The sequence below is a fragment of the Apibacter adventoris genome (assembly GCF_002964965.1).
In the GTDB taxonomy this organism is placed as follows: Bacteria; Bacteroidota; Bacteroidia; order Flavobacteriales; family Weeksellaceae; genus Apibacter; species Apibacter adventoris.
Genome location: NZ_PSZN01000024.1, coordinates 1 through 57,671 on the forward strand (window position 1 = coordinate 1; position 57,671 = coordinate 57,671).

At 29.4% G+C, this 57,671-nt stretch carries 45 protein-coding genes (1 of these 45 running past the window's edge); 17 read left to right on the top strand and 28 right to left on the bottom strand.

The genetic code is table 11. The features are described 5' to 3' along the window. Positions 1–129: 129 nt before the first annotated feature. The 6 genes from C4S76_RS10950 to C4S76_RS10975 form a co-directional block, all read right to left on the bottom strand. The gene (locus C4S76_RS10950) at positions 130–363 is read right to left on the bottom strand and encodes a hypothetical protein (protein WP_105194518.1); all 234 of its coding nucleotides are present in this window, start codon (positions 361–363) and stop codon (positions 130–132) included. Between the two features lie 220 nt (positions 364–583). Then, positions 584–709, bottom strand: a complete 126-nt coding sequence (locus tag C4S76_RS12060; RefSeq protein ID WP_105194519.1) for a DUF2085 domain-containing protein — start codon at positions 707–709, stop codon at positions 584–586. 75 nt (positions 710–784) lie between these two features. Next, positions 785–1,516, bottom strand: coding sequence for a metallophosphoesterase family protein (locus C4S76_RS10960; protein ID WP_105194520.1), 732 nt, complete (start codon positions 1,514–1,516; stop codon positions 785–787). A 49-nt stretch (positions 1,517–1,565) separates the two neighbouring features. Beyond that, positions 1,566–3,395 (bottom strand): lysophospholipid acyltransferase family protein, encoded by a 1,830-nt coding sequence (locus C4S76_RS10965; RefSeq protein WP_105194521.1) that lies wholly within the window; start codon positions 3,393–3,395, stop codon positions 1,566–1,568. After that, positions 3,392–4,642 (bottom strand): aspartate kinase, encoded by a 1,251-nt coding sequence (locus tag C4S76_RS10970; protein ID WP_105194522.1) that lies wholly within the window; start codon positions 4,640–4,642, stop codon positions 3,392–3,394. Before C4S76_RS10970 ends, C4S76_RS10965 begins: the two co-directional genes overlap by 4 nt. 17 nt (positions 4,643–4,659) lie before the next feature. Next, positions 4,660–5,106, bottom strand: coding sequence for a GNAT family N-acetyltransferase (locus tag C4S76_RS10975; RefSeq protein WP_105194523.1), 447 nt, complete (start codon positions 5,104–5,106; stop codon positions 4,660–4,662). Positions 5,107–5,243: 137 nt separating this feature from the next. Here C4S76_RS10975 and fbp point away from each other — a divergent pair, with 137 nt between their 5' ends. Both fbp and C4S76_RS10985 read left to right on the top strand, forming a co-directional pair. Continuing rightward, positions 5,244–6,257, top strand: coding sequence for a class 1 fructose-bisphosphatase (fbp, locus tag C4S76_RS10980; protein ID WP_105194524.1), 1,014 nt, complete (start codon positions 5,244–5,246; stop codon positions 6,255–6,257). After that, the gene (locus C4S76_RS10985) at positions 6,244–6,705 is read left to right on the top strand and encodes a GNAT family N-acetyltransferase (RefSeq protein ID WP_105194525.1); all 462 of its coding nucleotides are present in this window, start codon (positions 6,244–6,246) and stop codon (positions 6,703–6,705) included. Before fbp ends, C4S76_RS10985 begins: the two co-directional genes overlap by 14 nt. 6 nt (positions 6,706–6,711) lie before the next feature. On the opposite strand, the gene C4S76_RS10990 is transcribed toward C4S76_RS10985, so the two are convergent. Continuing rightward, positions 6,712–9,213, bottom strand: coding sequence for a TonB-dependent receptor domain-containing protein (locus tag C4S76_RS10990; protein WP_105194526.1), 2,502 nt, complete (start codon positions 9,211–9,213; stop codon positions 6,712–6,714). Positions 9,214–9,659: 446 nt separating this feature from the next. Between C4S76_RS10990 and C4S76_RS10995 the strand changes: the two genes are divergently transcribed. The 8 genes from C4S76_RS10995 (at position 9,660) to C4S76_RS11030 (ending at position 18,727) form a co-directional block, all read left to right on the top strand. Beyond that, on the top strand, positions 9,660–12,014 hold the full coding sequence (locus tag C4S76_RS10995; RefSeq protein WP_105194527.1) for a TonB-dependent receptor: 2,355 nt from the start codon (positions 9,660–9,662) through the stop codon (positions 12,012–12,014). A 298-nt stretch (positions 12,015–12,312) separates the two neighbouring features. Continuing rightward, a complete protein-coding gene (locus C4S76_RS11000; RefSeq protein ID WP_181044110.1) occupies positions 12,313–13,104 on the top strand; it encodes a histidine kinase in 792 nt (263 codons plus the stop codon). Positions 13,105–13,106: 2 nt separating this feature from the next. Beyond that, complete coding sequence (locus C4S76_RS11005; RefSeq protein ID WP_105194529.1) at positions 13,107–14,162, top strand: sensor histidine kinase; 1,056 nt, start codon at positions 13,107–13,109, stop codon at positions 14,160–14,162. Next, entirely contained in the window at positions 14,159–14,869 is a 711-nt protein-coding gene (locus C4S76_RS11010; RefSeq protein WP_105194530.1) for a LytR/AlgR family response regulator transcription factor, read from the top strand. Before C4S76_RS11005 ends, C4S76_RS11010 begins: the two co-directional genes overlap by 4 nt. A gap of 455 nt (positions 14,870–15,324) precedes the next feature. Beyond that, positions 15,325–16,308 (top strand): aldo/keto reductase, encoded by a 984-nt coding sequence (locus C4S76_RS11015; RefSeq protein ID WP_105194531.1) that lies wholly within the window; start codon positions 15,325–15,327, stop codon positions 16,306–16,308. A 9-nt stretch (positions 16,309–16,317) separates the two neighbouring features. Beyond that, positions 16,318–17,037 carry a 3-ketoacyl-ACP reductase gene (locus C4S76_RS11020; protein WP_105194532.1) on the top strand — a complete coding sequence of 240 codons (720 nt, stop codon included), beginning with the start codon at positions 16,318–16,320 and terminating at the stop codon, positions 17,035–17,037. Positions 17,038–17,089: 52 nt separating this feature from the next. Further along, positions 17,090–17,725, top strand: a complete 636-nt coding sequence (locus tag C4S76_RS11025; protein WP_105194533.1) for an NAD(P)H-dependent oxidoreductase — start codon at positions 17,090–17,092, stop codon at positions 17,723–17,725. 21 nt (positions 17,726–17,746) lie between these two features. Continuing rightward, on the top strand, positions 17,747–18,727 hold the full coding sequence (locus tag C4S76_RS11030; RefSeq protein ID WP_105194534.1) for a 2-hydroxyacid dehydrogenase: 981 nt from the start codon (positions 17,747–17,749) through the stop codon (positions 18,725–18,727). Between the two features lie 215 nt (positions 18,728–18,942). On the opposite strand, the gene C4S76_RS11035 is transcribed toward C4S76_RS11030, so the two are convergent. From C4S76_RS11035 to C4S76_RS11085, 11 genes are all read right to left on the bottom strand, one after another. Further along, the gene (locus tag C4S76_RS11035) at positions 18,943–21,765 is read right to left on the bottom strand and encodes an FAD-binding and (Fe-S)-binding domain-containing protein (RefSeq protein ID WP_105194535.1); all 2,823 of its coding nucleotides are present in this window, start codon (positions 21,763–21,765) and stop codon (positions 18,943–18,945) included. A gap of 43 nt (positions 21,766–21,808) precedes the next feature. After that, on the bottom strand, positions 21,809–24,178 hold the full coding sequence (locus C4S76_RS11040) for a hypothetical protein (protein ID WP_105194536.1): 2,370 nt from the start codon (positions 24,176–24,178) through the stop codon (positions 21,809–21,811). Positions 24,179–24,368: 190 nt separating this feature from the next. Continuing rightward, positions 24,369–25,148 carry a hypothetical protein gene (locus C4S76_RS11045; protein ID WP_105194537.1) on the bottom strand — a complete coding sequence of 260 codons (780 nt, stop codon included), beginning with the start codon at positions 25,146–25,148 and terminating at the stop codon, positions 24,369–24,371. A 27-nt stretch (positions 25,149–25,175) separates the two neighbouring features. After that, entirely contained in the window at positions 25,176–25,799 is a 624-nt protein-coding gene (locus C4S76_RS11050) for an aquaporin (protein ID WP_105194538.1), read from the bottom strand. A 17-nt stretch (positions 25,800–25,816) separates the two neighbouring features. Further along, positions 25,817–27,322: a glycerol kinase GlpK gene (gene glpK / locus C4S76_RS11055; protein ID WP_105194539.1), complete on the bottom strand. Its 1,506-nt coding sequence runs from the start codon at positions 27,320–27,322 to the stop codon at positions 25,817–25,819. A gap of 28 nt (positions 27,323–27,350) precedes the next feature. Next, positions 27,351–28,796 (bottom strand): hypothetical protein, encoded by a 1,446-nt coding sequence (locus C4S76_RS11060; RefSeq protein ID WP_105194540.1) that lies wholly within the window; start codon positions 28,794–28,796, stop codon positions 27,351–27,353. A gap of 116 nt (positions 28,797–28,912) precedes the next feature. Next, the gene (locus C4S76_RS11065; RefSeq protein ID WP_105194541.1) at positions 28,913–29,776 is read right to left on the bottom strand and encodes a hypothetical protein; all 864 of its coding nucleotides are present in this window, start codon (positions 29,774–29,776) and stop codon (positions 28,913–28,915) included. Between the two features lie 183 nt (positions 29,777–29,959). After that, positions 29,960–31,183, bottom strand: coding sequence for a glycerophosphodiester phosphodiesterase family protein (locus C4S76_RS11070; protein ID WP_105194542.1), 1,224 nt, complete (start codon positions 31,181–31,183; stop codon positions 29,960–29,962). Positions 31,184–31,214: 31 nt separating this feature from the next. Then, positions 31,215–32,138, bottom strand: coding sequence for an HAD family hydrolase (locus C4S76_RS11075; RefSeq protein WP_105194543.1), 924 nt, complete (start codon positions 32,136–32,138; stop codon positions 31,215–31,217). Between the two features lie 11 nt (positions 32,139–32,149). Further along, positions 32,150–33,520 carry a phosphoglycerate transporter protein PgtP gene (gene pgtP, locus C4S76_RS11080; RefSeq protein WP_105194544.1) on the bottom strand — a complete coding sequence of 457 codons (1,371 nt, stop codon included), beginning with the start codon at positions 33,518–33,520 and terminating at the stop codon, positions 32,150–32,152. A 49-nt stretch (positions 33,521–33,569) separates the two neighbouring features. Beyond that, positions 33,570–35,147 (bottom strand): glycerol-3-phosphate dehydrogenase/oxidase, encoded by a 1,578-nt coding sequence (locus tag C4S76_RS11085; RefSeq protein WP_105194545.1) that lies wholly within the window; start codon positions 35,145–35,147, stop codon positions 33,570–33,572. Positions 35,148–35,430: 283 nt separating this feature from the next. On the opposite strand from C4S76_RS11085, the gene C4S76_RS11090 reads away from it, so the two are divergent. After that, entirely contained in the window at positions 35,431–36,198 is a 768-nt protein-coding gene (locus C4S76_RS11090; protein ID WP_105194546.1) for a DeoR/GlpR family DNA-binding transcription regulator, read from the top strand. 65 nt (positions 36,199–36,263) lie between these two features. On the opposite strand, the gene glpC is transcribed toward C4S76_RS11090, so the two are convergent. The 5 genes from glpC to C4S76_RS11115 form a co-directional block, all read right to left on the bottom strand. Beyond that, a complete protein-coding gene (gene glpC / locus C4S76_RS11095; protein WP_105194547.1) occupies positions 36,264–37,478 on the bottom strand; it encodes an anaerobic glycerol-3-phosphate dehydrogenase subunit GlpC in 1,215 nt (404 codons plus the stop codon). Beyond that, a complete protein-coding gene (glpB, locus tag C4S76_RS11100; RefSeq protein WP_105194548.1) occupies positions 37,459–38,742 on the bottom strand; it encodes a glycerol-3-phosphate dehydrogenase subunit GlpB in 1,284 nt (427 codons plus the stop codon). Before glpB ends, glpC begins: the two co-directional genes overlap by 20 nt. Continuing rightward, positions 38,732–40,393 carry an anaerobic glycerol-3-phosphate dehydrogenase subunit A gene (gene glpA, locus C4S76_RS11105; protein WP_105194549.1) on the bottom strand — a complete coding sequence of 554 codons (1,662 nt, stop codon included), beginning with the start codon at positions 40,391–40,393 and terminating at the stop codon, positions 38,732–38,734. Before glpA ends, glpB begins: the two co-directional genes overlap by 11 nt. Positions 40,394–40,740: 347 nt before the next feature. Beyond that, a complete protein-coding gene (gene menB, locus C4S76_RS11110; protein WP_105194550.1) occupies positions 40,741–41,559 on the bottom strand; it encodes a 1,4-dihydroxy-2-naphthoyl-CoA synthase in 819 nt (272 codons plus the stop codon). A gap of 58 nt (positions 41,560–41,617) precedes the next feature. Beyond that, on the bottom strand, positions 41,618–43,021 hold the full coding sequence (locus C4S76_RS11115) for an amino acid permease (RefSeq protein WP_105194551.1): 1,404 nt from the start codon (positions 43,019–43,021) through the stop codon (positions 41,618–41,620). A gap of 422 nt (positions 43,022–43,443) precedes the next feature. Between C4S76_RS11115 and C4S76_RS11120 the strand changes: the two genes are divergently transcribed. The 4 genes from C4S76_RS11120 (at position 43,444) to C4S76_RS11135 (ending at position 52,034) form a co-directional block, all read left to right on the top strand. Then, complete coding sequence (locus C4S76_RS11120) at positions 43,444–49,602, top strand: T9SS type A sorting domain-containing protein (protein WP_105194552.1); 6,159 nt, start codon at positions 43,444–43,446, stop codon at positions 49,600–49,602. A 91-nt stretch (positions 49,603–49,693) separates the two neighbouring features. Beyond that, positions 49,694–50,476 (top strand): alpha/beta fold hydrolase, encoded by a 783-nt coding sequence (locus C4S76_RS11125; RefSeq protein WP_105194553.1) that lies wholly within the window; start codon positions 49,694–49,696, stop codon positions 50,474–50,476. 10 nt (positions 50,477–50,486) lie between these two features. Next, positions 50,487–51,599 carry a lipid-A-disaccharide synthase gene (gene lpxB, locus C4S76_RS11130; RefSeq protein WP_105194554.1) on the top strand — a complete coding sequence of 371 codons (1,113 nt, stop codon included), beginning with the start codon at positions 50,487–50,489 and terminating at the stop codon, positions 51,597–51,599. A gap of 105 nt (positions 51,600–51,704) precedes the next feature. Next, a complete protein-coding gene (locus C4S76_RS11135) occupies positions 51,705–52,034 on the top strand; it encodes a HesB/IscA family protein (protein ID WP_105194555.1) in 330 nt (109 codons plus the stop codon). A 35-nt stretch (positions 52,035–52,069) separates the two neighbouring features. Here the strand turns inward: C4S76_RS11135 and C4S76_RS11140 are convergent, their stop codons facing one another. After that, positions 52,070–52,495 (bottom strand): hypothetical protein, encoded by a 426-nt coding sequence (locus C4S76_RS11140; protein WP_105194556.1) that lies wholly within the window; start codon positions 52,493–52,495, stop codon positions 52,070–52,072. A gap of 413 nt (positions 52,496–52,908) precedes the next feature. Here C4S76_RS11140 and sufB point away from each other — a divergent pair, with 413 nt between their 5' ends. Beyond that, on the top strand, positions 52,909–54,363 hold the full coding sequence (gene sufB / locus C4S76_RS11145) for a Fe-S cluster assembly protein SufB (RefSeq protein ID WP_105194557.1): 1,455 nt from the start codon (positions 52,909–52,911) through the stop codon (positions 54,361–54,363). 10 nt (positions 54,364–54,373) lie between these two features. Here sufB and C4S76_RS11150 read toward each other — a convergent pair whose 3' ends face one another. From C4S76_RS11150 to C4S76_RS11165, 4 genes are all read right to left on the bottom strand, one after another. Next, positions 54,374–55,249, bottom strand: a complete 876-nt coding sequence (locus C4S76_RS11150; protein WP_146105739.1) for a hypothetical protein — start codon at positions 55,247–55,249, stop codon at positions 54,374–54,376. 7 nt (positions 55,250–55,256) lie between these two features. After that, positions 55,257–55,658 carry an ExbD/TolR family protein gene (locus C4S76_RS11155; RefSeq protein ID WP_105194559.1) on the bottom strand — a complete coding sequence of 134 codons (402 nt, stop codon included), beginning with the start codon at positions 55,656–55,658 and terminating at the stop codon, positions 55,257–55,259. 10 nt (positions 55,659–55,668) lie between these two features. Beyond that, complete coding sequence (locus C4S76_RS11160; protein WP_105194560.1) at positions 55,669–56,364, bottom strand: MotA/TolQ/ExbB proton channel family protein; 696 nt, start codon at positions 56,362–56,364, stop codon at positions 55,669–55,671. 172 nt (positions 56,365–56,536) lie between these two features. Beyond that, positions 56,537–56,959, bottom strand: coding sequence for a deoxycytidylate deaminase (locus C4S76_RS11165; RefSeq protein WP_105194561.1), 423 nt, complete (start codon positions 56,957–56,959; stop codon positions 56,537–56,539). Positions 56,960–57,170: 211 nt separating this feature from the next. On the opposite strand from C4S76_RS11165, the gene C4S76_RS11170 reads away from it, so the two are divergent. Next, positions 57,171–57,671 carry the beginning of an OmpA family protein gene (locus C4S76_RS11170; RefSeq protein WP_105194562.1) on the top strand. 804 nt of this gene lie beyond the right edge of the window, so 501 of the gene's 1,305 nt are visible here — the first part of the coding sequence; its start codon is at positions 57,171–57,173; the stop codon falls past the right edge of the window.

A 57,671-nucleotide genomic window follows, 5' to 3' on the forward strand; every position in this document is an offset into this window, starting at 1 on the left:
AACATATTAATTAACTATAAATCAATATATTATGACTTAATTTTTATTTAATATACTAATAATCAATAAAATAATTATAAAAAAAAACCATCTATTATTATAGATGGTTTTTTTTTATAATTAAAATTATTATTTATTAATATATATTCTAATAATATAAAGAATGAGATTTAATAAAAATCCTCCTATAGCAAAATAACATGCAGATTTAGATTTTTTAGGATTTTTATTCTTTTCTACAAAGAATAAAATTATACCTACTAAAGGAAATAAGACACATGCAACTTTAAGTAAAGTGCTTAAATCTTCTTCATTAGAAGGATCTTGTTGATTAAAATTTTCAGATTGATTTTCTGTTGACATAATTTATAAATTTTAATGATTATTATTTATTTAATATATATTCTAAAATAAAATTCCCAATAAATTTACCTAAACAAGAAGCTAGAGAAGCTAATCCTATACCACATAAAAACCAGTAATTACTCTTAATATGTTATTACTTTATCTTTTAAAAAATAATTGTGTTGATCCATCAAAATATGCAGGTAAAAGCAATAAAATAGAATACCAAACATTTATATCAAAAAAATGAGAAGGGAACAAAAGCTATATAAATTCCTGTGCATCGTGCACACAAAGGAAATTGTTTTCTTTTCCAAAAAAATGATCGTTCCGGTTTTTGATGACAGGTATGAAATTTATACATAGTTTAATTTAGTTTGGACGGCAAAAGTAAAAAAAATGTTAATATAAAAAAATATAAATTATCTATAATTAGTATTTATATGTTTCTTCCTTTTTCATTAGAATATAAAGATGTAAGTACATCGCTTTGCCAAAACTCTTTTGTATCAATATCTAATACAGATATTTTACCAGTAAAAGCAGCTCCTGTATCTAAATTCCATACGCAAGCTTTTTTCGTAGGAAAAGGTGAATTTATATGTATTGTAGGAGTATGACCTATATAAATTTCTTTATAAATTTTTAATCTTTTTGGATATAAAGGTGAATTTATACATAAGTTTGTGTCCATAGCTGTTGCAGTTTCCCAAAGTGTTCTATCCCAATAAAACATATCTTCATGAGTTTCATTTTCAATACCTCTTACGTGTGTAAAACCTGCATGTAAGAATAACCGTTTTTTGTCATCGAGGTAGTAAGTTAATAGATTTTCTAAAAATTTAATATGTTTTTTTTTTGTTTTATCAGAGATATTCGCATAATTTTTAATTGTAATAGCTCCACCATGTTTTAACCATTTAGGATTAGGAGTATTGGATTTTAACCAATTTAGTAAAAGAACATCATGATTTCCTTTTATGAAAATACAATTAAATTTTTTTTTCAATTCAATTAGAAAATCTAAGGTGTTAGGAGTATCACTCCATCCATCTACATAATCTCCCAAGAAAATAAGAAGATCATTTTCAGTTATTTCAGCCTTTTTTAATACTTGTTTTAAACCTTTAAGTCCACCATGAATATCACCTATTACTAATTTTCTTTTCATTAATTAAATTTTTTTTAAAATGATTTTGAAATTAGCGATTAAATTATGATTATTTATGATTATTATTACATTTTTTTGTCACTTCATTTTGTAACTCTTCGAGAACCGGTTTTATTGTACTTTCTGGTAAATCGCTAATTCTAATATACATTAAACCATCAATAGCATCGTTAAATTTAGGATCTACGTTAAATGCTATTACTCTAGCATTTTGTTTAAAGTATTTTTTTATTAAAACAGGCAATCGTAAAGCAGGTTCTAATTCATCAATTAATTTATCAAACTTATTTAAATCATCTTCTGCAGCATCAAAAAATAGATCTTTTTCGTTTTCTTTTAATTTTACTTTAAATTCATTTTTAGGGTGTACATATTGAGCTACATATGCATCAAAATAATGAGAACGCATAAATTCAACCATTATAGATTTAGAGAAATTTGAAAATTGATTGCTTATACTTACACCTCCAATTAAATATTTGTAATCAGAATGTCTTAAACATACATGAACAATTCCTCTCCATAATAAAAATAAAGGTAAAGGCTTTTGTTGAAATTCTGAAATAATAAATGCCCTTCCCATTTCAATAACTCTTTTAAAAAACGGATAGAGTTCTGTATCAAATTCAAATAAAGAAGCCGTGTAAAAGCCATTGATTCCGTATTTTGTATAGATACTTTTACCCATTCCCATCCTATAAGCTCCTACAATAAGTTCATTTTCACTATCCCATAAAAATAAATGATGATAAAACTGATCAAATTCATCTAAATCAAAAGGCTCATTTGTGCCCTCTCCTACTTCTCGAAATGTTAGTTCCCTTAATCTTCCAATTTCTCTTAAAATATTGGGAATTTTTTCTGCTTTGCTAAAAAATATTTCATATTGGTAATTAGTAAATAATTGACAATCAAATTCTCTTAGAAGTTCTATTTCTTTTTTTATATTGTTTTTAGGAGTTTCTTCTATAATAGGTTTTACTTCATCAGAATTTGCTGATTTGGTCATAGCGGAAACAGAAAGAAATTTTACATTTTTAAAAGGATTTTTTGTCATGGTATAAAAGGATTTAAGCATATAAACCTTATTCCTTAAAAAATTACCATAATCTTTTATATCAGAATATTCTTGTTGCTGTTTTATAGATATAGGCTTTCCAATTCTTATTTGTATAGGTTGTTTCCTTTTCCTTACCATTTCAGATGGAAGTAAAGCCGTTTGCAGGTCAGGATGTATATCATAAGCTTTATAAAAAAGTTTACTGTTTTTAGCGTGAAAATACATAGGAATTACCGGTACCTTTGCTTTTTGTATAAATTTAAGACCGCTTTCTGTCCATTCTCTATCTTGATATTCTTTTGTTTTAGAATTATAATGAGATACTTCTCCTGCCGGGAAAATAGCTAAACAGTGTCCTTCTTTTAAAAAACGGAAAGCTTCTACAATTCCGTTTTTACTATCAAAACTTTCTTTTCTTGTTTCAAAAGGATTTACGGGTATAACTATATTTTTTAAGGGATTAATTTTTTTTAATAAAAAGTTGGCCATCATTTTAAAATCAGGGCGTATTTCCGATAGTATTTTCATTAAGATAATACCATCTAAGGCACCTAAAGGATGATTAGATACAATAATAAATGGACCTTTCTCCGGTATTCTTTTTAGGTCTTCTTCATGTATATGATAAGATACTTTAAAATTTTTTAAAATTGTGGATAAAAATTCTTTTGTAGGTAAATTTTTAGTTTTATCATATTCTTCGTTTACCCGATTGAGTCGAAAAGTTTTTAATATAATCCATGAAATACATTTCCCTAAAAATCCAAATTTTTTTAGTTTTAAAACATCTTGTATATCGTTTAAAGAAATTAAGCTCATAACGAATCATTTATAACTACTTGATAGGTATCTTTTACTAATTGTTCTAACAAAACATTTTTATTGCTTTTAAGTTTATGCTGTATTTCAGCATTAGAATGTCGAATAGTATATAAAGATACATTTTTAATAATATTTAATTTAAAAAATATTTCTAATTCTTCTATTAATTTACTTAAATTATTATACTTATCTTCAACACATAAAGATATTGAAACAGCTGCTATATTTAACATAGTAACTTTAATGTTTAGAACAGATAATTTATTAAAAATATAACTTAAATTTTTTTCTTGCATAAATGAAAAATCACGTGATGATATTGTTAAAAGATGTATATCTTTTTTTAATATAAAGCAAGGAATTAAAGGATCAATAGTTGCCCCTTTTTTAATAATGGTTCCTTTTTTTTCTGGATATATAAAAGACCTAACATTTAGTGGTATTTCTTTTTGTTGTAATGGTTGTATGGTTTTTGGGTGTATAACAGAAGCTCCGTAAAAAGATAATTCTATAGTTTCTTCATAAGAAATAAATTTTAACAATTGAGCTTCTTTAAAATATTTTGGATCTGCATTCATTACTCCAGGTACATCTTTCCATATAATCATATTTTCAGCTTGTAAGCAATAAGCAATAATTGCAGCTGAATAATCTGATCCTTCACGTCCTAGTGTTACACTAAAGTAATTGTCATCTGCAGCTAAAAAACCTTGAGTAACATATACTTTAGAAGTATCAAAATTTTCAAAATTTTTTTCAGTTAATTTCCAAATTACTTTTCCTTCTCTATAAGTATTGTCAGTTTTTATATAGTCTCTGATATCAATCCAAGTATTTATTATTTCGGATTTATTAAGATAATTGCTTACAATTTGACTGGAAATAAGTTCACCAAAACTTACAATTTGATCATAAATAAAATTATAATTTTGAGACTTATTTTTCTTCAGAAATGTATATAGATCAGAGAAATATTTATTGATAATAGTAAAAATATTTTCCTTATAATCAAATAGTTGCGAAAGTATTTCAAAATGATTTTTCCTTATTTTTTCAATACAATCCGAATAATTATTGTTGACAAAATAAGAATTTACAATTTCTTCTAATTCATTAGTGGTATTACCCATAGCTGAAACAACAATAACTGTATTATTATAACCAGAAGTACGTAAAACATTTACAACGTTTTTAATACTATCAGCATCTTTAACAGAAGCCCCACCAAATTTATAAACATTCATAAGGACATTAAATGTTATTATAATTCTAAACGACTAATTTGCCAGATTTCACTAATTTCAGCACCCATTTTTTTATAAAAATTTTTAGCTTCAATATTTATACTATGTACCTCCCACTCTATTCTTTTTAATTGTTCAGTTTTAGCTATAGAAATTAACTTTTCCATTAATAATTTACCTATTCCTTCATTACGGTAACTTTCATCTACAAATAAATCTTCCAAATGAATATGTTTGCCTTTCCAAGTAGAATACCTATAATAATAAATTGCAATTCCTGCTATAATATTATTTTTTTTTGCTGTTAAAATATGAAAAATAGGAGATGTAGTAGAAGTAAGGTTAATAAATTCTTTTAAACTTATAATAGAGTTACTATCTTCTCCTTCATAAACAGCCAATTTTTGTATCAACTTATAGCAATGTGTTATTTCATTCGGTGCTGCTTTATTAATAGTTATCATATTGTTTTACAGAAATATAAATTATATTTTTATATAATTTTAATTAAACAAAGATATGATAAATATAAATATAGTTATAAAGTAAAGCTAAAAATGAATATATTTGGATTGAAGATAACCACAAATATAGGTTTAAAATGAAAATAATAAATCCGCAAACACTAGGAGAATTTATCATAGAAAAACAATCTGAATTTCAATATTCTTCAGGAGAATTATCGAGACTTTTAAGTGCGATTAAATTGGCATCTAAAGTTGTTAATCAAGAAGTTAATAAGGCAGGTTTGGTAGATATTATCGGAGCTATGGGAAACAAAAATGTACAAGGAGAAGAACAGCAAAAATTAGATGTTTTTGCAAATGAAGTTTTTATAGCGGCGTTAAATAACAGGGAAGTAGTATGTGGAATAGCTTCAGAAGAAAATAAGGATTTTATTGAAGTAAAAGCAGGAAAAAATGCTAATGAAAGTAAATATGTTGTTTTAATAGACCCCTTAGATGGTTCTTCAAATATAGATGTAAATGTAAATGTAGGAACTATTTTTTCTATATATAGGAGAGTTACTTCTGAAGGAACGCCCGTAGAACTTAAAGATTTTTTACAACCAGGAAATAAACAAGTGGCAGCAGGGTATGTAGTTTATGGTTCTTCTACTATGATAGTATATACAACAGGATACGGAGTAAATGGATTTACTTTAGACCCGGCTTTAGGTGTTTATTATCTTTCACATCCAGATATTAAAATCCCTGAAAAAGGGAATATATATTCCATAAATGAAGGAAATTATATAAAATTTCCTTTAGGAATAAAAAAATACATAAAATATTGTCAAGAAGAAGAAGGAGAAAGACCCTATACCTCTCGATATATTGGTTCATTAGTAGCTGATTTTCATAGGAATATGTTAAAAGGAGGAATTTATTTATATCCGTCTTATTCCCATGCGCCAAAAGGCAAACTACGTTTGCTTTACGAATGTAATCCTATGGCCTTTCTAGCTGAACAAGCAGGTGGTTCTGCTAGTGATGGTTTTACTCGTATTTTAGATCTGAATCCTATAGAATTACACCAAAGGTCACCTTTTATTTGTGGATCAAAAGAAATGGTTATAAAAGTTGAGGAATTTATGAAAAATGCAAACGAATAATTTTAAAAGTGTAGTAAAGAAGTTTAATGAATTAACTTTGTATGAATTGTATGAAATAATGCAATTGCGAAATGAAATTTTTATTGTTGAACAAAATTGCCCTTATCAGGACTTAGATAATAAAGATTTTAAAGCAACACATATTCTTGTGTATTTAGATGGTAAACTGGTAGCTTATTCTCGTATTTTTGATGTAGGAATCACCTTTAAAGAAGCCTCTATAGGTAGGGTAATTACCCATAAAAAAGTACGTTCATCAGGAATAGGTAAATTATTAATGGAAAAGTCAATAGAAACCATATATGAACTTTATGGAAAACAAAACATAAGAATAGGAGCACAATATTATGCTATTCCTTTTTATAAAAAATTTAATTTTGTAACAGAAGGTGAAGTTTATTTAGAAGATGGAATTAAGCATATTGAGATGATAAAACATGCTAAATAGGAATAATTATTTATAAGGTATGTTAAAACTATTTTTTTGTTTATCATTATCTATAATTGTATTTTCTTTTTTAAGATTTTTTAACTTTCCGAAGTTATAAGATAATTTTAAATAAAATATTTGATTATCATCTTTTTGATAAGAATTAGTATTTAGGTTATGACTTATAATACCAGCTGCAATTTTACTGTTATTAAACAAATTTTCTACCCCGAATGATGCTTTAAAAGTTTTGTTATAAAAAGATTTTGATAATTCAAAATTTGAATAGTTAAAAGGTCTATTTGCAGTATATATTTTATAATTTCCTTTATTAGTACTGAACAAATAAAATCCAGAGAATTTTAAATCCATAGGAAGAAAGATTTGTGTATAAAAACTAAAAATCCATATAGGTTTTACCTTATTTATATAAGGATAGTCATCAAGTTTAAAATAATTATACATATTAAAAAAATACAGAAAACTCATTTTATCAACATTTAAGGGCTCTTTAAAAAATTTTTTACCTTTTCTAATTAGATCAAAAGGAATTGGTATTCCTAAAGAAATGTTATAATTTTTTAATCCGTTAAATGTTTGAGTTGTCTGGTTTACTTTAAGAGAATTATCTTTAGTTTCAAAAGAAAGTAGGTTTACCTGATTAGAATATGTGTATTGAAAACCTAAACGTAAATAATTAAAAGCACTGAAAGTTATCTCATAATTATTGTAAAAATCCGGTTTTAAATAAGGATTTCCTGTAGTTGTATTGAATTCATCATAATATCCATTTATGTTAGGATCTAAATTAGTGTAGGGAGGGAGTGATATACTTTTTCTATATGATGTAGTAAAATTAAGTATAGGAGTTATTTTATATAAAAAGCTTATAGAAGGATACATTTTGTCTAATCGATTATTAATTTCTCGAACATATTCCTTTATATGACTTTTATATTTCAAATTTTCATAACGTAAACCAGCAGTAATATTTAATTTTTTAAAGTTTTTATTTACCTCTGTGTAAAAAGCATATTGATAATCATCATAATCAAAAGTAAGATTAGAAATATACTCCGGATATTCAAATATAGAAGAAGACTTGTTCATTAAATTATATTTTCCTGAACTTGATGAATGAGTGATAGAATATTTTCCACCTAAATTTACACTTAAGTCTATTTTTTTTATTGGAATTTCAAAGTTTGATTTTGCATAAAAATTATTATAATTCAAATCAATTTTATTGATAGAGTAAGAATTGATACCTGAATTATTTTGAGCATTTTTATTACTAGATATTTTATCATAATGAGAAAAATAGGTTGTAACATCAAATTTTGTTCCTAGACTGTCTAATTGAGTTTTATATTGAGTTATTATTTCGTGATTAGAGTTTTTGTTTGTGGATTTGTTAGTAGAAGATAAATCTATAGATTTAATAGAATTAAGGCTTTCAGAATTAGTAGTGTTAAAAAGATCATTATATGTATAACTATAATTATAATTAATAAGTAAATTACTTTTATTTCCTAATTTTATATTAGCTGAAGGTCGAAAATAATAATAACGATTATATCCTTCATCTTTTCCTTTTTGATAGAAAAAAATATGCGGAAAAAAATAAGTGAATTCTCTTTCATAATTATTTGTTTTGTTCCATTCCCTATAATTAAATCCGCTATTCAATTGTACACTTATATTATTAAGTCGAGAATTTATATTAATAGAAGGAGATATTTTATTATTTCGGTTAAAACGATAATTTAAAGTAGCAGCTCCATTAATACCTCTCAAAGCATTTCCGTTGGTAATAATATTAATAATTCCTCCTCCCGTATTTGCATCATAAGAAGCTCCGGGATTATTTATAATTTCAATTTTTTCAATAGAACTTGCTGGGATACTTTGTAAAAGATTTTCCAAGTCAGAACCTGTCAAACCTGAAGGGGAATTATCAATATAGATAGCCATAGATTTACCGTTGACAGTTAACTCTCCACCAAAACCTTTAATCACACCAGGCAGTTTTTTAACAGCATCTTCTATGCTTCCTCCGGATAATAAATCATTATCTTTTACCATATAAATGGTTTTATTTGCCTCAAATTTCACTAAACTTTTGCGTTCTCCTGTTATAGTAACTTCATGTATTTCCTTTTCTTTAGAATATATGGGTGCTTTATTAAAAAGAAATATTTCATTGATTTCTAAAGAATCAGAGGTTTTTTCAGTTATTTCGAAAGTAGATAATTCGGTTTCATAGCTCTTAGTTGTAACAATAAATTTATATTCACCATTAACTTTAGGAATAATATAATAATTTATACATTTATTAGATTTAAAAGTATTAATATCTATATAAGAGTTATTTTGTTTATACTGTAGGGTAATTTTTTTATTTGTACTATCTTTTCTACAAGGAATATCAGGATTTATAATTTTAGAAATAATAACTAAACTATCCTGAGTATAAGCAAACAAAGAAATAAAAAAAGAAAAGAATACAATAATTAAAAATTTCATGGAAATCTTTGTTTTAGTTACTTTATAAAAGATAAAAAACAAAGGTAATTAAAAATAGAATCCATTAATATAAATATATAATTATAAACATATTTTAAAGGTATTATTAAAAAATATAATAATAAAAAAATATAATTTATCTGTTTTAGAGTATATATAAAAAAAATGGAATCTGAACAATAAACAATGATTTAGAAACGTGCAAACTATTGTCTTCTATATTTCATTTTCATAGTACGAATTAAATCTATGACAATGATTATAATTTATTTGGATTAACCGCTTTTTACCTTTTAATACTATAATAAATCATTGCCAATCTTATATTCTATTATCATTTCAGCACCATCCGTCTATCAAAAACATGTCTTTGTCTACTTTTTTTGAATGCTAATAAAACTAAATATAGATTTACAAAATGTCAAATTCTATAAATAGTCGTAGATATGAAATATTTTGTTATTAGCTTTTTAATAGGATTCTTATGTTATGCTCATATAAAAGCACAAGTAACAAACGATCAATTTACTCAAACGATACGTGGCATAACCGTTGATTCTCAGTCCGGAAAACCATTATCTTTCATCTCAATTGGAATATCGGATATACCTGAGATAGGAACGACAACAGATGAGCAAGGAAATTTTATATTGAAAAATGTCCCGGTAGGAAGACATACTATTCAAGCAACATGTGTAGGTTACCAACCATTTTTTATTCGTGAAATCCTTGTAACTACATCAAAAGAAGTCTATTTGGAAATTCCGATGACGGAAAGTTCACATGAACTAAGTGAAATTACTATAAGCGCTTATGAAAAAGATGCCCCAATAAATAAAATGGCACTGACAGGAGCACGTATGTTAAGCGTGGAAGAAGCTAGCCGCTTTGCAGGAGGATTGGATGATCCCGCCCGTTTAATTTCTTCATTTGCGGGAATCGCATCTGCACCATCTTCAAATGGAATATCCGTTCACGGTAACGCGCCACATCTGCTACAATGGAGATTAGAAGATGTTGAAATACCAAATCCCAATCACTTTGCCGATATACAAACCCTTGGCGGGGGTATACTATCTTCACTTAGCAATAAGGTTCTTGGTAATTCTGATTTTTTCTCCGCCGCTTTTCCCGCTGAATATGGCAATGCAGTATCAGGAGTTTTTGATATGCGTATGAGAAATGGGAATACTCAAAATAGAGAATATACTTTACAAATTGGGACTTTAGGGATAGATTTAGCATCCGAAGGAGCGATTAATAAGAAACAAAATTCTTCCTATATTATAAACTATCGGTATTCGCTTATTGGTTTGATGAACAAGATGGATAAAGATTCAACCTCAAATCATTTTAACTATCAGGATTTGAATTTGAAATTAAACTTTCCGACAAAAAAAACAGGCACTTTTTCCGTTTGGGGTACTGCATTATATGATAGCTATAAGCAAAAATTTGAAAAAGATCAGGAAAAATGGGAATATTTTTCAGATAGAAATAAAGGTCAATCAAAGCAATATATGCTTTCAGGTGGATTAACGCATCGCTATTTCTTCAATGATAATACGATGTTTAAAAGCTCTTTGGCAAGTACATATGCGAAATATAATGTAAAACAGGATGTATTTGACGCCAATATGAACTCAACTCCTTATGGATATCTTGATAGTCATACTACCAATTTAATTTTCAACGCATCTCTAAATAAAAAATTCAGTCATAGATTTACCAATAAAACAGGATTTACTTATACAAAAATGTTTTATGGAATGAATTTGCAAAAAGCACCTCATGAAGCTTATCCACTCGAAACAATTTCACAAGGTAAAGGAAATACTGAATTAATATCGGGCTATACAAGCGCATCGTTTGGACTAAGCGATAGAGTGGTATTCAATCAGGGTATATACAGCCAGATTCTAACCCTAAATAATCATTGGACTATTGAACCTCGCATTTCCATGAAGTGGAAGAGCGGGGATCGAACCTACTTTGCAATTGCATATGGTATGCATAGTAGAATGGAAAAAATAGATGTTTTTTTTGTAAAAACTCAAAGCACAGGCAGCAAATCAATGAATAAAGATTTAGATTTCACAAAAGCGCATCATGCGATGTTAACTTATAGTCATAAATTATCAGACAATACTAATTTAAAGATAGAACCATATTTTCAGTATCTTTATGATGTGCCGGTAATAACAGATAGTTCTTACTCAGTATTAAACAGGGATCAGTTTTATGTTGAAGAACCTTTGGTTAATAAAGGGAAAGGAACAAATTTAGGTATTGATATTACTTTGGAGAGATATCTTAATAAAGGCTATTATTATTTGATAACTGCTACATTGTTTGATTCAAGATATAAGGGAGGAGATGGGGTTTGGCATAATACAAAATTTAACCGGAATTATATATTGAATGCTTCGGGAGGAAAAGAATGGATATTTGGAAAAAGGAAGAATAAAATACTTAGCGCCAATCTTAGGTTAACGTTACAAGGCGGTGACCGTTATTCTCCTTTAGACGTTGAAGCAACAATGAATGATCCTGATAAAGAAGCCAAATATAATGAACGAAAAGCCTACTCCAAACAATTAGGGGCAATGCTCTTGTTAAATTATACCTTGAGCTATCGCGTTAATAATAAAAAAAGATCGTATGAATGGGGCATTGTAGGTTTAAATGCGACAAGCGCAAAAGAATTTTATGGACACAGATATAATTTTAAAACCGGCGCAATAGAGAAAGATAGAGATTCTTCTTCGATAAGTAATCTCTATTATAAACTTGAATTTTAAATTATGATAAGTATTTTTAGATAAAAAGAATATAATATTGAAATCAAATAAAGAAAAATATAGTTTTCTGCCTGATTTATTGACAAAAAAACGGTTCGGAATATGGAGACATATTTTTCTCATTTTATCTATTGCGATTATTGAGATAAATAGCACTTTAATTACTTACGGTAAAAATTACTCTATTCTCGAAAATAAGATATATTGGATAATTCTTTTTTCTTTAATATTAGACATGACTATTATCTATTTCAATTTATATATTCTTGTTCCGAAATTATTATTAAAGAGTAAGTATTTGCAATACACAGTCACATTGTTAATATTAATAACCTTCTCTATTGTAACTAATCTGGGTTTTGAATACTTTATTTTCAAACCTAAGAATACTATATTTGATTCCTCGCTCACTTCTTATTCGGAGATAAATCTCATTATCGAGTTGGTTCGTTCGTTCTTGATATCTGGAATTTATATAGTGGGTATTTCAATGAGTGTACTATTTAAAAGTTGGCTAATGAATATTCAGCGTATTAATCAGTTGGAAACTGATGATTTACGCTCTCAATTAGAAAGAATGAAAGAAAAAGTAAGCCCATCTTTCTTATCCCGAATATTAAAGAAATCAGCTTCTCTAGCAATATCAGCGCCGGAAGAATCGTCTGCGATGCTTCTGAATTTAAGTAAGATACTTAGATATCAATTATATGATTGCGGCAGGGATAAAGTTTTGTTAAGTTCTGAGATCGTTTTTTTAACGAATTACCTCAGTCTTGAAAAAAACTATCTCGAAAATTTTGATTTTATTATCAATAAAAATGGGGATATGACACATCTTTTTATACCTCCATTATTGTTTCTTCCATTTATTCAGCAATCTATCATATCTAATCATGAGCTTAACAATAAATTAATTCTGCAACTTAGCTTTTTAGTAGAAAATAATCTTTTGCAGTTCAGTTGTATAAGCAATAACGTTGAGAATATAAATTATTCGCATGTTAACCATAGACTCGAATTATTGTATCATAATAAATATTCGATAAAAATACAAAATGAAAAAGAACTGACTATCCAAATCGCTATATAAATATGTTTGTAAACAGTATAAATAACACCTTTATCCCCAATATCCTGACCGGCTCAAAGTTCAGATTATTCAGGCATTTTATTCTATTGTTTATCATCAGTATTGTAGCATCTTGTATGAATCTCAATGGTGCATATAAAGCATCCTTTTATCAATATTATGAATGGTTGGTATTCTTTATAATATTTACCGGGGTTATATATATTAACATGTATGTTATGGTTCCTTCATTCTTATTGAAAAATAGAAGTTCGGTATATTTTATACTTTTGTTCTTAATTATTCTCATATTGTTACTACTAATATCACTTTCACAATTTGTATTTCATATTGTTGATTTGAGTAAAGGTATAAACTACGTTAGTCTCTTCCTTAGTTTGACAAACTCAATTATAGCCTTTGGTATTATTATTATTTGTTCATCAACATTTATTATTTTAAAAAACTGGATTATAAATAATAAACGGATAAGGGAACTGGAAACAATTACCGTAAATGCTGAATTACAACAATTGAAAAATCAAATCAACCCACACTTTCTTTTCAATATTCTTAATAATGTGAACATCATGATAAAACACAATCCGATAATGGCTGCAGAAATGCTTACAAAATTTAATGATCTACTATCTTATCAAATAGATGGCAGTACTAAAGAGTTTGTTTCCCTCGATGATGAAATCAGATTTTTGACCGATTATCTCGAATTGGAGAAATCTCGTAGAAACAGGTTTAATTATGCTATTTTAAAAGAAGGAGTATTACACACGATTAAAATACCTCCTATGTTATTTATACCTTTCATTGAAAATGCGGTAAAACATAGCTCCGGAAATAAAAACATGTCTTATGTTGATATCTCATTCAAAATAAATAACTCGCAATTATTATTCTTATGTGTAAACTCAAAACCCCAAAGCCCGCCGATTAAGACAGAAGGAGGATTAGGATTGGCAAATATAAGACGTCGTCTGGAATTGCTCTACAAAAATGATTTTGCTTTGAAAATACACGAAACCAATACAATATATTCTATTACATTAAATTTGAAAATATGAAGTGTATTATAGTTGATGATGAACCGATTGCTCGCTTGGGACTTGCAGCCTTAGTGGATAAAATCTCTCAGTTGCAGCTTGTCGGTAGCTTCGAAGATGCTGAGTCCGCATCTGAATTTATGTTAGATAAAACTGTCGATTTAGCATTTCTTGATATCCAAATGCCGGGAATAAATGGAATCAATTTTGCAAAAAAAATACCTCGAACCACTCTTGTTATATTCACTACGGCTTATTCGGAATATGCACTTGATAGTTACGATGTTGATGCTATAGACTATTTGGTAAAACCTATAGAAGAAGATCGCTTAGCAAAAGCAGTGCAAAAAGCCGTTGCTTATCATACCTTATTGATGAATGAAGAAAAGGGAAACATGGGAGATATTAAATCTGACCATATTTTTGTAAAATCAGAAAGAAAATTCTTCAAAATTTATTATAGAGATATCCTATTTATTGAAGGTTTGAAAGATTATATTATCATCCAGACAGAAAATAAAAGAATTATTACTAAAATGTATTTGAAAAACATATTAGAATTACTACCTCACAACATCTTTTTTCGTATCAATAGATCATATATAGTCAATCTGAATCGGATTGAATCTTTTAATAACAACGATATTTTCATCAATATATATGAAATTGGAATAGGAAACAATTATCGGGAAGCATTTTTTCAAAGGATAATTCCGGAAAAGCGTTAACATCTTACAAATTTCTAAAATAGACGAATTGGTATATTAAACGTGCTAATCTGTCTACTTTTTCATAAGCTATATGGGTGATTCATATATTTACAATATCTCTAATTCCCAATTATATATGGAAAAAGAAGTCTTAGTATTAATCTAAACATATATAATATGGGAAATTTAGTTAATTTGGACTTGTTTAAATTATTAATTAATAACTCATAAGAAAACATTACATCCACATGATGATTTTAGATTCCTGATAAAATAAAAAATATTTTAATGAAGTTTTCCTTAATATAGAAAAAAGGATACAAACGAAAAAAAATAATCAAATACAAACAGTAATATATTGAACATTTAGTCAAAGTATGTACTTTTTTAGAATAAAAAATAAATACTTATATTATAAAATTAATATACAGACTCGATAATATTAACTAATTTTATGCTATAAAAATAAAAAAATGGAGTATAAAAAGCTAGGAGATTCAGAATTATTTCTATCAGTAATAACTTTTGGAGCTTGGGCTGCCGGAGGATGGATGTGGGGTGGCTCCAATAGAAAAGATGCCGTAAATGCTATTAAATCAGGATTTGAGGTAGGAATTACTTCTATTGATACAGCCCCCATTTATGGACAAGGAACCAGTGAAGAGATTGTGGGAGAAGCTATTAAAGAATTTTCAAGAGATAAAGTTCAGATTTTGACAAAGTTTGGAATGCGATGGGACTTACCCAAGGGTGACTTTGTTGCACATAGTAAAGACAATTCAGGCAAAGAGATTGATATTTATAAATATGCAGGTAAAAAAAGTGTAATATATGAATGTGAACAAAGCTTAAAACGATTAGGAACAGATTATATTGATCTGTATCAAATGCATTGGCCGGAAACAATTACTCCTATTCAGGAGACATTTGAAGCTGTTTCAACATTAATAGAACAAGGGAAAATAAGATATGCCGCTGTTTGTAACTATTCTGCAGCTCAAATGGAAGAAGCAGAAAAATACTGCAATATAGTATCTAATCAGCTTCCTTATAGTATGATGAATCGTAAAATAGAAGCAGAGACTATTCCTTATTGCATAAAAAATAATAAATCTATTTTGGCTTATAGTCCTATGGAACGAGGTTTATTAACCGGAAAAATAAAACCGGATCATATCTTTGCTGCAGGAGATGGAAGAAGCAATATGAAAATATACCGACCGGAAAATATCCAAAAAGTAAATGAATTTTTAGACAGAATAAAACCAATTGCAGAAGAACATGGTGCTACTCTGGCACAATTAGTACTTAACTGGACAATAAAACAGCCGGGAATAACCATTGCTTTAGCTGGTGCCAGAAATGCAGAACAATCTCTTCAAAATGCAAAAGCGGCAGAAATTACGCTTACACAAGAGGATATTGACTTTATAAATAAAGAAATAGCAAAATTATAAAATAAAAATATGGAAAATCTTAAAGGAAAAAAAGCATTAGTTACAGGAGGTAGTCGTGGACTAGGAAAAGCAATAGCCTTAGCTTTAGCTGCTGAAGGAGTGGAGGTCGCTATTACAGGACGCAACGAAAAATCTTTGAAGGAAACAACTAAAGAATTGCAAACCAGAGGAATAAAAACAATGTATTCTGTTTTTGACATTTCAAATTTCCAGGAAGTAGAATTTTCTTTAAAAAAATTACAAAATGATTTTGGGACCTTTGATATTCTAATTAATAATGCAGGAATTGCAGCATTTGGAAGTTTCTTGGATATGCCTGAAAAGGAATGGATGAATATTGTACAAACCAATCTATTCGGACCTTATTATGTATCTAAAACCATACTTCCCTCTATGGTAGAAAAAAAAGGAGGAGATATAATTAATGTTTCCTCAACTGCAGGATTAAAAGGGGGGGCTACTACATCTGCATACAGTGTTTCAAAAGCAGGATTAATTTCTCTTTCCGAATCCTTGATGTTTGAAATGAGAAAACATAATATACGTGTGACAACATTAACTCCTAGTACAATTGCTTCTGATATGTCTGTGAAAGAACTGAAAATAACCGATGGAAATCCTGAAAAAGTTTTACAACCAGAAGATTTTGCAGATTTAGTGATTGATATTTTGATGCTTAACAAAAGAGCTTTATTAGCCAATGCATCCCTTTGGTCTACCAATCCATAAAAAAAGAAAAGAATTTAATTAATAAAAATAAAAGAAAAAGAATAAAAATAGTATGGGATTATTAGAAGAATCTAAATGGAGATATGCTACAAAAAAATTTGATCCTTCCAAAAAACTAGATCAGGACCAAGTAGATAAAATAGTAGAAGCAGCTTATCTAGCACCAACTTCATCAGGATTACAACCTTTTAAAATACTTATTATAACCAATACGGAATTAAAAGAAAAAATTTATCCTATAGCAAAAAACCAGCAACAAGTAATAGATTGTTCTCACTTTTTAGTATTTGCAGGTTGGGATAATTATACTGAGGAAAGAATAGACTATATCTATCATTTAATAACTAGTGAAAGAGATCAGGGTAAAGATCAATATAAACCTTATACCGATTACATTAAATCTATATATCTTTCAAGACCTGAACATTTAAATTTTGAACATATAGCACGTCAGGTATATATAGCGTTTGCCTACTCCATAGCTATGGCTGCCGAACTGAAAGTAGATGCAACCCCAATGGAAGGATTCAATAATGAGGCATTAGACAATTTATTGAATCTTCATGAACAGGGACTGAAAAGTGTAGTTGTATTACCGTTAGGATATAGAGATGCCGAAAATGACTGGTTAGTAAACCTAAAAAAAGTAAGACATCCAAAAAATGAATTTGTAATGGAAATAAATTAATAAATTACAAATATTAAGAATATGAAAATATTTATTTCCGGAGTTATTCCCCAAATTGGCGTGAAGATGCTTCAAGAAGAAGGGTATATAGTTGAGGAATGGAATCATTCTCAACCCATTACTTTAAATAAATTGATTGATAAATGTAAAGATGCAGACGGCTACATTAATGTTATGTCTCCTGTTTCGGGAAAGTTTTTAGAAGCCTGTTCTCAATTAAAAGTGATATCTACTTTTTCTGTTGGTTTTAATCATATTGATATTCCAACATCTACCCGTTTAGGTATTCCGGTGGGTAATACTCCTGAAGTATTGAGTAATGCTACAGCAGATACGGCTTTTTTATTAATGTTGAATGTTTCAAGAAAAGCATTTTTCAATTACCGAAGGATTATAGAAGGAAACTGGAAACCCGGTTTTTTATCTGTGGATTATTTAGGACAGGAATTGAACGGAAAAACTTTGGGAATATTCGGAATGGGGCGCATAGGTTTTAAAATGGCTGAAAAATGCAAGGGAGCATATGGGATGAAGGTGATTTATCATAATCGTCATAAACAAGAGCAAGCAGAAAAAGAATTAGGAGCTACTTATGTCTCTTTCGAAGAATTATTGAATCAAGCAGATGTATTGAGTATACATGCTCCTTTATCTGAAGAGAATGAAGGTATTTTTAATGATTCTACCTTTAAAAAAATGAAAAATACTTCTATTCTAATAAATACGGCTAGAGGTGCTATGGTGAATGAAAAGGATTTGATTCAGGCTCTTCAAAGCGGTCAAATATGGGGTGCAGGATTAGATGTAACAGATCCGGAACCAATGAAAGCAGATAATCCTCTGTTACAAATGGAAAATGTGGCAATTACTCCACATATTGGATCTGCTACGGTAGAATCTCGAAATGCTATGTCTGTATTATGTGCAAAAAATATAATTGCAGGAATAAAAGGTGAAAAATTACCCTGCGTAGTAAATCCGGAAGTTTATAAAAATAATTAAATTAACATATTCGCAATTAGTAATAGATAAAAAAGCGGTTTTAACCGTTTTTTTTATCTATTGAGTTTAAATTTTTTTAGGATGAATGATAAATTTTCATTAGTTAAAAAAGATATCATCAATTCATTCAAGGTTTTAATATTTTAAATATTTTATTTATAACAATTCAAAGAGTTTATTAATTAATTCAAATAAAACTCAAGGTAAATTTAAGATTATCGGGTTACTTCATCTATCAAATAAAAAATAGATTTAAAATTAATATCGCTGTATTCCTCCATTCCTATTTCACAAGTTCGGCTCGTAGAATATCCTTCAGAGCAACCTGTATGGATTTGTTCTTTTAAGTGTCTTTGTCCATGTTGATTAAGCTCCGGATAGGTAAATCCTCGATCTCCAGCAAATCCACAACAATTAGTTTGTATTATATTTACATTTTTTGCACATAGTTGGGTTAGTTTCATTAGATCGTTCATAAGCCCTAATTTTTTAACCGAACAGATAGGAAATATGGTGGCATTTTCCTTAGGATTTTTTACTTTCAATTTAGGCATTACAAATTCCAACATAAATTTTATAGGATCATATATAGGTAAATCTTTATGAGAAAAATGAGAATGTGAAGTATAATAACAAGGACTCATATCATAAAGTATAGGATATTTTCCATTATCTGAAGCTTTATATAGAGCATCTTTCAGCTCCATTGATTTTTGTTCAGATTCTTGAACGTATCCTTTGCTACTAAAAGGCATTCCACAACATAAAGAATTAAGATTTTCAGGATAAATAACAGTATAACCTGCACGAATTAATAATTCTTCTGTTTTTTGTGTAAGGGAAACTTCTTCTGTAGGATATTTTTCAGATTTTCCCATAGCACGATTAATACATGATGGAAAATATACTACTTTTAATTCATTTCCTTCATGTACAGCATTAAGTTTAATTTTTTTAGCAGGATAAGGCATAGCCCGGTTCCATAAAGGTATTTTGTCAAAAGATAATTTTCTTATCCCAGAAGATAGGAAGCTCATTAAATGATTACCTAAAAATTTTTGTCCAAAATAAGCCACACTAAGACCTGTTTTTAAAAAAGAAGAAGTCCTCTGAAAATGGTCTGCAATATAACGTGCATTTTTTTTCTCAAAAGAACGTATTTTTTCTTTTCTTAAAGCTTTTACAAAAATACCTGTATCTATGCCTACTGGACAAGCTAATAGACATAAACCATCAGTAGCACAAGTTTCATCTACATTATAGTTAGATTTTTCTAAAAAATGTTTTAAACGTTGAGTATTTTCCCCGGTTTTTTTTAATCGCGCTATTTCACGGCTTACTACAATCCTTTGTCTAGGAGATAAAGTAAGACCTTCAGAGACACAAGATGATTCACAAAAACCACATTCCATACATTTATCAATCAAGTCATGTGCTTCCGGCAGTGGTTTTAAGTTTTCTAAATGAATTTTTGGATTAGGGTTAATAATAACTCCAGGGTTGATGAGTTTAAAAGGGTCAAAAGTATTTTTTATTTGTACCATAAGCTTATAAGCTGTTTCTCCCCATTCTTTTTCTACAAAAGGAGCCATATTGCGTCCAGTGCCATGTTCTGCTTTTAAAGAGCCGTCAAATTGATCCACTACAATTACTGCCAGTTCATCCATAAGGTCAGCATATCTTTTTACTTCTTTAGGATCTGAAAAATCTTGCGAAAAAACCAAATGTAAGTTTCCTTCCAGAGCGTGTCCGAATAATACAGCATCCTGATATTTATATTTTTTGAATAGTTTTTTTAAAGCTGTACAAGCTTCTGCTAAACGTGGAACAGGAAAAGCCACATCTTCGATAAGACAGGTAGTTCCTTTTTTTCGGAGACCTCCGACAGAGGCTAGTAAACCCTTTCTTGCTTTCCAATTAAAATTATATTCTTTAGGATCAGAGGTAAATTTGTAGGGTTGCAATATTGGAATAGAATTTACAGATTTTCGAATTATAGATTCTTTTTCCTGTATTTCTTCTTTATTGTTTGCTTGTATATCTACTAGTAAGACCCCTACAGTTTCAGGTAAGGATTTGAAATATTCAGGTGCATCAGGGTCATTTTCTACCGAACGTATACTATCACGGTCTAATAACTCCACAGCAGATACAGGACTCTCACGTAATAAAGGAACTGCTTCACAAGCTTGTTCTATGGTTGTGTAAATTAGAAGAGCACAGGCTTTGTATTTAAAATCGGTAACCGTATGGTAAGTAATATGGGAGATAAAGCCTAAAGTTCCTTCAGATCCTATCATGAGGTGTTTTAGAATATCTATCGGGTCTTTATAATCCACAAAAGCATTAAGGCTGTATCCTGTAGTGTTTTTAATTTTAAATTTTCTTTTGATTCTTTCATAAAGTAAAGAATCAGAAGTTATATTATCTCTTATTTTTATTATATTCTGTATAATATCAGAATGTTCTTTTTTAAATTGTTCAATGCTGTAAGGATCAGAAGTATCTAATATGGATCCATCATATAGTATTATTCTAATATCTGCAATTGTATTATATGAATTTTGAGAAGTTCCACAACACATTCCACTAGCATTATTAGCCGCTATGCCCCCAATTCTGGCAGAATTAATCGAGGCCGGATCCGGACCTATCTTTTTAGCATATGGAGATAGGAAAATATTAGCACGCGCACCAACTATTCCAGGTTGCAATTGTATTTTATTACCCCCATCCAGAATAGTATAATTATTCCATGAATGAGTGGCAACTATAAGTACTGAATCTGTGATTGCTTGTCCGGAGAGACTGGTTCCTGAGGCTCTAAAAGTTACAGGAATTTTCATTTTTCCTGTGATTTTTAGTGTTTCTATGACTTCTTTTTCAGAATGTGCTTGTACAACGATTTTAGGGATAAGTCTATAAAAACTGGCATCGGTTCCATATGCCAGGGTTTTTAAAGGATCGGTAACTAATCTTTTAGGAGGTATTTTTTTAGATAGCTCCTTTAATAAAAGGGAATATTTTTCAGGTAACATAAATTTATATAAGGTTTTATTATATGGATAAAAGAAAGCTTAATTAAATCTCCAAGGTCAACTTTATATAAAGATTTTTATCTAAATTACTTACCTGATAGGCACCTAATCTACAATATACTCCGACTCCTATAATTCCCAATAAAAGTTTATTGGCTTCTACTCCAAACTCTTGGTAATAATCTTTGGGAACATCAAAATCTAGTAACTGATGGTCACTTTTATTTTTCATTGTTCCTATGAGACCGTTGTATATAAGAGCAAAGTGCAGAGATTTAAATTCACTGACTCTTATCGGTCTAAGATAATGAGTAAATTGGATTGATGCAAATTTATCTGAAAAAAATGAAGCAGGATCCATAGTTTCAAAGCTTTGAAACCCTCTTACACTAAATCTTCCCCAAAGATTGTGTCCATGTTTGGCTACCCCCATACCTTCGTAGGTATTCATAATAGGTGTTTCTCCGAATATGGCCCCTAAATTACCTGTTATTTTAGTATTACCTAATTTGTTCATAAATGTATATACGGCAGATAAATACAATCTATGTGTGGCTGTACTACGATCAAAAAGATTCCATGATTTGGAATAGGTTAAATAATAATATGGAGGGCTATCTTTAAATGTAGTTCTGCCGACAGGGGTTTCTAAATATTTAACTTTTGGAGCATATCTTAATCTTATAGCTGTATTAACAAAATTAAACCAGGTATCTTTGTTATAATCTTTAAAAAGATAATCAAACTCAGCACGTTGTCTTTGATAATCTACAGAAAAAGTAATATCTAAATTTTTGAAAAAATCTTGTTGATAGGAGAGTTCTAGTTTTCTATAACTAAAATAAGTGTCATTATATATATTGTTGGATTTAGCGGATATTTCATCTTTAGGGGTAAGGTACTTTATTTTAGTTCTACCTGCAGGTAAAACGTCAGTTTCTGCTTTAAAAGAGAGTTCTCCTCCTTGTTTCTTATTTATAAAAAATTTAATTTCTCCTCCTGCTTTCACTTCTTCATCTCGGGTTGCTTTGGCTATATATCCCCCAATTTGAAAATTGGTGCTCAATTTATAATTTGTATGTCCTCCAAGTTGATAGCGGAAAGATTCATACATATTATGGCTAAATAAATTATAGAGATCGAGACTAAAAAAGCTTAATTCTAATTCTCCGGATGATAAGCTTCTTAAAAAGCGAAGTTTAGATTCCAGTTTATATTTTTGAAAGATTTTATTTAACTGATTATATGTAGAAGCTTCTCTAAGAGTTAGACTATCAGTTCTTAAAGATGCAATTTTTTCATTTGAATTTTGAGATACGTTTTTATCAATTTGGTATTCATATCCTTGAAATTCTTTAGCGGTAAAAGATACCGGACTTTCAAAATTTAAAAAATGTGATTCTACTGTTGAGGTAGTAGTAAGTTTTGTTATAGTATGTAGTCCTTTAGGTAGTATTTTATTAATTTTATTTATAAAATTTTTACTCAGAATTTTTGTTTTCATATATTCTGATTCGGCATGCCATATTCCTTGGTACGGAGTGTAAACTATTTCATAATAAACATCAGAAATTTTTGATGTATTACCTAGTATTTTTACTAAAGCAAAACTTTCTGCATCTACAAAAATATCAAGATTTCTGTAAAATTGTGTTTCACTTTTACCTTTGGAATACATTAAAATTTCATATGTTTTTCTACCATTTATATTTAAACTATCTATGAATTTTACTACATTATTTTGTATTTCTTTAGGTTTTAGTATTTCCGGATATGTATTAACCATTGATTGAGACATTGATATGTTATATAATTCCGGATTATTTAATCCTCCTGCTTTATATGCTGTAATAATGGCTTTTTTTCCATATTTTTTATCGTATTTATATACCATAATTCTTTCTCCTATAAAAAGCAGATTTTTTTCCAAAAGTTGTTTAAAAGCATTGTTTAAACTATCTAATTTCCTTTTGGGATTTGTGATATATTTCACCGAATCGGAAGGTACATCTAAAGTAAATTTTACATAAGAGTTAAATCTATAATTTTCTAAAAAATCAGGATTATTTTTGGATCGATTTATCCAAGATTTTTGTATAATTTTAAGAGCCAAAGGATCACTTTTAGGGTTTGTTTTTGGTGGAAATAAATAAATAGTTTTATTTAATTTTCCTAAAGTTTCTGTTTTCTTTGCGAAACTATCTGCCAATATTAATATTTTGTCTTCTTTATTATTTATATAAAAAATACCTTGATCATTTGTTTTTCCTAATAAATTTTTTGATTCGTCATATATATGAGCATTAACTACGGGTTGTTTATTATTAATATTAACAACTTTAATTTGTAATTGGGCAAATGCTTGTGTAAATAGAAGGAGATTTAGAAAAGATATAAAAATTTTTCTACTCATAAAAATGGTTAGCTCGACAGATTTTTATTTATAAAATTATTCCTGCCCAATTTTAGACATTTAGAATACAAATGTAACAAAAGATATTTTATTTAATACAAAAAGCAATAATTTAATTATAAGAATAAAAAAAACCTATGCAAGCTTGCATAGGTTTTTTATTGTATAAAAGTTCAATATTGTCTTCTATTTAAAATAAAGATGTAGCTATCTGTACTCGAGCTTCTTTATTTGATGGATTCCACATAACAGTGGCAGATACAGGAAGTTTATATCCTAATACAGGAATATCTTTAGCGGCTTTAAACCCAACATTAACTATATCAAAATCATGTTTTCCATTTCCATAAAAATGGGACTGTCCACCATTTAAAGGAAAAGCTCCACCACAGAATAAGTTTACATTAATTTTTTCATTATCAATAATTGGATAGCTAAGTTCTACGTTAGTGGAAAATCTTTGATCTCTATCTTCATTTTCTTTTCTATCATCTCCAAAAAATGAAGAAACTAGATCTAATCTTAGAGGGAATTTTTCAGCAAAAACTACATATCCTCTTAAATCAAGTCTGTGCCCGGTGTCTTTTCTGTCATAATTCCAAATATCATTATTTGGATCCCCCTTCTTTCTTCCTGTAGAGTTGAATACATCCCAAATACCTATACCGTATCTTTTTGTACCATAATTTATGTAGTAATTGATTTCATGATAATGTTCACCATTATTATCTGATAACCCCATACCACCCCAAACTCCTATTTTGAGATTTTTGTTTCTATCTAATGAGTAATTTAGATCTACAGCAGCGATAGGAACATCAGAAACTATTATCCCTTTCCATAGGTGATTGGATTTTAATTCTAGGTTAAAATCAAATCGATCCAGGACTTTATCCAGATTATTTGTTTCCTGACCATAAGAAATTATGGTAAATATTGTTGTTGTTAAAAGTGCAATAATTTTTTTCATTTTTTTATAATTTTAATTTGTAAGTTATTATTTTTTATATTGCACTGAAAATGATTCTAGAGGAATATACCATTGATTGTTAATATTCCTATTATAGGACCTAATAAATAAAGCTATAGGTACAGAGATTAAAGAACTTAATCCAAAAATTGATGAATTTTCATTAATTTTAAAATACCCTATTAAAATGTAAAAAATTGTAAATGTAAGTACATAGATTCCTATTATTTCTGATATTGGATTTTTAAGATAATTTTTTATAGTTGGATTTGTACTAAATACATCTTTTTTAAAATTCGGGTTTTTAGTAGTATCTAAATTATTTTTGTATTGGATATATACTAAAATAGTTCCTAAAACAGCACCTATTAATTGTGAAATAATATTAATTTGTATTTCATTACATAGTAAGTTTTCTGCTATAGCTCGTTTTATTTTAACTTCTGGAATAGAATGTACTTTATTTATGATTACGGAAATTATTGCTCCCAGAAATACAATAAAAGTAAATCCGGAAGCAATATTAATTAACCTTGATCTATTACCTACAGTTTTTTTCAGTGCAAGATTTGTACAAACACTATTTCCTATTAAAATGGCTAAGAGTAATGTACTAATCAATTCTGTAAAATGTATATATAAAGGGACCATTTTGTTAATTCTTGTGGTTATTTATCTTCCTCATCTACCCAGTTAAGAACTCTGCCTACTGCTTTCTTCCAACCACTTATATTATGGGCTACATCTTCAGCTTTCATTTCGGGTTTAAATATTCTATCTATAACTCTTTGACTTTGAATCTCATCTATATTTTTCCAATAACCAACAGCTAATCCAGCTAAATAAGCAGCTCCTAAAGCGGTTGTTTCTAATGTTTTAGGTCTAACTACATTAAAACCAAATATATCAGCCTGAAATTGCATCATTAGATTATTAGCACAAGCTCCACCATCTACTCTTAATTCAAGGTCTTTAACCCCGGAGTCAGCTTCCATAGCTTTTACTAAATCATATACTTGATAAGCAATACCTTCTAAAGTAGCTCGGGCTATGTGTCCATCTGTTGTTCCTCTTGTTATTCCAAGAATACCGCCTCTTGCATAAGGATCCCAGTAAGGAGCACCTAATCCAGTTAAAGCAGGTACAAAATAAACCCCTCCATTATCTGGAACTGTTTTTGCTAGGTTTTCAGTATCCGGAGAGGTTTTTACTAGTTTAGCACCATCTCTTATCCATTGTACTGCAGCACCTCCTACAAATACACTTCCTTCTAAAGCATAATGTGTTTTTCCATTTATTTTCCAAGCAATGGTAGTTAAGAGGTTATTTTTAGACATTACAGGTTTTTCTCCTGTGTTCATTAATAAGAAACATCCGGTACCATAAGTATTTTTTGCCATTCCTGGTTTATCACATAATTGACCAAAAAGTGCAGCTTGTTGGTCTCCTGCAATACCTGCAATCGGAATTTTAGTAGAGAATAAGGTAGTTGAGGTTTCTCCATATATTTCGCTACTTTGTTTTACTTCAGGCAAAATAGATTTTGGGATGTTAAATAATTTTAACAAATCTTCATCCCATTGCATGGTATGTATATTAAATAATAATGTACGAGAGGCATTTGATACATCTGTAACATGCATTTTCCCAAAGGTTAATTTCCATATTAACCAAGTATCAACTGTTCCAAAGCATAATTTCCCTTGTTCAGCTCTTTCTCTTACTCCGGGAACATTATCTAATATCCATTTAACTTTTGTTCCTGAAAAATATGCGTCAAGGATTAATCCTGTTTTTTCACGAATTTCTTGCGTTAATCCTTGTGCTTTTAATTCATCACAATATTTTGCAGTTCTTCTGTCTTGCCAAACAATAGCATTATAAACGGGCTCACTGGTTTCTCTATCCCAAATGATTGTTGTTTCCCTTTGGTTGGTAATTCCTATTGCAGCAATGTCTAATCCAGAAACGCCTTTTTTTGCAATTGCTTCTGCTGCTACAGAAATTTGAGAAGACCAAATTTCTTCCGGATCATGTTCAACCCAACCTGGTTTAGGGAAATGTTGGGTATAATCCCTTTGTGCAACAGATGTAATTTCACCGCCATGGTTAAATAAAATAGCTCGAGAAGAGGTAGTTCCTTGATCGAGAGCTAAAATAAATTTTTCTTTCATTTTTTTGTGTTTTTAGTTAAAATTTTAGTTAAAAATTACCTTTACTATTGTTGTATAATACAATTTGATAACTTAAACCAAACCAGTCATTTGCAATTTTTGGTCCACCGGTTTCATCTCGGTGTTGATAGAAAGCAGTTATTTTTGCCATTCTAGGGCTATTTGGATATACGTAATAGTTTACTCCAATAGTATAAAGGTTTAGTTTTTCATAGTTAAATCCTGAAATTGCTTTATTTCCTTGATCATAATATTCATATCTTGCTACCGGTTCAATATGGTTTGTAACGTTATAGCCTACTAAGAATGAATATCCTAATTTGTTTACTTTTATAAAGTCATGTTTTGTATAATCTAAATTTCCACCGGCAGATGATGTTAAATTGTAATCTCCTGTTTTAGGATTAAAGAATCTAACTTGTTTGTGTGTACCATAATCAAATTTAAATTTATATTTATTAGGGTTTATATAATATAGATAACCTGAATAAGCCCAAGATTGTTTATATCCCATACCAGGAAGGTTTACGCTACCCATATGACCTCCGAATTCAATATTTTTTATAGGGAATAAGTGTAATGAGAAATCCCAACTTTTAAATTCTAGTCCATGATTTCCTTGGTCTACATTTGGGCCATCATTAAATCCAGACCAGTATCTATCTCTATTACTATCGCTGTTATGCCAAAAGAAAGAGTATTTTACCCATTTCCATTTACCATAAAGATCTATACCATAGTGTCTTAAGTCAGGAGCTCCTTGGTCAGTACTTTGATTTTCTGAGGTGTAAGTGAAATCGACTAAGTCTATGTCATAGGCAGAGGTTTCATTTGCAGCTCTGTTTCCAGCACCTTTGAAACGCCCAATTTGCACTCCTAATAATTTATGAAAATCGTATTTGATAAATGCGTCTGTAATTTTATTAGCATGTAAATTCCAAGTAACACTAGCACCTAACTTTGGTGTAATTTGCATGTCGGTGTGCAAAAATCCAATTTTAAATGCTCCCGGTTGGAAGTTGTAACTAGAATTTGCTTCTTTATAAACGTTTTTATCGCTAGGAACTTCTTGATATATAGTTTCCAATACCATACCAATTCCGTATTTAAGGGTAGGGGTAAAGCTATTTTCATCACCTCCTAATATATCTTTAAGGAAATTAAGTTTAATTCCATCTTGTAATGCTGATCCTTCGCCGGTTACACGTTGTATAAAAGGTTTTTCTGTACGAGCAATTGTATCATAGCTCATTAAATTAAGAGTTCCTGTAGAAGTGTTTTTTACAATTTCGGTATTTTCATTTTTAGTTTTTATAGCTTCTTCTAAGGCTTTATTTTTTTCTTCAAGTTCTTTGTTTTTAACATTTAGAGCTTGTTCTAAAGCCTCTACTCTTTTTTCAAGATCAGATTTCTCTTGCGAGTATAAAGAAAAAAAAGGAGTTAATAATATTAAATATAAAAGTTTATATTTCATAATGATGTGTATTATTAATAAGGTAATTTATTTTGTAAAAATAAGGCAAAGACTAATATTAATTGTCTTTACCTTATTGTTATTTATCATATCTTTTAATGAGTCAAATCATTCTATTATTTAATTCTTTCAAAAATATATACTTCATGGATTTCTTTATCGTACCCAGGATAAAATCCTGAAGGCATTCCCATTTTTATGATAGATCCTCTGTTATTAAGAATTAATAAATCATTATTAGTTGGATCAATAGTAATTCCTTCTATCTCACCTTCTTTTTTAAACTCAGGAATAGATCTAAATAAACTTACATTGGTTCTTGTTTGGTCATCAGATGTATTAACGTCTGCTATGTAAATGTTATCGGGTTCGTTTAAGTCCGCATCTCCATCGTCTGCAGTAATTAATACTTTTCCGTTATTATAAAAAATTCCTTGTTGCCATTGTGGAGAAGGCTGTAAATGAATTTTGCCTATATATTTTTTATTTTTCAAGTCATATTTGTATATATAGTTACCTTGTGTCCAATCTGCCATCCAAGCTATATCATTTTGTTTATCAATGGCGATACCGCATACTTCTGGTTGTTCAATTTGTCCGAAATCGATAGAATATTTATAATCTAATGTTTTAGCATCATATACAGCGATTTGTATATTTCTAACATTTCCGGATTCAAAAAATTCAACGCCTGTATAAACTTCTCCATTATATACATCAATATCACCGAAATGGTTTACTTCTTTTTTAAAGTATATAAAAGGTTTTTCATTTTTGGTAATTAATTTTCCTGTTTTATCATATTTAAATAGAGCAGTACTACTAGATACATAATAGAAGTCTTTATCAGCAGCTATACCTTGTCTGCCATCTACAGTAATTACGTTTTTTAACTTGTAATCTTTTCCAGATTTTGCAATCTCTTGTGCATTTATTGTTGTAAATCCTAACAATAAAGCAGCCAATAATAATTTCTTCATGTTATTGTTTTTATTATTTAAGTGTTATATTTTATAAATTATACTAATATTCTGTGAAATGATCTCATATTATAATGAGTACATTATTACAAATGTTTAGTTATATAGAAAAATTATACTGTTTTAAATAAATATAATATTTAGGAAAAATTTTAAAATGTTTTTTCATTTTAATAAATTTTTTTAATAACCTAATGTTGTTAATACTGTTTTTGCATCTTGATATGCGGGCCCACCGTTTCTTAAGCCTTTGCTATGATAAAATAATATTGTCATGTCTGATTGATTGGTAAACATCCCGTCAGAGTTATTGAAATATTTTTCCATTTGTTCTTTATTATCAAAAGAGTAAGGGTGTATTTTCATGCCAGATTTATGTATTAAATCGGCTTGCCAAAAATTCAATAATTCTGGCCAGTTATCCGGAGGAGTACCACCAGCTATAGAAGGTCCAATGAATTGTGCTAAATTATCTAAACCAAAATTAATGTGTTGTATATAGGTTGATGTTTCATCATTGTGAATATCATCAGGACCCGTTCCTTTCCAAAAAAGTAGTGCTGTTGGTATTTTTCCGTTAAATATACTTTTTAGGATTAATAAACTTTCATGAGAAAATGTTTGTAATACAACTTTACCATTTGTATTTCCCACATTTATTTTTCCATTTTTAAATTGTGCTGTTTCTGTTGCTGGTTGTGTGTTAATATTCCAACCTAATCGGTTTAATTCTTTTTCTAAAGCTTGTTCTATTCCTGGATTTAAAGCAGGTTCTTTAGTTTCAACATAAATTCCGGGTCTATTTCCGTTATCATTAGGGTCTTGCTCATATTCAAAATTATAAGATCCGTCTGAGTTTTTGCTCCATATTCTTTCACCTTGTGCATTTCTTTTTAATCTTTTTCCTTCTGCATACATAATAAGGTCTTCAAGAGTAGAAATATATTGATGTTGATTTTTAAAACTAGACCTTGCTCTGTCTGGATTGTCTTTATTAAACCAACTTCCGGCATCAAGTTTTAATAATTCTTCATAAGTAAATGTTGAAGTTGGGTCTTTGGCACGGTTAGGATATATATCTTTAATATTTGTGGTCCTTGTCATTACATTATCATGCATAACTAAGATGACCCCATCTTTAGTCATCTGTAAATCGGCTTCCAAATAATCAGCACCTATATTTCTGGCCCATCTATAAGCGGATTCAGTTGACTCCGGTGCCCAATAGGATGTTCCCCTATGAGCTATGATAGCATTATCAGGAACATAATCTCTAACAATTTTCATTTCAGCCGTTAGTGAATGTAATCTTTCGCCACGTAATGGAAGTGCATTATCGTCATCGTCACTGCATGCTATTGTTAGCATACTTAAACAAGATAAAAGAGCTATTTTAATGGATTTCATAAATTATTGATTTTGTGGTTTAGTTAAATATTTATGGCTTAGAAGTATCTTTATTTTTTCTTATTTTCCATTGTTTAGTGTGATAATTAATATTTGAATCTTCTGAATCTTTACAATAAACAATGATACCGTCATTCTTTTCCCAATAAGATTTTACAGTGTATCCTCCAATTACTCCATCTTCTTTCGGACGTACAACTTCATTATCTGGATTAACTATAATTTTTAGACCTGCAGATTCATTAAGCATATCTAGATCACCACGACTATTTCCGCCAACGATAAGTGGCTTGGTTTGAATAAAAGTTTCTATTGTGTAAGCTTTTCCATCGTCTTGAGGTATAGGTAATATTATTTGTTTGGTTGATAGATTGTTTTCAATTACAGATTTCACTCCCAATACATTTAACGGAGGTATTTCCAATTCATCTGAAACAAATTTTTGATATAGCAGCTCTGGAGAAGCAGTTAGTATCCAAACTTCAAAACCATAATTTTTCAGGTTTTTAATTAGTTCTTTCATTTCGGGATACATCTTATTTTTGTAGGTTTTTTGATAACAATCTACACCTATTTGTCTAATTTCTTCAGGAGATAATCCGGAAAGAAAATGAACACGGTCTTCTACATAATTTTTTCCAACATTATTACCATCCTTAACCATTCTATCCAGAATTGCTAACTTTTCTTTAGATATTTCATCAGTTTTTCCTCTGTAATTATTATCTGCATACATATAAAGTGCTTCATCAGCAAGATAATATGGTACTTGACCAAATACGGTACCATCGCAATCAAATACAGCTACTTTTCTTTCTTTAGATTTTATTTGAGAGTTTAAAAATTTTTCAATTTTTGTATTTGCCTCTTTAGACCAACCTTGAATATAGCTGTATTTTTGCGCATTTATTAAAGAAATTTGGGCTAAAAAAATATATAATAATAATTTTTTCATTACTTTTTTGTTTATTTTTTTAGCATTTTAAGTTTTGATTTTTTATTTTCATCTGGAATAGTAAAAGCCATTAAAATAGAAGCTATAATACAACTTCCAATTAATAATTCAAAACCGGCACTCCAGCCATAGTGTTCTGCAATATATCCCATAAGAATATTGGATAGAACAGCGGTTCCTATAAAATAACCGAAGAAACCGGTAAATCCGGCAGAAGCTCCTGCTGCATTTTTAGGAGCTAAGTCAAGAGCATGTACTCCAATCAACATTACTGGACCATAGATTAAAAATCCTATAGATATTAAAGCTATGATATCTATCATCATGTTATTTTCATTTTTCCAATAAACAAAAACAGCAATCATTACTAACAGCATAAAGATAATTGTAGTAACCGCTCTTTTCCCTTTGAAAATTTTATCGCTAATCCATCCACAAATAATGGTTCCAGGTATAGCAGCAAATTCATAAGCAAAATATGCCCAGCCTACTTGTTTGATATCGTATCCTTTTACTTCTTTAAGGTACGTTGGAGCCCAGTCTAATACACCATATCTTACGAGATACACAAAAGCATTTGCCAGTGCTACAACCCAAAGAATTTTATTGTTTAAAACATATTTAAAGAATATTTCTTTTGCAGATAATACTTTTTCAGATTCTTGGCTATAGTCTGCAGGATAATCATTTTTATATTCTTCTATAGAAGGAAGTCCACAAGATTGAGGATTATCCCTAATTAATGCATAAGCAAGTAAGGCAATAAGTATAGCAATTACTGCAGGAACTCCAAATGTACCAAATTTCCAAGAATGTTGGATTCCTAATAAGGCTATATAACCGGTAGCACTAGAAGTTACAGGGCCAATTAACATTCCCCCTACATTATGTGCCGTGTTCCAAATAGACATTTTACTACCTCTTTCAGATGAAGAGAACCAGTGGGTCATAACTCTACCACAGGGAGGCCATCCCATTCCTCCAAACCAGCCGATTAAAAATTGAAGAATTCCAATAATAAAAACATTGGAAACTCCAAAATTAGTACCGGCAATAATTATAGTTAAGGAAGCTAATATTAAACCGAGGGATAAAAATTTACGTGCATCACTTCTATCAGAAATTCCTCCCATGACAAATTTAGAAATACCATATCCAATACCATTACAGGCTAAGGCTGCCCCTAAATAGTCTTTAGTGTATCCAAATTCTTTTTCTAAAAATGGCATAGCTAGAGTCAGGTTTTTTCTAACTAAATAATAAGCAGCATATCCTGCATAAATACCAATAAAAACCTGAAGACGTAATTTTTTGTAAGATGCATCTATTTCAGATTCTGGTTTACGCTTTATAGGCTTGGGAGGTGTTAAAAAATTTGACATTTTTTTTAATTTAATAATAGTTGTGTGTTTAAGTTATATTAATTTTTTGTTAGTAATCTACTAATAAATAGCCTTTGGCTAAATCTCTAAATTCATTTACTTCTTTTTCAATCCATTGATTATCATGCCCTAGTTCTTTTGCCATAATTTTAGCGACTGTTTCTGCACAATCAATGGCCGCTCTTGCGTCTATAAATAATAAACGTACTCTACGAGCCAGGATATCTTCAACTTTTTCAGCCATTTCTGTTCTTATAGCCCAAATGATTTCTGCTTTAGTATAATCATGATTAGGGTGTATTTTTTCAGCATATTCACTGTTTTCTTGTTGTAATTTTAAAATTTCAGGTATATCTGCCCCATAAATGTATAAATGATTAGTTCTATCTACTTTTTCAGCAGGAATATTTCCATGTATAGAAAGATTTTCTGTTTTACATGGTTTATTAGGAATTTTATTTATTTGTATGGCTTTATTAATAAAATCTTCAGCCATTTGTCTATAGGTAGTCCATTTTCCTCCTATTATTGAAATCAAACCGGTATTAGAAACCATTATTTTATGACTTCTGGATACCTCTTTTGTACTTTCTCCTTCTTTTTCAGGAGCAGCCAAAGGTCTTTGACCAGCAAAGACTGTTAAAACATCTTTTCTTGTAGGTTTTTTTGTTAAATATTGGGAAGCGGTAGATAATACAAATTCAATTTCCTGTTCCAGAGCTCTAGGTTCTAAACTTGGGTGTTCTACTAAGATGTCGGTAGTACCTACAACAATTCTATTGTGCCAAGGGACAGCAAATAATACACGTCCGTCGCTAGTTTTAGGGATCATTAAAGCACTATCTCCTGGTAAAAAGGATTTATCTAAGACAAGATGAATTCCTTGGCTAGGAACAACAGTTTTTTTATGGTTAGGATCATTCATATTCAAAATGTCATTGGTAAATACTCCAGTGGCATTAAAAATTGCTTTTCCTTTCACATTATATTCGTTTCCATATAATGCATCTTTTACTTTTACTCCAATTATTTTCCCTGCATTGTCTTTTAATAAATCAGTCACTTTTATATGATTAATAACGGTAGCGCCATTTTCTACGGCTGTTTGTGCTAGGTTAACCGCTAATCTTGAATCATCAAATTGACCATCATAATATACAACCCCTCCTCTAAGTTTTTCTTTTTTAATAGTAGGAAGCTGTTCTATAGTTTTTTCTTTATTAATATGTACAGATTTTCCTAAACTTAGTTTTTTTGATAACATATCATAAAGTTTCAGACCTATCGTATAGAAAGGTCCGTCAAACCATTTATAGATAGGAATTACGAAAGATTGTTTTTTTGCTAAATGGCTAGCGTTTCTTTCTAATAGCCCTCTCTCTCTTAAAGCTTCTTTTACTAAAGATACATCTCCCTGGGCAAGATATCTTACCCCACCGTGAACTAATTTTGTAGATCGGCTTGATGTAGCTTTAGCAAAATCATTTGCTTCAAATAAAATAGTTTTATATCCTCTGGTAGCTGCATCTACAGCTGTACCTAAACCACTGGCTCCTCCTCCGATAATTATTACGTCCCATTCAACATTAGAGTCGTTTAATTTTGATATTTGCTCTGTTCGTTTCATTTTAATTATTTTTTTATTCTTTTCATGTGTGCCGTAAATATACAAAAAAACAATACGAAACCAGAATGTTTTTTTTAATGATATTTTTCAGATTTGTAGTAAACCTACTATTTATATGTAGTTATTTGTTAAAAAACAAATAATTATTAATATAATATTAATAAATAATATAAAAAATATATAAAAATATCATTTCAAATTTATATAGGAAAATGTATAAAAATAAAGAAAAAGTTAATTTATTACTGTTATTTTTTCGTTATATTTAGCCCAAAAACGAATCATGGTTAAGTTAAATGGAAGACAACAGATAATTATTGATGAGTTAAATGATCAAAATTTTATTAAAGTTAATGATCTTTGCGAAAAGTTAAATGTATCTGCTGTAACTATTCGTAAAGACTTGCAATATCTTGAAAATAAAGGATTATTATATCGTACCCATGGTGGAGCAAGTAAGCAATCTTTATATGCTTTTGAAAAGAATATCAATGAAAAGGAATTCGTTCAAGTTGCTCAAAAACAAAAAATAGCGAAAGCGGCATTACAATTTATAAATGATCATGATTTTATTATTCTTGCTTCTGGGACTACAGTTTATTATCTAGCAAAAATTATTTCTGGATATGAAAAGTTAACGGTAGTTACTTCAGCCTTACAAGTTTCAATGGAGTTAAGTAATGATCCATTTACGGATGTGATTCAATTAGGTGGAGATTTGAGAAAAAGTTCTGTTTCTGTTATTGGAGCTATTGCAGAATTAGAACTTAAGAATTTTTCATGTAATAAATTATTCATAGGAATAGATGGGATAGATTTAGATTTTGGATTATCAACTTCTAATTCTACTGAAGCTCATTTGAATAAAGTAATGATTGATCAATCTGAAAAAGTCATCGTTCTGGCCGATTCTACTAAAATCAATAAAAGAGGATTTGGACAGATTTGTTCTTTGGATAAAGTGGATGTTTTAATTACAGATAATGATATTTCCGAAAAAGATTTAATTTCTTTTGAAGATCATGGTATAGAAGTAATTATAGCTAAATAGAATAAATTTAAATTAAAAAAATCTTACAATTTTTGTAAGATTTTTTTAATTTAAATGATAACTTATTAGTCTTCTATAGCATTAGCTAAAATACTTATCGGATTTTCGCATGCTTTTGTTGTAAACATTTCAATTTGCCACTTACATGTTTCACAATCTGTAGCAACCAAGTCAAATCCACCTTCTTCAATTTGTTTGAAAAGAGGATCCCCTATTTTTTTGGAAACTTCATGATTTTCTTTTTTAAATCCAAACGTTCCGGCAATTCCACAACAATTAGAATCTAAAACAGTAACTTCAGCATTCGGAATTAGCTTAAGTAATTCTATAGAATAATAAGACCATCCTAATTTTGCCATGTGACAAGGTGTATGATAAGCAATTTTTAATGGTTTATTTTTAAATTTTAGCTGAAGATTAGTATTACTTAATAGTCTGTAAACATAGCGAGTTGCTAATTCTATTTGATCTTTTACTTTACTGTTATCTACACCCAAAAGATGTGGATGTTCTTCACGAATAGTAAAAGTACATGATGACGATGTAGTAATGACTGGAAGTTTTTTATCTATTACGGATTTACGAATTTCTCTTTCATCCAACTCAGCATTTTTTCTTGCTTTGTCAATAAAACCATTAGAAACTAAAGCAATACCACAACATCGTTCTTTTTCAAGCAACTGAACTCCTATTTTTAATGAGTTAAGTACCTTTATCATATCTTTTCCTAATTGAGGGTTGTTATAGTTAACATAACATCCGTGAAAATAAGAAACCTGCGTAGAAAATTCTTTTTGTTTTTCAGCTACTTTTTTATACCAGCTTTTAAATGTTCCGAAAGAATATTTAGGTAGACTTCTTCTTTTATCAATTTTTAAAACAGGCTCAATTAGGCTTTTAATGGGTTTTGCTGATGTCATTGCATTTACAATAGGAGCAAAAGGAGTGGCAAGAGAACCCATAAAATCAGTGTGAGCTAAAATAGCATCTCTAAGAATTGGCTTTTTCTTACTGTATTTAATACGGGCCAATTGGATAATATCCCCAATTTTAACATTTGAAGGGCATGCCACTTCGCATCGTTTACAATTAATACAATATTTTAAAGATTCGTCATAAAAATTAGCGTCTTTTAATCGTAATCTTTCTCCATCTGGTCCAGCTTGTTTTGGTCCGGGATAATCTGGATTAACTTTAGAAACGGGACAATACACAGTACAAATAGTACATTTTATGCATTGTTCGAAATTATTTTCACTTTTATTGAGTAATAGGTTCATGAGTTTTTTCTTTGGTTAAAATTTGTTCAGCAACATGTAGGGCAGAAAGTATGGATACTCCAGCTCCGCATCCTTCTTTTAATGGATTAAAACCACTAAGAGTGGCTCCTGCAACAAATAAGTTGTCGATAGGTTGATCATCTTTTATTGCATTAAAGTTAGAATTTGTTTTCACACCAAATTGCTGGTAATTTTGTCTATCAAATAAATTAGAGTTGTACCAATCGGCTCTATCAGTTAAATAATCGGTATCTAAATTAAATACTGGCTCATATACTTGCTTAGTATCAGCTATTAATCCTTGGCTGAAAAAGCTTCCGGAGGAAAGTATTATATTTTTAGCAATAAATGGAATATCTCCATGATTATGTGTATATATTTTAGATACATGGTATCCTTCTACATCAGCATGAACTACGTTATCTCCCAGCATGTAGATTCCACCTAATTTTGTAAAATAATTTTTTAAATATTGTTGTGTGCGAACACCTACTAATGATGGCGGAAATGTAGGTACCAGAAGAATGGGTTTTCCTATTTTTTTAATGAGTGTAGGTAAGATTTCAGTATTTTTAAATCCAATGCAATCAGGGAAAATAATGGCATCACTATTTTTACTGTTTTCAGAAAAAATTTTAGCTAAAGTATCCATGTTTTCTTCTTTGTCAAAAACAATGGAAAGATTAGTAGATCTGAATTCACTAGGATTTTTCCTTACAGCATCTAATTCAGGAAGGTTAAAGTATTTTATTTCAGTTTCAATATGAATTTTTTCAAGAGCTTCAGAAATAAATTCAGGATGAAAATCTAGAAACCCTTCTATATTAAGTATAGAAACTTTTTTCCATGGAAGTTTTTCATTATCTTCATTATAAGCAAAGTTTGGCATAGTTAGCCAGGTAGGCTTTAATACCCCCATAGGAGTAATCCTGTAATGATTTTTACTAGAAGTACCATGTGCAGGAATCTCTATTTCTAAAAGAAATTTTTCTGCTTCTTTTGCTAATTTTACAAATTTGGATTCACCGATTTTCGCATATGGGTGATTAGGGGCTTGTTGAGCAAGATCTTTTATAGAAGCTTCTGGGTTTTGAACAGGACTTCCATCCGGTAAAAAATTTAACAGATCAAAAGAACCCGAAAAAAAATGTAAGGCGCTTTGTCCTGAAGATATAATCGCACATTTTTGTCCGTGCTGTAATAAGCGGATCCCACTAATTAAACCTGTTAACCCACCACCTATTATTACTGTATCAAATTTCATCTTTTGCTTTTTTAATTTGTTCTTGAGATAAATTTAAACCACATACTCCTTCATATACCCAACTTGTAAATTCACTTTCCCTTAAAGTATCCCCCCAAGCAATGGGTCTGATTCCTTTCCATCTTTCGTTAAGGAATATAGATAAATCTTCTTTAGATTTATCTGTATTTAATGCCTGATAGTGGTTCATAAGTCCTGTAGCTCTACAGGCACAAAGTTCTCCTTGGCAGGTTCCCATACCAACACGGGTTCTTCTACGAAGATCTATAAGGTTATTTACATGTAATTCTTGAATTGCATATTCTACTTCACCGGCAGAAACTTCTTCACATTCACAAACTAAACTGTTGGCTGTAACTGTATTTTTTGACAGATTCTCTGCACGATCACCCATTCTGTATATGGCAGATTTCCTAATAGAAGAAGGGAATGATGCCATTTTTTGATTTATCTCTTCTGTGCTTTGTTGTGAACCCGGAAGATTTTCATCGGCAGTAGTACATGGAGTGGAATTATTTAATTTTTTACACACTAAATCTGTAGCCCATTCTGCCATTAATCGATAGGTCATTAATTTTCCTCCTGTAATCGTTATAAATCCTTCTAATCCGTCACGGGTGGCATGGTCTAGCAAAACAATACCTCGGCTTACATTACGACCAGATGGGTCATCATCGGAAGCGACCAAAGGCCGAACTCCTGCATATCCTCTTAAAATTCGGGTTTGAAGTAGGATAGGAGCTAATTTTTCTCCTTCTCGGATTAAAATATCTACTTCTTCAGGGGTAACATACATATCATCTATTTCATCATAAGGAACATGTGTAGAAGTAGTTCCGATTAAACATATGGTATCTCCAGGAACTAAGATGTCAGCATCTGCAGGTTTACGGCATCTGTTTAATACCATTTTATTTACCCTATGTCCAAAAATAAGTAAAGCTCCTTTTGCTGGGAACATTTTTATTTTTAGATCTGCATATTCAGCTATTTTTTGTCCCCATATTCCTCCAGCATTCACCACTATGGTGGCATATAATTCTTTTTCTTCTTTTGTTTTATGGTCGTATACTTTAACACCTATTATACGATTTTGTTCTTTAATTAATCCTAAAACTTCATGATAGGTTAAAATTTCTGCTCCATGATCTTTGGCATCCATGATGTTAGAAAGTGTAAGTCTAAAAGGATCTACAGTACCATCGGGAACTTTTACAGCGCCAATTATAGAAGGGTTAGCAGAGGGTTCCATTCGTAAAGCTTCTTTAGGATCAATTGCTTGGGCATCAATTCCTGCTGATTGGCAAGATTCAATAAATTTAGTTTGATAAGCAATATCATCTTCAGGGAGAGTTAAAAATAACCCGTCAGTTTTCTCAACACAATGACTGGCAATTTTTTTAAGAGTCATATTCTCTTTAATACATTCTTCTGCGGATTCTCTATCGGTTACCGCATAACGACTTCCACTATGTAGTAACCCATGATTTCTACCGGTAGCTCCTCCTGCGATATCATGTCTTTCTAGCATAAGTGTACGTAAACCTCTTCTAGCACAGTCTCTTGCAGTTCCTGCGCCAGTTGCACCCCCTCCAATAATAATTACATCCCAAGGGTTGGTTTTACTTGAATTTAAAGATTTTATATTCACAATGATTTTTGTTTATTTTTACACTTCAAAAATACGAAAGGAAACGAAACAAAGTGTAAATTAAACATGTGATATAAGTCATTTTTGTTTATATGTTTTCATTCTAAATTAGGAACTATTGATAGTGTTTTATCATTTTATATTTTTTTCAAAAACCTTTATTATAAAATGTTTGTAAAAAAAAATGATAAAAAATGTTATTACATTGGCAAAGTAAAACCATATGAAATCTAATTATTACATATTAGTTTAAATACAGAAAAGAAATTTTTTGCTTTATAGTGTTTAATTAGAAAAGGAAAAAGACTTTAAAAGGGTTGTTTTTAAAAACAACCCTTTTATAATTTTTAAGTAAATTTGGGGAATTGTTTAAAATTGGGTTTTCGTTTTTCCAAAAATGCTTTTTTACCTTCTTGAGCTTCATCCATTAAATAATACATTAAAGTGGCATCACCAGCTAGCTGCATGAGCCCATGTTGTCCATCTAATTCTGCATTTAAACATCGTTTAATCATACGTAAAGCCATCGGGCTTCTTTGTTGCATAATTTGACACCATTCAATGGTTGTATCTTCTAATTTCTCAAGTGGAACCACTTTATTTACCATTCCCATTTCCATTGCTTCGTTTGCTGTATATTGCTGACATAAAAACCAAATTTCTCTTACTTTTTTTTGTCCCACGCTTCTGGCTAGATAAGATGATCCGAAACCTCCGTCAAAACTGCCTACTTTAGGTCCTGTTTGCCCAAATTTTGCATTTTCAGAAGCGATAGTCAAATCACAAACTACATGTAGTACATGACCACCTCCTATGGCATATCCGTTTACCATGGCAATTACGGGTTTAGGTATTTCTCTTATTTTTTTATGTAAATCTAATACATTTAATCTGGGAATACCATCTTCACCCACGTAACCTCCTATGCCTTTCACGTTTTGATCTCCTCCACTGCAAAAAGCTTTATCTCCGGCTCCGGTTAAGATTATTACATCTATTTCAGGATGTTCACGGCAATAATCTATTGCTTCTAACATTTGAAAATTAGTTTCCGGGCGAAAAGCATTGTAAACTTTAGGTCTATTAATCGTTATTTTAGCAATTCCTTCCCAATATTCAAATAAAATATCAGAAAATTCTTTTATAGTCTGCCAATTTCTAGCCATTTAATTTATTTTTAGTCAAATTTACTAATTTTAAAGAAATAGTTTTTCAAGTCTTTGTTTACAAATTATTTTTGAATGATTTTATCCATTGTTGTTTTATTTTTTTAGGAATTATTAAATAACACAGTCCTAATATTATAAACCATAAAGGGGTGTATGTAAGAGCTTGTTTAGTGTCTTCTTTAAACCAAAAAGAAATTATTAGTAATAGGAAAAAAATTAATGAAATATAGATTGAAAATAAACCTCCGGGAACTTTGTATTTTGATTTTTGATGTAATTCAGGTTTTTTTTTTCGAAAGGAAATATATGCAAATAAAATCATAGACCAGACGAAAACAAATAGAACAGTGGCAACTGTAGTTACTAAAGTAAAGGCATGCATAACATTTTCGTTTCCAAAATAAAGCAGCAAAACCGATGGAAGTAGACAAATACATGAAAAAGTTAGTCCCCAAGCCGGAACAGATGCTTTAGATAATTTTTTAAAAGCCTTAGGAGCTTTTTGTTTTAAAGATAGTCCATAAAGCATCCTACTTGTAGAAAAAATTCCGCTATTAGCAGAAGATGCTGCAGAGGTAAGTACAACAAAATAAGTTATATTAAAAGCCGAGGTAATTCCTGCAAAAGAGAATAGAACAATAAAAGGACTTTTATCGGGATTTATAGTTCTCCAAGGCATTACAGACATAATTACAGCTAATGCTAAGACATAAAAAAGTATTATTCTTATAGGGATGGCATTAATTGCTTTAGGTAATGTTTTTTCAGGATTATTAGTTTCAGCTGCTGTTGTTCCCACTAGTTCTACACCTACAAAAGCAAAAGCAGCAATCTGAAACCCAGCTACAAATCCAGCAAAACCAGTAGGAAAAAATCCCCCATCATTCCAAATGTTGCTAAGGGAGGTTGTTACTCCGGAGGGAGGTGTAAATCTGTAAATAATAAAAAAAATTCCTATAGCTATTAAACTTATAATGGCTAATATTTTTATAATGGCAAACCAAAATTCTGTTTCTCCGAATAATTTTACGGTTAGTAGGTTTAAACATAAGAAAAAATGTATACAGACAAATGCAGGAATCCATGGGGCTACCATTCCAGGAAAAAGGTATTCTACATATCCAGAAATAGCTATTAAATCTGCACTTCCAGTAACTATCCAACAAAACCAATATGTCCATCCCATAAAAAATCCTGCCATTGGACCTAATAAGTCTGAGACAAAATCTACAAAAGATTTATATTTTAAGTTAGATAAAAGTAGTTCTCCCATTGCTCTCATTACAAAAAATAAAATAAAACCAATAATTGTGTATACTAATAAAATGGAAGGACCTGCTAAATTTATAGTTTTTCCTGAACCCATAAATAGTCCGGTTCCTATTGCTCCTCCTATTGCAATGAGTTGAATATGTCTATTTGTAAGATTTCTTTGTAATTTTTTGTTAGAATCATTCATAAAAACAGGTAAGTTTAATTTAATATATCATTTTGAAAAAGGGAAAGTTTAAAATTAGGCTTTTTTGTTAAATATCTCAAATTTTCATTGTTTTAATTTTATATGTTTATGAATTTAGGATAATAACATGTTAATTATTAGAATAATTATTATTTTTTCATAAAAGTTTTTTGGTAAGGTTATCAAATAATTAAATCAGATATTGTTCTAAATAAAAGATTTATCTATATGTTTATAAATTATACTTATTTTAAAATAACACTAAATTTTATTTTTTAAATTAATGTATATATATTTATTTTTATTTTAATTATTACATTTATTTATATTTAAATTATATTTGTAATAAATGGAATTGTTCTTTAAATGGTTAAGATCTTATTAAAAAAGCATTTATGCTATCACAATTTAAAATTTAAATTATGAAAATATTTTTATATTCTCTTAAAAGCAATTTTTTGTTTTTATTTTTAATTTTCATATATGTAGGACATGCACAGTCTATACCAAGTTTTGAAACTTTAAAAGATACGTTACAAGCAACTTATGGAACTTCTAATAAACATTTTATTAAAACAACTTATGAAATGAGTTGTGGGGAATACACATTGGCATCAAGCGAGTCTGAAAAAGTAAGTGGAATGAAAGCTTATATAGAAGCAGTCACCTTAAAATCATCCTCAGGAAATATAACTATAAAAGTAGAAGGAAATCCTGATAGTACAAAGGACATAACTTTAAAGCTTCCGCTTTTAAATTCAAAAAAAGATACAATACAAACTTTAAAAATAATAGTTTCTGTATTAAAAATAGATAAAAAAGTGGAATTAATGCTAAATTATGGAGAAAATGCGGATACTAAAGTAGAAATTCCTTATTCTTTATCAAGTGGGAAACAAATTATACAGTTTTCTTCTGTTCAGAAAGATGGGCTAGTTTATATAATAAATGGAACTACACTGAAATCTTCTGGTAAAATTAAAGTTTTAGTAAAAGGTAGTCCCAAAGATTTTATTGCAAGTTCTGTACATATTCCAATTAAAAATGAAGAAGGATTGCTTATACAAAATAGTGAAGTTTTAATTTCCACGTTTAAAATAACTTGTCCTAAAGATCCTGTAATAGTTGAAGCAGGGAAAAAAATTGATAACCCCTTACTAGTTCAATATAATATGAATTTGGTGGGAGATAAAAATTTTTTTGATATTGCTCCTAAGGTTTCAGATACAATTAATGGGCTAAATGGTTCTGTTCCTGCCCAGAAGCTTATTAATTCGGGAGGAACTGTCAAGGTAAATTTATTAGGAATACCGATAACAAATACAAAAGTTCCAATTAGTATAAACAAAATTGATTGCAAAGTTTCAGTTCTGGTTGATGCTGAACTTATGGTTGAAAATCCTATTAATGCAATAAAAGCTGTAATTAGAGATCCATTAAAGCAAATGAGAAGTATATCCTATATATTAAAAGGAGACTCTATAAATCTTGAATCTTCCAATTCTATTAAAGTTAATGGTTTAACAGCATATCTAGACGCTGTGAATTTAAATACGTCTATAGGAAAATTAAATTTTAGAGTTGAAGGAGTTCCAGAAAAAACAGGTATTATAACTTTGAAATTACCAATTAATAAAAAAGGTGGGAAAGAGATAAACACCTGTGAGATTACTATTAAAGTTGAGGATAATAATGAAAACCCAATTATTTATTCAAATTTATTTAATTTAACAATAGCAAAGGATCAATCAATTAATGCTGATTTAGAAATAGGATATTTGTTTAAGGGAGAAAAATTTGAGCTAAAAGCAACATCTGCAGAAGTTAACGGGATCAAAGTAAGTATAAAATCAACGATGCTTTCTAAAGCTACAAATAAATTAGGGAAATTTTCTATAGAACTATCAGGTAAATTAATAAAAGCTGAGAAAACGCTTTTAAGCTTGCCTTTAAAGAGTAAAAATGATGAGATTTTATATATCGTAGATATTGTTATAAATACTTCTGATTTTAAAACGGTTCTTGAAGAAAAAGATACAGAATTCACTTCTGTAACTGTAGATAAAAATAATAATGTTTGGGTGGGTACAAAATATAAAGGATTATATTTTATGGATCAATCTAAAAAAGACACAATTTTCTCAAAAATTACTATTAATAAAAATTTAGATCAATCCTGGATAAGGTCATTAGCGGCAGATACATTAGGAAATTTATGGGTAGGACATAGTGGAATACAGTCTTCATTTGGTTTTTTTCAATTAGGAGGAGTGGATAGAATTAATATTAATAATATATCAGATCAACGACATTTTAAACCCGATCAGGACACCTATAAATTACCATTTCTTGAAAATGATGGTTTGGGAACCCGTAATACATTACAAGTAATTGTAGATCCATATAACATAGTACGAGTATCACAGGGGTTTCATCATATTCTTTATTCTGGAATAGGCTCTAAATATATTATAACTCCTGGAAGTTTTGCTTCAATTTCAGCTTCAGATACTAATGGGAAATTTATTCCTGTGGGTACCTACTACAGGCAAGATTCTGGCATTTCTTTTCCAGATAATACATATGATCCGCCAATTAATAAACAAGAAGGAACCCGAAATATTTATTCCATTTCTGCTGATAGTTTAGCAGTATGGATAGCTGTAGAAAGTTTTGAATTTGAAAAAAAGCTAATTCCTTCTAAAATTATGAAATATGGTTTTGATAATAAGTTAATAGCTTCTGCTACTATTGATCAATTAACATTATCAGGTCAATTGACTTCTGTATATTCTGATGGAAAAGTCGTATGGATAGGCTCAAATTCAAGTGAAGGTAAATATGCTATGTATATAATGTCTACTAATGAGTTAAAATTGAATAATGATAACAATATTATTTTTCCCAAATCAAAAGTGAATCCTGCGGGAATATGGGGAGATAAATATGGGAGAGTTTTTATTGGTACTACAGACGGCATGATTGTTTATAATGGAGTTGGAGATTTATTTAATTATAATTCTTATAAACATTATGTGAACTTATCTCTTTATCAAGGGAAACTACCGAATAATTCTCAATGTTTAGTTGATATTCCTTTGATTTCAAATAATATAAAAACAGGAGTGGTAGATGGCAAAGATCCTAACTATGTATGGCTGGTAACTGATAAAGGTGTTGTAAAAGCACATATACCTATTGCGGAAATGTATGCTTATCATGTACAAGATATAGATGTTACTAAAGATCCGGATAAACCCTTTAAAGAAAAAGTAAACGGAAAAACAAACCATGTTTTTTTAACACAGTTAAAAGAGGCTAGTGCTAAAGAGAATCAAAATAATAATGATGAATCTACATTTTCAGTTACTTCAGATGGAAGTCCCTCTACAATATTTTCAATTGTGGGTTATAAACCATCTGTTTTTTACAAAAAACATCAATTTAAACTGGCTATTGGAGATGAAGAGGGAAATATTATTGAGGGGGATGAAAATAGTGATGAATATATTAAAAAATATGGCAAGTTAACTTTAAAGCCGGCTAAATTTTATAATGGAAATATAGAAGATTTAAATTATGTTGATATTTTGTATCAGCATCCAAGCTATATAGATGAAAAGGATTTAGACAAAGGGAAAATAGAAAAAAAATACAGTTTAATACTAATAAATAAAGATTTTCCTAAAGAACCATTAAAAACTCGATATCCTATTAAATTTACTCTGTCACCTGTATTGTTAATACACGGCGCATGGTCAGATACTTTGGCTTTAGATAGTATACAAACTAACATGTTGGATAAAGGATATACCCGTAATCAAATACTTAAAATATGGAAAACAGATAAAAACACGGCAGAAATATCATATAAGGAGATGATAGATGAGATTCCTAATTATATTGATCTGTTGAAAGGATCAGCTTCTAAAGCAAATATGTCGGTAGGAAAGGTAAACATAGTTGCCTATAGTCGTGGAGGATTATATGCACGCGGATATATAGAAAGTCTTTCAGATAAAACTCCATACAGATTTGATATTAATTCATTAATTACGGTAAATACACCACATAGCGGTACACGATTAGCTAATGCAGTAGTAGATCAAAGAGTGATTAGTCCCAAGATAAAAGTTCCTGTAGTTCCAGAAACTGAGTTTAATTTTAAAAAGATTAAATTTAAAGATGAAAGTTCTCTTAAAATAAAAGATATCTTTCAGATGGTTCCTTTTATGTCTGAAGCTGAAAGTAAAACTCTTTGGGGCGCAAAAAATATGATGGTTGCGAAAGATTCACTTTCAGGGGCATATAAAAAAGAAGAAACAGATTTAATTGAAAAATTAAATTCAAAAGAAAATCTAGCTAAATATAAAGAAGCAAAAGTTCCGATTCATACATTTACCTCAACTTTTGATAACAAACAAAAATGGTATGAAAATCAGACAACGTTTACAAGAGTTCCCGAAAAATTATTTGCAACTTATCTACTAGGGAAATCAGTAAATTATTTAGGTAAAAAATCTAAAAACCCTTTACCATATGTAAATATTTTAAAAATTTTATATGATAATGAATCCAATGATTATGTCGTTCCTACTTCAAGTATGACTGCCGGATTATCCGGGAAATATACTAGTGAGTTCCCAGATTTAATGCATATAGAATTACCAACATTTAAAATTAAAGGAATAACAAAATCTTTGGAAATACAAAATGAAATAATTGAATTATTAAAACAGGATGTAAGAAGTGAGTCAGGAAGTTTTTCTCAAAATATCCAACCCAAAGAAATAAAATATAATTTTTTATCCAATTTAAAATTGGATGTAAATAATAGTGAAAGTAGACTGGCAATAAATCCTAAATCGTTTATATCAAATTCTTTGAATCTATCCCCTGGGGATAAAGTTTCTTTTGATGTTTATCAGGAAAATATTGACCAAATGCTTATTACCATTCAATATTTAGGTTTAGAAGGAATATATTCATTCTCAATTTCAAATAATAATTTAGAATTTAAAAATACATTTACCTTTGAAATACCCAAAGGTTTTTCCTCATCTAGAGGTTTTTTTGTTACAGTATATGGATACAAAGAAGGATATATGGTAGCAAAACATATAATATTTCCTAAAGTATATAAACCAGAGACTTTGCTAGAGAAAATACGATTTTCTAAAACTGAGGTTAAGTTGAAAAAAGGGAATATTTATAAGTTTGATTTATTGGGTACATTTGCTGATGGAGTTGAAAGGCGCATTAATAATAGAGAAGATATTATTAACTATAAAATTTCAAATGAAAAAGTAATTAAGAAGATAGATAAAGAAAATATTGAAGGAATAAAAGGTGGAGAGGCAACTTTGAGTGCACATGTAGGTATGTTGAAAGCGCAACTTAACATTATAATAGAAGGACTTATAAAATCTCCATCAACAAAAGTAAGCGATTTTCATTTTGAAAAAATAAAACCTCAAGACATAAAATTAGTTTGGAAAACTACAACGGAGTACAGAGCGCATTATTTTACTTTAGAAAGAAGTATGAATAATGAAAATAACTATATAATTATTAAACAACAGCCAGCTAAAGGAATTACAACGAATGATCCGAAAAATTATGATTTTACAGATGAAAATATTTCCGGTCATATTTATTATAGATTAAAATTGTATAATTTAGATAATACATTAATATATTCTAAAGTTATAGAAGTATCTGAACTAGTTTTAGATTGTTCCGATTTAAATACTTTGCAAATTAATGTAGGAGAAAAGTTTGATGTTTTAAAAGAATTAAGATATAATATAAAAGGAAATGTGCCAATAAGTTTTACAGGATATAAGAAGGTTTTAAATGGATTGATCATAGAAATAGGTAAAGAAGGACGAACAATAGAGTTAATTGAAAAAGGAATAATTCCAGTGACCATAAGTGGAACCCCGACGCAAACCGGCATAATACCAATAGAAGTAGAAACAAAAAGTTGTAACATAACAATTCAGGACAAAACGTTACCACAACCTGGCAAACTAACCTTGGATTGTAATAGTTTAAATGGAGCCACCTTAGAAGTAGGAAGTTCTTCCAATAAAACATTACAATTAAAATATACAGTAATCGGAAATCCTATAAACTTTACAGGCTATAAGAAAACGGAAAAAGGGATAACAATAGAAGTAGGCACAGAAGGGCAACAGATAAGTTTATCCGGAAGTGGAGTAATAGCTGTAACTATAAGTGGAACTCCGACACAATCAGGTTCTTTATCACTAGAAATAAATAACAGATCATGTGATTTATCTATTGAAAATAAACAAATTAAGAAAAATGAGTTAAAATTAGTCCCTAACCCATTGAATACTCCAGTAGGCAGCATATACATTAATTCTGATTTTGAAGATAATCATGCAACAATTACTATTTTTGATGTAAGTGGTAAAATTATATATATAAAGAATTATATTGTTAAAAAAGGAGAACAAAAATTAGAATTTAAGTCTCCTGTGTTGAGTGGGATATATATAGTACAATTTAAAAGTAGTAAAATAACCAAAACCCTTAAATTGATTGTAGAGTAGAAGATAAAAGAACTTTAATCAATAAACCCTATTATTTAAATAATGGGGTTTATTGATTTATAATTAATTTTGTAAAAATAGATTTAAAAATATGGAGAATCAGATATTGCATTCTAAAATATTTGCTAAGCCAGGAACAATTCCAATTTTAATTTTTCATGGATTATTTGGTATGTTAGATAATTGGGGAACATTAGGGAAAAAATTTTCAGAAAATCAGGAAGTACATCTAATAGACTTGCGAAATCATGGGAAAAGTTTTCATACAGAAAGTATGAACTATACAGAAATGTCTGAAGATATTGTAAACTATATGAATCATTATTCAATTGAAAAAGCAATATTATTAGGGCACTCTTTAGGAGGAAAGGCGGTAATGGAGTGTGCAATAAAACATTCGGATTTAGTGGAAAAGTTATTAGTTGTAGATATAGCTCCAAAAGCTTATCCTCCTCATCATCAGGAAATAATAAAAGCTCTTAAAAGTGTAGATTTTTCTAAAATAAAAGAAAGAAAAGAAGTAGAAAATATTTTATCACAATATATTCATGAAACAGAAGTGATTCAGTTTCTTATGAAAAACGTGTATAGGACAGATAAAAATCATTTTGATTTCAGATTTAACTTAAACACGCTTTCCAAAGACTATAATCAGTTAATTAACAAACCTATTTCTTTTGGAAAGTATGAAGGCCCTACCTTATTTATTTCAGGAGAAAAATCAAATTATATTCTTCCTGAAGACGAATTTTATATTCGTCAACAATTTCCTAAAGAAAAATTAGTTATAGTTTCCAAGGCATCACATTGGGTGCAAGCAGATAATCTAAATGAATTTTTTGATGTTGTAAACGACTTTTTATTAAACTCTTAGCTATTAATTTATGAGATATTACATAATTGCAGGTGAAGCCTCAGGAGATTTACATGCATCCAATTTAATGAAAGAAATAAAAAAATTAGATAGTCAGGCAGAGTTTAGATTTTGGGGAGGAGATTTAATGCAGCATGAAGGAGGAAATATGGTAAAACATTATCAAGAATTGGCTTTTATGGGTTTCTCAGAAGTAGTTTCTAATTTAGGAACTATTTTAGGAAATATTAAATTCTGTAAACAAGATATAAAAACATATAAGCCGGATTGCGTTATATTCATTGATTATCCCGGATTTAATCTTAGAATTTGTAAATACGTAAAAAAAATTGGAATTAAAACATTTTACTACATATCTCCTCAAGTCTGGGCATGGAAATCCGGAAGAGTAAAAACCATAAAAAAATATGTAGATAAGATGTTTGTTATTCTTCCATTTGAAAAAGATTTTTACTCAAAATATAAATATAATGTTGATTTTGTAGGACATCCTTTATTAGATGCCCTCAATAGCTTACCTGAGTTAAATGAAAAAATTTTTAGAGAAAAAAACAAACTTTCTAATAAACCTCTTATTGCTTTATTACCTGGAAGTAGAAAACAGGAAATAAAAAAAATGTTATCGGAAATGTTATCAATAGAAAAAGATTTTCCTGACTATGAATTTGTAATAGCCGGAGCCCCTTCTATAGATATTAAATTTTATCAACAATTTTTAAATTCACATGTAAAAATTGTTTCAAATCAAACCTATAATTTATTAAGAATATCAAAAGCAGCTTTAGTAACTTCAGGAACAGCGACTTTAGAGACAGCTTTATTAAATGTTCCTGAAGTAGTTTGTTATAAAGGAAGCCAGGTTTCTTATGAAATTGCAAGAAGATTAATCAAACATATTAGATATATATCTTTAGTAAATCTGATAATGGATCGTTTGGTAGTGGCTGAACTAATACAGAATGATTTAAATTATAAAAATTTAAAGTCAGAGTTGAATAAAATTTTAGAGGAAAAGAATGAACAAAAATTAAAAATAAAATATAAAGAACTTCGTCATAAATTAGGAGATTCTGGAGCTTCAGAAAAAACTGCTCAATTGATTATAAAGCTATTAAACAATTAACAATAATTTGTATTTATATATCTATTACTTTAATAGAATTAATAATTAAATTCATGTAAAAAAACTTAATATATTTGTAACCAAGTAAAATTAAAATAAAAGAATATGATTAAAGTTTCCCCAGAAGCACAAAAAAAAGTTATAGAGCTTATGAAAGAAGAAGGCTTTGATTATTTAACTGATTTTATAAGGGTAGGAGTTGAAAGTGGAGGTTGCTCAGGTTTATCATATAAATTAAGTTTTGACCGAAATCATAAACCCGAAGATAAGATATTTGAAGATAATGGAATTAAAATATTAGTTGATAAAAAATCATTTCTTTATTTGGTTGGAACAACACTAGAATATTCTGGCGGATTAAATGGAAAAGGCTTTGTTTTTAATAATCCTAATGCGCAAAGAACATGCGGATGTGGAGAGAGCTTTGCTGTTTAATATTATACATATGAATTTTTAATGAAAAATAGAAATTATTTTTCATTAATTGCAGTTTCTAAATCGTTAGTTAAACCTAGAATGTAATTATTGTATTTTTTTAGTTCATTTGAATCCGTAACTAATTTTTTTGAGATGAATTGTTCTTTTTTAGTCCATTCCTTAGCTTTTAAACCTAAAGATGTTAGTCTTGGAATATCTTTGGATTTTATAGCTTTTATATATTCTTTGACATAAGCATCATAATCTATTACATATTGTTGAACTTCTTTGTCTTTAAAAATTGGAATTTGAATTAATGTTGATCTTTCATTGGTAAGCCCATCAATAGCTTCTAAAGAGGAAGAATCTTTTTTAATTATATTATTAGTAAATTCGGAAATTTTTTTGGATTCTTTACAGGAAATAAAATAGATTAAACAAATAATAAAAGATAATGTAAAAGATAATAATTTGTTCATGAAAATAATATTTTTTTCTATTTTATAAAAAAAATAATATTAGTATTATAATTAAAATTTATTGCACAAAATAGAATAATAATTTCGCAAAAATACATTAATTATTTTTACCACATAAAATCAAATATAATTAATAAAAAAAGATAACAATAATAATCATAATATCAAATAGGCATAAATATTAATTATTTAAACACGATATAAGCAAAAAATAGCATATAATATAAAATTTATAAGAGTATTGTTAAAATATTTATGAATAAATAAAATGAAAAAACAGAAGTTCAAATATTTTAAAGGTAAAATCATATTATTAATAAAATCTATTAGTTACATATTATATAAAAAATAATCTTACTATTTTTGTGTTTAAAACTAATCTAAATTAGATTTTATCAATATAGTTTAGCAAAATGAGTAAAACAAAATATACAGAAGAAGAGTTAAGGATAGATCTTGAAAATCAAGAGTACGAATATGGTTGGGCAAGCAACTTGGAATATGAAGATTTTCCTATGGGATTAAGTGAGGAAATAGTGAGAGAAATTTCTGAAAGAAAAAATGAGCCTGAATGGATGTTAAATTGGAGATTAGAATCTTTTCATATTTGGGAAAAGATGATGCCTCCCCATTGGGCTAATGTGTCTTTTAATGAACCAGATTTTCAGGCAATAAAATATTATGCAGTTCCTAAAAAGAAAAAAGAGTTAAGTGGTTTAGATGAGGTAGATCCCGATTTATTAAAAACGTTTGAGAAACTAGGCATATCTTTAGAAGAACAGAAAAGATTAACAGGTGTAGCAGTAGATGCTGTTATAGATAGCGTTTCTGTAAAAACAACTTTTTCAGAAACGCTAGCAGAAAAAGGAATTATATTTTGTTCAATTAGTGAGGCGATACAAAAACATCCTGAAATAGTAAAAAAATATTTAGGGAAAGTAGTGCCTAGAGGAGATAACTTTTATGCCGCATTAAATTCTGCTGTTTTTTCGGATGGATCATTTTGCTATGTTCCCAAAGGAGTAAAATGCCCTATGGAATTGTCTACTTATTTTAGAATAAACCAATCTGGAATTGGGCAATTTGAAAGGACTTTATTAATAGCGGATGAAGGAAGTTATGCTTCTTACTTAGAGGGATGCACAGCGCCACAACGAGATGAAAACCAGCTTCATGCTGCTGTAGTAGAAATAATAGTCTTAAATGATGCAGAAATAAAATACTCTACAGTCCAAAATTGGTATCCCGGAGATAAAAAAGGGAAAGGAGGGGTTTATAACTTTGTAACTAAACGAGCATTATGTGAAAAGAATGCAAAAGTTTCGTGGACTCAAGTAGAAACAGGTTCAGCAGTTACTTGGAAATATCCTTCCTGTATTTTAAAAGGAGATAACTCTATAGGAGAATTTTACTCCATTGCTGTAACCAACAATTTTCAACAAGCCGATACAGGAACAAAAATGATACATATAGGAAAAAATACTCGATCAACAATTATCTCAAAAGGAATTTCGGCAGGAAAATCACAAAACAGTTATAGAGGATTAGTTAAAGTACTTTCTGGAGCAGATAATGCCAGAAATTTTTCTCAATGTGATTCCTTATTAATGGGCAATAATTGTGGAGCACATACCTTTCCCTATATAGAAATAAAAAATAAAACAGCTCAGTTAGAACATGAAGCGACAACATCTAAGATTGGAGAAGACCAGATTTTTTATTGTAATCAGCGAGGAATAGATACCGAAACAGCTATAGCTTTAATAGTCAATGGATTTAGCCGAGAAGTACTAGATAAATTGCCTATGGAGTTTGCTATTGAAGCAAAGAAGCTTTTAGAAATTTCCTTAGAAGGCAGTGTAGGATAGAATTAAAAATTTAATTAAAATTGATTCGATAAGTTCCAGTAGCAGGACTTTTCCCTTTATCGGCTTTAACATATTGTTTTATCCACTTTATACCTGTATTAACCAGACATGTATTACTAATTCCTGATTTTCGGTTTACAGAAGTCACATTTCCTGTTTTATCAACAGTAAAATTGAATATAATAGTTCCTGTGCCTGAGCAATTATAAGGTGGTACACTTCCTCCTCTTCCCATGGTTCCTGGTATAAATCCAATTAAATTACGGCCGTTTCCAAATCCTTCTCCACCTCCACTACCATTTCCCATTGGATCTCCTTGATTTTGCCCAGGTTTACCATTACTTCCATGACCAGTAGAGGAATTGCTATTTCCTTTACCTTTTAATAAAGCACCAATAGCCTCTGTTCCTTTAATATTTCCGCTCTCTTTTCCATTTCCTGTTCCTTTAGACGATTTAGATTTAGTATTATATTTTTCAGCGGAGTTTTGTTTTGTATTATCTTTTGAGGATTTTTTTGTATTAGAAGTAGAGGTAACCGTCTCTTTAGAAGAAGTATTGGTAAGGTAAGAATTTTCTTCTTTCTCTATTTCATTTGAAGAAGCTAGGGCTCCATCTTTTCCTAAAGGATCTCCTCCGTTTCCTTTTTGTAAATCCTGATCGGCAGGCTCTTCATCTCCTAAACCAACTGCACTTGTTCCATAATCTGAACCTAAATCAGAATCAAAATTTATATCTATATAAGTAGTGGGGGTTGTAGTGAAAAAAGTAGTATGGAAAGTTAGTATTAAAAATAAAATAATTCCTGAAATAAAAAGTGTAATAAGAGCACTGATTATTTTTTCATTTTTATTATTTTCGTATGATGTTTTATTACATGTCGGCATTCTAGGCTTATTCTTTTTGAATTTGCGGATTTGTAGCAATTAAAACACGATATTTATTTCTATTAGCAATATCCATAAGGAAAATAACATCCTTATGTAAAGCATCTGCATCTGCTGCTATTACGAAAGAAGGAGCTGGATTTGAAATGAACATTGATTTTAAAGTGGGTTCAATCTGTTCCTTAGCAATTTCTTTTTTATTCAAAAAATATTTTCCATCTATAGTTACAGTTATATATAATCTTTCAGCTGGCATTTCCTGGCCTTTGGCATTTGGTAATTTTACATTAAGGGCGGATTGACTAGCAGACGCTGTAAGCATAAAAAAGGTTAATAACAAAAAAATTACATCGGTAATAGATGCCATACTAAATTCTGCAGATATTTTATTTCTACTTCTTAGTTTCATGTTTAAATATCTATATTTGGGTAATAGGTTTATTTAATATATCTAGGAAATCTATAGCAGTTACTTGTAGAGAATATACTAATTTGTCAATTTTAATAACTAAAATGTTATAAAAAAGATAAGCTAAAAGTCCTACAATAAGCCCGGCGGCTGTATTAGCCATAGCGGTATAAATACCACCGGCAAGCATTTGAGCACTTGCCTGATTTTCCGAACTAGTAGCAAAAAAAGCGATAATCATTCCTATTACTGTTCCTAAGAAACCCAACATAGGAGCAGCACCGGATATTGTTCCTAAGACTCCTACATTTTTTTCTAAATCAAAAATTTCCAATTGGGCAGTATTTTCTATAGCATCGCTAATATCACGAGTGGGTTTACCAATTCTCATAATTCCCTTATATAAAATACGACTTTCAGGGGTATGTGTTCTTTTGCATAAATCTAATGCTACGTTTATTTTTCCGTCATGAATTAGATCCCGAACATCATTTAATAATGTTGAGTTTTTATTTGAAAATTTTTTAATTGTAAAATACCTTTCAAAAAATATATACAGTGTAATCATAAATAACAAGAATAAACATATCATTACAAATATACCTATAGGTCCACCATGTGTAATCATATCAATTAAAGAAAAAGATTTTTCCTTAATTTCTCCTTGTATTGCTACTGCCTGAATCTTTTGCAAAGAATCGTTCATAAATAAATTTTTTTGATTAAAATAAATTAAAAAATAGAAATAGAGTTATTTTACCCTAATAAAGTGCACAAAGGTAGGAATTATTATTTTTAATAGACATAATATAATGAAATAAGTATATGCTATATAATATAAAAATGAGAAATAAACAGAAAATATATGCAATCATTAATTAATACAATTCTTTAATTGGAATATGTTCTATTTCTACACCCGCATTTTTCAAAAATTCAATTCCGGTGATATCTGAGTATTCATGAATATAAACTATTCTTTTTATACCTGATTGATGTATTAATTTGCTACACTCCCTACATGGAGAAAGGGTTACATATAAAGTGGCACCTTTACATGATTGAGTAGATGCGGCTACTTTTAAAATGGCATTGGCTTCAGCATGAAGAACATACCACTTTGTGTAGCCTTCATTATCTTCACAAATATTTTCAAATCCGGTGGGTGTCCCATTGTAACCATCAGAAATAATCATTCGGTCTTTCACAATTAGAGCTCCTACTTTTTTCCTTTCACAATAAGATAGATTCCCCCATTCTAAAGCCATTTTTAAGTAAGCTATATCATATTTTGTTTTCATAAAATAAAAATACTGTTTTTTAATAAATATATCTTTTTCGTTAGTTAATAAATTAAAAACTAGTCAAATATGATATATTGCTATATTTTGTATTAAAACAATATTTATTTGTTTAAATTTTAACAAATAAAATATATGGAATAATATTTGTTATAAAATAATTTGATTTTACATTAATATAAAAAACAAATATTATATAAAAAACATTATAATGGAAAAACAATTATTTAGTTCGTTAAATAAATTAATCACTCCGGAAATTATTTCTAAAGTTTCTTCAGATTTGGGAGAAAATTCTGGAAAAGTGACTTCTGCAATTGGAGCCATCATTCCCAGTATTTTTGGGTCTTTGGTAAATAGAGGCGAAGATAGTAATGTAGAAAATGTTTTAAAACAAGCAGGCAACTCATCTATTTTGTCAAATATTACAGAATTATTTTCAGGAAAAACAAATCCTGAAACACAAAATATAGGTTCAAGCTTTTTAAATACTCTTTTTGGGGATAAAATAAATTCTTTTTCTGGTATTATATCATCCTTTTCAGGTTTAACCAGTGATAGTACCAACAAGATTATAGGAATGATTTCTCCTTTGGTAGCAGGTTTTTTAGGTAAAAAAATGCTTTCTGGAGTAAGTCTTAAAAGTATATTAGAACAAATTTCATCAGAAAAAGATAATTTTTTATCCTCAATACCCTCTGGATTAACCAGT

Excerpts from the sequence above, each read along its gene's own strand:
- C4S76_RS10950 (WP_105194518.1), bottom strand. The coding sequence starts at position 363 with ATGTCAACAGAAAATCAATCTGAAAATTTTAATCAACAAGATCCTTCT.
- C4S76_RS12060 (WP_105194519.1), bottom strand. The coding sequence starts at position 709 with ATGTATAAATTTCATACCTGTCATCAAAAACCGGAACGATCATTTTTT.
- C4S76_RS10960 (WP_105194520.1), bottom strand. The coding sequence starts at position 1,516 with ATGAAAAGAAAATTAGTAATAGGTGATATTCATGGTGGACTTAAAGGT.
- C4S76_RS10965 (WP_105194521.1), bottom strand. The coding sequence starts at position 3,395 with ATGAGCTTAATTTCTTTAAACGATATACAAGATGTTTTAAAACTAAAA.
- C4S76_RS10970 (WP_105194522.1), bottom strand. The coding sequence starts at position 4,642 with ATGAATGTTTATAAATTTGGTGGGGCTTCTGTTAAAGATGCTGATAGT.
- C4S76_RS10975 (WP_105194523.1), bottom strand. The coding sequence starts at position 5,106 with ATGATAACTATTAATAAAGCAGCACCGAATGAAATAACACATTGCTAT.
- fbp (WP_105194524.1), top strand. The coding sequence starts at position 5,244 with ATGAAAATAATAAATCCGCAAACACTAGGAGAATTTATCATAGAAAAA.
- C4S76_RS10985 (WP_105194525.1), top strand. The coding sequence starts at position 6,244 with ATGCAAACGAATAATTTTAAAAGTGTAGTAAAGAAGTTTAATGAATTA.
- C4S76_RS10990 (WP_105194526.1), bottom strand. The coding sequence starts at position 9,213 with ATGAAATTTTTAATTATTGTATTCTTTTCTTTTTTTATTTCTTTGTTT.
- C4S76_RS10995 (WP_105194527.1), top strand. The coding sequence starts at position 9,660 with ATGAAATATTTTGTTATTAGCTTTTTAATAGGATTCTTATGTTATGCT.
- C4S76_RS11005 (WP_105194529.1), top strand. The coding sequence starts at position 13,107 with ATGTTTGTAAACAGTATAAATAACACCTTTATCCCCAATATCCTGACC.
- C4S76_RS11010 (WP_105194530.1), top strand. The coding sequence starts at position 14,159 with ATGAAGTGTATTATAGTTGATGATGAACCGATTGCTCGCTTGGGACTT.
- C4S76_RS11015 (WP_105194531.1), top strand. The coding sequence starts at position 15,325 with ATGGAGTATAAAAAGCTAGGAGATTCAGAATTATTTCTATCAGTAATA.
- C4S76_RS11020 (WP_105194532.1), top strand. The coding sequence starts at position 16,318 with ATGGAAAATCTTAAAGGAAAAAAAGCATTAGTTACAGGAGGTAGTCGT.
- C4S76_RS11025 (WP_105194533.1), top strand. The coding sequence starts at position 17,090 with ATGGGATTATTAGAAGAATCTAAATGGAGATATGCTACAAAAAAATTT.
- C4S76_RS11030 (WP_105194534.1), top strand. The coding sequence starts at position 17,747 with ATGAAAATATTTATTTCCGGAGTTATTCCCCAAATTGGCGTGAAGATG.
- C4S76_RS11035 (WP_105194535.1), bottom strand. The coding sequence starts at position 21,765 with ATGTTACCTGAAAAATATTCCCTTTTATTAAAGGAGCTATCTAAAAAA.
- C4S76_RS11040 (WP_105194536.1), bottom strand. The coding sequence starts at position 24,178 with ATGAGTAGAAAAATTTTTATATCTTTTCTAAATCTCCTTCTATTTACA.
- C4S76_RS11045 (WP_105194537.1), bottom strand. The coding sequence starts at position 25,148 with ATGAAAAAAATTATTGCACTTTTAACAACAACAATATTTACCATAATT.
- C4S76_RS11050 (WP_105194538.1), bottom strand. The coding sequence starts at position 25,799 with ATGGTCCCTTTATATATACATTTTACAGAATTGATTAGTACATTACTC.
- glpK (WP_105194539.1), bottom strand. The coding sequence starts at position 27,322 with ATGAAAGAAAAATTTATTTTAGCTCTCGATCAAGGAACTACCTCTTCT.
- C4S76_RS11060 (WP_105194540.1), bottom strand. The coding sequence starts at position 28,796 with ATGAAATATAAACTTTTATATTTAATATTATTAACTCCTTTTTTTTCT.
- C4S76_RS11065 (WP_105194541.1), bottom strand. The coding sequence starts at position 29,776 with ATGAAGAAATTATTATTGGCTGCTTTATTGTTAGGATTTACAACAATA.
- C4S76_RS11070 (WP_105194542.1), bottom strand. The coding sequence starts at position 31,183 with ATGAAATCCATTAAAATAGCTCTTTTATCTTGTTTAAGTATGCTAACA.
- C4S76_RS11075 (WP_105194543.1), bottom strand. The coding sequence starts at position 32,138 with ATGAAAAAATTATTATTATATATTTTTTTAGCCCAAATTTCTTTAATA.
- pgtP (WP_105194544.1), bottom strand. The coding sequence starts at position 33,520 with ATGTCAAATTTTTTAACACCTCCCAAGCCTATAAAGCGTAAACCAGAA.
- C4S76_RS11085 (WP_105194545.1), bottom strand. The coding sequence starts at position 35,147 with ATGAAACGAACAGAGCAAATATCAAAATTAAACGACTCTAATGTTGAA.
- C4S76_RS11090 (WP_105194546.1), top strand. The coding sequence starts at position 35,431 with ATGGTTAAGTTAAATGGAAGACAACAGATAATTATTGATGAGTTAAAT.
- glpC (WP_105194547.1), bottom strand. The coding sequence starts at position 37,478 with ATGAACCTATTACTCAATAAAAGTGAAAATAATTTCGAACAATGCATA.
- glpB (WP_105194548.1), bottom strand. The coding sequence starts at position 38,742 with ATGAAATTTGATACAGTAATAATAGGTGGTGGGTTAACAGGTTTAATT.
- menB (WP_105194550.1), bottom strand. The coding sequence starts at position 41,559 with ATGGCTAGAAATTGGCAGACTATAAAAGAATTTTCTGATATTTTATTT.
- C4S76_RS11115 (WP_105194551.1), bottom strand. The coding sequence starts at position 43,021 with ATGAATGATTCTAACAAAAAATTACAAAGAAATCTTACAAATAGACAT.
- C4S76_RS11120 (WP_105194552.1), top strand. The coding sequence starts at position 43,444 with ATGAAAATATTTTTATATTCTCTTAAAAGCAATTTTTTGTTTTTATTT.
- C4S76_RS11125 (WP_105194553.1), top strand. The coding sequence starts at position 49,694 with ATGGAGAATCAGATATTGCATTCTAAAATATTTGCTAAGCCAGGAACA.
- lpxB (WP_105194554.1), top strand. The coding sequence starts at position 50,487 with ATGAGATATTACATAATTGCAGGTGAAGCCTCAGGAGATTTACATGCA.
- C4S76_RS11135 (WP_105194555.1), top strand. The coding sequence starts at position 51,705 with ATGATTAAAGTTTCCCCAGAAGCACAAAAAAAAGTTATAGAGCTTATG.
- C4S76_RS11140 (WP_105194556.1), bottom strand. The coding sequence starts at position 52,495 with ATGAACAAATTATTATCTTTTACATTATCTTTTATTATTTGTTTAATC.
- sufB (WP_105194557.1), top strand. The coding sequence starts at position 52,909 with ATGAGTAAAACAAAATATACAGAAGAAGAGTTAAGGATAGATCTTGAA.
- C4S76_RS11150 (WP_146105739.1), bottom strand. The coding sequence starts at position 55,249 with ATGCCGACATGTAATAAAACATCATACGAAAATAATAAAAATGAAAAA.
- C4S76_RS11155 (WP_105194559.1), bottom strand. The coding sequence starts at position 55,658 with ATGAAACTAAGAAGTAGAAATAAAATATCTGCAGAATTTAGTATGGCA.
- C4S76_RS11160 (WP_105194560.1), bottom strand. The coding sequence starts at position 56,364 with ATGAACGATTCTTTGCAAAAGATTCAGGCAGTAGCAATACAAGGAGAA.
- C4S76_RS11165 (WP_105194561.1), bottom strand. The coding sequence starts at position 56,959 with ATGAAAACAAAATATGATATAGCTTACTTAAAAATGGCTTTAGAATGG.